This window comes from Methanobrevibacter sp. (assembly GCF_017406825.1).
GTDB lineage: Archaea > Methanobacteriota > Methanobacteria > Methanobacteriales > Methanobacteriaceae > Methanocatella.
Map to the genome: position 1 here is coordinate 1 of NZ_JAFQXT010000003.1, position 57,671 is coordinate 57,671.

Below are 57,671 nucleotides of genomic sequence, written 5' to 3' on the forward strand. Positions count from 1 at the left end.
ATTAATAATTAATAAAATTAACTATTTATAATACTTAAAATTAGATATAATTAAATTAAAATTAATTAACAAGTAATTAAAATAAATAACGAAAGAATTAGAATAAACAAAGCAAAATACCAATAGAAATACGAAAAAAATCATGTGAGAAAAAAATAAAATTAAAAAATCTCAGAAAATAATCTTAGCTTGACAGCAGTGCATTTTTTCATTAATTATTTATATTTGTATTTATATAATTATTACTATTATATTAATTTAATTATTATAGGGATAACATGGCTAGCGTATCATCAAAAGAATTATATGAATTTAAAAAGACATTAAAAGAATTATCAAATAAAAGAGGCAGAGGTACAGAGCTTGTTTCCGTTTACATTCCACCAACCAAACAATTGAGTGATGTTGGTAAGCACATGAGAGATGAAATGGGTCAGAGCGCTAACATCAAGAGTAAACAGACAAGGAAAAACGTACAGTCTGCAATCGCAGTAATCTTGGAAAGCATTAAATTATACAGACAACCTCCTGAAACCGGTTTGGTTTTATTTGTGGGTATGATTCCTAAAGGAGGTCCTGGAACCGAAAAAATGGAAAAATATGTCATTGAACCACCTGAACCTGTTCAGACCTACTGGTATAAATGTAACAATGAATTTTTCCTGGAGCCTTTGGAATACATGATTGAGGAGCACGACGTTTACGGAGTGGCTGTTATTGACAGAAACGAGGCTACTTATGCTACCTTAAAGGGTAAAAAGGAAAATATTCTAGGTCATTTGACCAGCGGTGTTCCGGGCAAGCACAAAGCAGGGGGTCAATCCCAGAGAAGGTTTGACCGTGTAATCGAAGACCTTGCTCACCAGTTCCTGAAACGTATTGGGGAACATATGAACGAAGCTTTCTTGCCATTAAAAGATGATTTGAAAGGAATAATCATTGGAGGGCCTGGTTTCACTAAAAAGGATTTCTTTGAAGGAGATTACCTTCAATATGAACTGAAAGATAAAGTGATGTCAATTGTTGACACTTCATATACTGGTGAAGAGGGTATCCGTGAGGTCATAGCAAAATCCGCCGATGATCTTGCAAACCTTGATGTGATGCAGGAAAAGAAACTTGTTCAAAGATTCATTCACGAATTGAGGAAGGATAAGGGACTTTATTCCTATGGTGAAGATGAGGTTAGGAATAACCTGACCATAGGTGCTGTTGATGTGTTGCTTTTGTCTGAAGATTTGACCAGTATGCGTAAGACATTTGCCTGCCCTAGCTGCGGAACACAAAAGGAATTCACTGTCAAAACACAGGCCGAAGCGGACAATAAAGAGGAAAGATGCCCTAACTGTAATGAGATTTTAAAAGAGGAATCCTCCATTGACTTGGCTGAGGAATTCGTTGAAAAAGCTGAAGAAATGAATACTGATGTGGAATTCATTTCCACTGAAACTGAGGAAGGCATGCAGCTATTCCGTGCATTCGGAGGAATCGGTGCGATTCTCAGGTATTATGTTGAACGCTAATTATAACATTTTTGATTTTCCAAATTTGTTATAATCCTAATTCTTTTTTTTAATTATTTTTTTCAGGCATTGCTTTTTTTTCAACGCATTTTTGTTCGGAAACTTTTAGGTGGAAAGTACTTTCCGACACTGTTTATGTATTGATAATTTTTATTGTAATTTGTAGAAAAATATTTAAAAAGAGTTAATAAAATAACAATTTTTTTGTATTTTTGTATAATTTGTATAATACATATCTTAATTTTTATGAATGATATTAATATATTCTTGTTAAAAATTGAATAATATTTAAATACTAGAAGATGCATATAATTAAACATATTGTTAAAAATTTAATAATATAATTCAAATTTCGATTTGGAGGAATAATTTTGTCATACGTAGATGAAGTAATTGAAACTATTATAGCACAAAACCCTTCAGAACCTGAATTTCACCAAGCAGTGCGTGAAGTTTTAGAATCCTTAAGGGTTGTAATTGAAGAAAACGAAGAAGAATACAGGAAAAACGCTCTTCTTGAAAGATTAGTAAACCCAGAAAGACAATTAAAATTCCGTGTCCCATGGATTGACGACAACGGTCAAGTGCAAGTAAACACCGGTTACCGTGTACAGTTCAACTCAGCAATCGGACCTTACAAAGGCGGATTAAGATTCCACCCATCCGTAAACGTTGGAATCATCAAGTTCTTAGGTTTCGAACAAATCTTCAAAAACTCCTTAACCGGACTTCCAATTGGCGGAGGAAAAGGTGGATCAGACTTTGATCCTAAAGGAAAATCTGACAGAGAAATCATGGCATTCTGTCAAAGTTTCATGACCGAATTATGCAAATACATCGGTGCAGACACTGATGTTCCTGCAGGAGATATTGGTGTAGGTGGCCGAGAAATCGGTTTCTTATTTGGACAATACAAAAGAATCAGAGGATTATACGAAGGAGTATTAACTGGTAAAGGTTTAACCTTCGGAGGATCTCTTGCAAGAACAGAAGCAACCGGTTACGGTTTATTATACTTCACAAACGCAATGCTAAAAGCAAATGATATTGATATTGCAGGAAAAACCATTCTTGTCTCCGGTGCAGGTAACGTAGCAATCTATGCAATTGAAAAAGCACAACAGTTAGGCGGTAAACCTGTAACTTGTTCCGATTCAACCGGTTGGATTTACGATCCGGAAGGAATCGATGTTGAATTACTCAAAGAAATTAAAGAAGTAAAACGTGAAAGATTAACCGCTTATGCTGAAGCAAGACCATCCGCCGAATACCACGAAGGTAAAGGTGTATGGACTGTAAAAGCTGACATTGCTCTTCCATGCGCAACCCAAAACGAATTGCAATTAGAAGATGCAAAAGCATTAGTTGAAAATGGAATTTTGGCTGTTGCAGAAGGAGCAAACATGCCAACCACAATCGAAGCAACCGAATACTTACAGGAAAACGGCATATTGTTCGCACCTGGTAAAGCTTCCAATGCTGGTGGAGTAGCAACTTCCGCACTTGAAATGTCACAAAACTCACAAAGATTATCCTGGACATTTGAAGAAGTCGACTCCAGATTACAAACCATTATGGAAAACATCTTCGCAAATGTCGCTGCTGCTGCTGAAGAATATGGTATGGACAAAAACTATGTTGCAGGAGCAAACATTGCAGGATTCTTAAAAGTAGTTGACGCAATGAACGCACAAGGAATCGTATAGATTTCCTTGTTTATTTTTTCTTTTTTTAAGCTAATAACATGTTATATTATTATTAGATAATTTTTTATTAATATTTAGATTGTTGTCCTATTAGTTTAATATTAATATTTTTGAGTGTTTTAAATAGTTTAATTTTTCTTTTTATATTTTGCTATGTAGGGTAGTAACGGTTGTTCATCGTGTTTTTTCATATCTGTGATTTTTCACAGTGTCGCACTTCAAAAGTTAATATGTACTATTTTCTACTAATGTAATATTGACTATGTTTTAATTCAATTAGTCAGTTAAATCTTTTAAACTATTGAATTTAAACTAATTTTCTTAAAATATAAAAATAAATTAAATTATGGTAATATTATGGATATTGAGTATATTAAAGAAAATTATAAATTTGAAACATTAACTGAAAAACATGATTTAAGTAATTTTGAATGCGACTCTGATGATTTAAATGATTTTATTAAAAATGATGCATTAAACCAACAACAAGATAAAATAAATATCACAAAACTGATTACTTGTGATGAGGAGATAATTGGATTTGTATCATTGCTAACTGATACTATCCCTTTAAAGAATATTCGGGATGAAAATATTAGGTTTAAGTTAAAACCTCATTTTAATGAAAATATGGAAAAGGTTCCCCAAAAGAAACCATTGCCTGCAATAAAAATAGGAAGATTTGCAATCGATAAAAAATATACTAATGGAGGATTAGGTTCACATATTCTCAGAAATGTCATTAACTCCATTAGAAAATTATCTGAAAATGATGTAGGTTTAAGATTTATCGTTGTTGAAGGTTATGCCAGTGCATATAATTTTTATGCGGTCCATAATCACTTTTCAAACTTAAAAAAAAGATGATGAATTAATCAAAGAGAAGTTGGACAAGATTATCAAACAAAATCCTGAACAAACTTTCTATTTGTATCTTGATCTCAAGAAAAGTTAAAATAGAACTATTCTTTGGGATTCACATTTTTTTCTAAATTCACGGTCTTCTCTGCTAGGAGGTTCCTTCATTTTTCTTAAAAAATCCCTAGCTTCTTTACCGTATAATGTTGGAGTTTCACCAATAGGTTTTGCCATGTGCATTCACCTCAGTAATATTTTAATAATTAATTGTATTTTATCATTTAAATAGTTTACATTTTTCATAAATTCATCAAATAATTATTTTTTTTAAGATTATGCAAATATTTATATAATATGGTTTTTTCAAAGCAATTTTACATAGTGAAAGCAATTTTTAAGGTTTAATGAGGATTTTTTAAGGAGCTTTATTTTTTTAAATGTAGGGTGGTATCACCTCTTTCCCGCATAAGGGAAAATATGGATTTGTTTTTTTTTATTTTTTTCATCGATGTAGGAGTTAATTCAATTCCTTCGATACTTAATTGGTTATTATTTTTTTCTTGGATAATTCTCAGATTAACCATAATGTAAAAAATATGTTATATTTTTTTGTTTAATTCAAAACATTTATATATAAAATCGTCAATATTTATTAGTAGGAAGGAAGCTTCCTTCCGACTATGTGTTATAAAATTCATTTAGTCAAAATGGTTTTCCAATTCCATTTTCTTCAAAAATGGATAAAATAAACTCAAAAGATGTGAAAAAATGTCAGAAAAAGATAAAAAATTAGACCAAATCATTAAAACAATCGAAGCGAACGATATAAAATTTTTAAAACTGGAACTCTCAGATATACATGGATTACCGAAAAGTATGGCAGTACCACTTAAAAAAGCCGATGATGTTGAAGATATAGTAAATGACGGATTATTATTCGACGGATCCTCAGTAGCAGGATTAGCTTCAATCAATGACAGTGACTTGCTCGCAAAACCTGACATCAACACCTTCTCAACAATTCCATGGAGACCTGAAGTGAAAGGTACCAGCAGGTTTATATGTGATATTTTCACCACAGAAGGAAAACCATATGATGGAGATCCAAGAGGAGTACTAAAAAAATCATTGGAACTGGCTGAAAAAAGAGGATACCAGTTCAATATGGGTCCAGAACCGGAATTCTTCATCATAACGGAAGATGAAAATGGAAACTACATACCGGCAGACGAAGCTGAATACTTTGATGTGGAACCATTAGACAAAGGTAACGACATCAGAAGAGAAATCGTATTGGCATTGGAAAAATTAGATTTCAATGTTGAAGTAAGCCACCACGAAGTGGCAGCAGGACAACATGAAGTCGACTTTAAATATGCAGACGCTTTAAAAACAGCTGATGCTGTTATAACATTCAAAGAAGCAGTTAAAGCTGTTGTTAACAAATTAGGATTTAAAGCAACATTCATGCCGAAACCATTCCTCGGAATCAACGGTAGTGGAATGCACTGTAATCAAAGTCTGTTTAAAGACGGCAAAAATATCTTCTATGACTCAGACACTGAAAATCAAATTTCACAGGAAGCATTATACTTCATTGGAGGGTTATTAAAACACGCTCCTGCATTATCAGCAATATTGTCTCCAACAGTCAACTCATACAAACGTCTAGTGCCGGGTTATGAAGCACCATGTTATATCGCTTACGGCTTCAAAAACAGATCAACATTATTAAGAATTCCGGCATCCCGCGGATTAGGTACAAGAATCGAATGCAGATCAGCTGACCCATCCTGTAACCCATACTTGGCATTTGCAGTATTGCTTGAAGCAGGTTTGGATGGTATGGACAATAAAATCGATCCTGGCGAACCAACTGAGGAAAACCTCTTCGCATACACTGAAGATGAAATTGCCGAAAAAGGAATCAGTAATTTACCAACAAGTTTATGGGAAGCATATCATGCATTAGAAGAGGATGAGGTAGTCAAAAACGCTTTAGGAGAAAAAGTGTTCAATCAGTTCTACAGCATCAAAAGAGCAGAATGGGATGCTTACAGAATACAAGTATTCGACTATGAAAGAGATGAATACCTTAATGTTTAATCATGAATCCATTGGTTGTCAATCAGGTCTGTTCCCTAATTGACTTCCAATTCATTAATTTTTTGGAGGATGATAATTAAAAGAGAAGGTTGAAATTTTCGAATTATTATTATTTTTTAGGAATACTGTAATTTAGATATATTTTAGGCATATTGTAGACTAAATTTTTAAAATAAACTCAATTTAAGTTATTAATCCGACTTAATTGTGTATTCACCGATTATTTTATGGAGGTAGAAAAATGTGTGGAATAGCAGGTGTAATATACAAAGATAAAAAAACTCACGCTGTTGGGGATGCATTAACCTCAATGCTTGAATCATTACAACACAGAGGTCCGGATTCAGCAGGTTATGCAATCTACGGCAGTTTAAATTTTCCTGATAATTTTTATCAATTAAACATTGAAGTAAAAAGAAAAAGAGGTACATTAGACAATTTAAAATCATTATTAACTCAAATAACACCAATTTTCGAAGAGGAATTAATCGAGTCTGTAGGGGACTCAGACGTATACAAATGCAAAATAGCACTGGATGACTTTTCTCTTTTACAGCCATGCATTAGGGAAATAGATGAATTGGAAAACGTAAGGGTCATCAACGGTTCACATTCCTTTGAAATGATAAAAGACATAGGAAAAGTAAAAGACATCGCCGAACGTTTTGACGTTCAAAGTAGAATGGGGACCCATGGGATAGGACATACCCGTTTTGCAACGGAAAGTGGCGTGGACCGCTATCATGCACACCCATATCAAAGTTACATCATACCGGACATCACTGTGGTGCATAATGGACAAATCACCAATTACTGGAAAATAAGGGACCCTCTTGAGAGAAAAGGACATACTTTTGAATCATTCAACGATACTGAATGCATTGTTCATTATATGGCGGATAAACTAAACCAGGGATATAAATTGGAAGAAGCGCTGGACCAGGCAGTAATGGATCTGGACGGACCATTCTCAATATTGGTGGGAACACCTAATGGTATTGGCATTGCAAAGGACAAACTCGGCCTTAGGCCTGGAGTGATGGTGGAAACTGATGAGATCTTTGCAGTGGCTTCAGAGGAAATGGCATTGCATGACGTAACAGATTCCGATCAAATAGAACAAATTGCTCCTGGTGAAACAAGGGCTTATACAATTTAATGGGGAGTTTTATCTATGAAAGAATATGTTATTGATGCAAAAAATATGGATGAAAAAGAATTAAACCGCACAATAAAAGAACAGGCAGTATATCATGATAAACTCATCATCAACAATCCGGAATCCAGACACAATATATGTGCAGGTTTAACTGAAGAGGTTGACATCCAAATCAACGGTTCTGCAGGTTATTTTGTTGGAACAATGGTCAACGGGCCAAAAATACAAATTAATGGAAATGCAGGCTGGTTTGCCGGTGATAATATGACCAAGGGCGAATTGATCATCGAGGGAACAGCAGGTGACGGTGCAGGACAGGGAATCTATGGCGGAGTTGTAATAGTCAAAGGAAGTGTAGGTTCAAGAACCGGCGAAATCATGAAAGGAGGAACCGTAATCATCGGAGGAAATAGCGGATACATGACAGGACTGCTCATGATGGGTGGAAGACTCATAATCCTGGGCGATGTTACCGATGATGTTGGCGAATCCATCATGAGAGGAAGCATATATGTTCTTGGAGATGTGAAAAGCTTAGGAAAAAATGCCATAATGGAAAAAACAACTCTTGAAGATCAAAATGAATTAAAAGAAATATTAACCAAATACGGTTTTGAACTGACCGATATTGATTATACAAATTTCAAAAAAATCGTTAATATACAATAGGAGCTAGGAAAATGAGTGAACATAAAATAGCAATGGTTGGAACACCATGTGAAATCATGGCAGCATCCAAACTGCAATATTATACTGATAGCCCTATTGATGTTAAACTGGGCTTATTCTGTATGGAGAATTTCTCATATAAATACTTTGGAAATCTCTTAAAAGAGTATGATTTGAAAATGGATGACATTGAGAAATTTCAAATCGATAAAGGATTCGTATTCCTATTGCTGAAAACTAAAGAAACAGTAAAGATTCCTTTATCAGTTGCTAAAAGGATAATTAGAAAAAACTGCAACATATGCGTCGAACTAACCTCCGAAACATCCGATATTTCAATAGGATCAATCGGTTCAGATGAAGGATGGTCAACATTGATTGTCAGAACCAAAAAAGGTGAGGAAATAGTTGACGGGGCCTTAAAACAAAATTTCATTGAAGCTAAAGACCTTACAGAATCACAATTCAAATTGCTGAATAGGCTTGCGGCAAATAAAACAAACAGAAATCTGGAAACAATCGAAGAAAGGGAATTCTTCGCAAGGCCGGTATTATATCAAAGGGATAAATCCGATGATTCCATAAATAAGGAAATTTCAGAATCCGATTTCCTGGATTTGAAATCTAACGTTATTGATGTTGGAGCTTGCGTGCTGTGCGGAGCATGCGAATACGTGTGCCCTGATAATCTGATAGCAATTGATGATACAAAACCAAGAATGAAAGGCAAATGCCCTGAGGATTGCCATGCATGCTTCACAGTTTGTCCAAGAACATTTATACCTGAAGACTTGCGAAATGACAATTCCAAGGCTATCGGAGAATATATAAAAATATTGTCCGTCAAATCTGTAAGGCACACCCAAGGTCAGGACGGTTCAATAGTCACAACATTGCTGGATTATTTGCTGACCAATAATATTGTAACAGAGGCACTTATTGTTGATAAGGAAGATCATCTGGCCTGGAAACCTTACGCTAAAATAACAAAAGACATTGATGAGGTTGTCAAATCAGGAGGAACAAAATATTCCGTCTGTCCGGTTTTCAAACCGTTAAGAAATCTTGAAGAGGGGGTGGAATAGATGCCATTCACTGTTGAGAGAAAATCAGAAATATGCAAACAGAACAATGACCGGCCTGGCTGCTGCTGGTATTTATGCGATAATCCCAACAGATCAGCCTGTAAAAACTGTTACAGCTGTTATTCAAATTGCCCTCATGGCGTTTATGATGTAATCAATGATGAACCATATCCTATTTATCAGGAAAACTGTGTTGGATGCAAAATATGTGAAGAGATGTGCCCTACACACGCGATATACGTTAGGCCTCTTGCTGATGAAGGAAGGGGAATATGGTCAAATTCAACAATGGTGGAAATAAAACGCAAAACCAAAACAGGCTCATATAAAGTGCGAGGTTGCGGATTAACCAGAAGAATTCCGACATTCGACGATTTAAGCCTATTGCCGGCACAGGTTTCCAGACCTCCAATCGATTCATACAGGGAACCGTGCAAAACTTCAGTAGTGCTTGGAGACAGATTCGCGGAAAATCCGATCGAGATAGATACTCCTATCATGATTGGGGCAATGTCTTTCGGTGCGGTAAGCAAAGAGGCAAAAATCGCATTGGCTATTGGAAGCAGTAAAGCGGGCACAATAGCAAACACAGGTGAAGGTGGAATGCTTCCGGAAGAGAGATATTATGCCGATAAGCTGATTGCCCAGTATGCTTCAGGCCGTTTTGGAGTTTCAGCAAGCTATCTCAACAATGCTGAGGCGGTTGAAATAAAAATAGGCCAAGGCGCTAAATCAGGTATGGGAGGACATCTGCTTTCCCATAAGGTCACTGCCGAAGTGGCAAGGGTCCGCAATATTCCTGAAGGGACCTCAGCATTAAGCCCTGCCAGACATATGGATATTGTCGGTCCTGAGGACTTGGGTATGAAAATCGATCAGTTAAGGGAAATAACTGATTGGAAAGTGCCTATTATCGTTAAATTCGCATCAGGTAGAGTTGAACAGGATGTAAAAATTGCAGCAAAAGCCGGCGCCGATATAATCGTTGTTGACGGTATGCAGGGAGGAACAGGGGCAGGTCCTGAAGTTGTAACAGAACATGCAGGAATCCCTACAATCGAGGCAATTGTCAAAGCTGATGATGCACTCAAGGACATAAACTTAAGAAGTGAAGTGAGTCTTGTGGCCGCAGGAGGAATTCGTTCAGGCGCTGATGTGGCAAAAGCAATAGCATTGGGTGCGGATGCAGTATATATCGCTACTTCTGCACTGATATCCATTGGATGTAAAGTCTGCCAGACCTGTTCTGAAGGCACATGTCCGAAAGGAATCGCAACACAGGAAAGAGTGCTTAGAAGAAGACTTGACCCTATAAGAAAAGGCCAGCAAGTTGCTAACTACATTGAGGCAATGACTCAGGAAGTGATGGCTTTAACTCAGCAGGCAGGTAATACGGATGTGGAAAAACTTGAACGTCAGGATTTAGTTGCATTGACTATGGAGGCTTCACAATTAACTGGAGTGCCAATGGTGAGAGATTAATGTTATGGTGATTATTTTAAGGATTAGGAGTTGTTATTATGGCGGCATTCGAAAGAATCAAATCAGGAATTCCGGGGCTTGACGTGGCTTTAGACAATATTCGTTTGGGAGATAATGTGGTGTGGAACGTTACAAACCTGAATGAATTCTCTTACTTTGTCGACCCTTATGTAAAGCAAGCAAAAGAAGATAACAGGAACTTAATATACATGCGTTTTGCTAATCATCCTCCGCTGATAGAGATGACTGATGAAGATTTTAGACTGCTTGAAATCGAGAAGAACAATCCCGACACCGAGTTTTGCATGATCGAACGTGACGGGATTAAGATTTATCAGGTGGATCCTTATAAACAGTTTGAAACATTCACTTTGGAAGTTCGAAGAATCATAGAAAAGGAGGGCATCGATGCGTTTTATGTTTTCGACTGCCTGAGCGACCTTCAGGCGGTATGGTCAACAGATTTCATGATGGGCAATTTCTTCAGGGTCACTTGTCCATTTTTATTTAAACTGGATACAGTAGCGTTCTTCCCAATTATTCGGGGTAGGCATTCGTATGATGCCATCGCTAAAATTCGTGAAACCACACAGCTGTTCCTGAACGTTTACTCAAACAATGAAGAGGAAATCTATGTTTCTCCATTGAAGGTATGGAACAGATATTCTCCGACAATGTTTTTAGGACATAAATTCAACCTCAGGACAAATTCGGTCAAAGTCCTTCAGGACGGTCAGGAAGTAAGCAAGTACTATAAGACAGTCAACGATTCTGATAAGCATCAGGGCGGACAGATCTTAGACAGCTGGGAAAGGTACATGCTTCAGGTCAGAATGAAGTATGAACATGGTGAAAATGTCGATGAAGAGTGTGACAAGATCTGTGAGCTGATGATGACAAAAGATGAAAGGATGCTTTCCAAAATCAAGGAATATTTCACTTTCGAGGATTATATCACAATCTATGACCGCCGTGTAGGTACAGGATTGGTGGGCGGAAAAACCTGCGGAATGCTGCTTGCAAGAAAGATTATTGAAAGGAATTGTCCCGAAATATACAATAACTTCGAGCCTGACGATTCATTCTATATCGGTTCGGATTTATTCTACACATACATAGTTTCAAATGACTTATGGGATTTAAGGGTAAAGCAAAGGACCCAAGAGGGGTATTATGAATATGGTAAGAAGTTAGAGGAAGGCCTTAAAAACGGTGTGTTTTCCGATGAAATCAAAAAGGAATTCATACACATATTGGACTATTTCGGGCAGAACCCTATCATTGTCAGGTCAAGTAGTTTTCTTGAAGATGGTTATGGAAATGCATTTGCGGGCAAATACGAATCAGTGTTCTGTGTAAACAGGGGCAGTCTTGAAGAGCGTCTCGCCGCTTTTGAGGAGGCAGTGAAAATAGTATATTCAAGTACCATGAACATTTCCGCTCTGGAATATAGGAAATTAAACGATTTGGATGATACTGATGAGCAGATGGCTCTTCTGGTTCAGAGGGTGTCAGGTTCCTATCATGGCGACTATCTGTTCCCGACCGCTGCGGGTGTGGGATTCTCATACAGTCCGTATTCCCCTCTTCCGGACATGGATAACAGCAAAGGCATGTTGAGGCTTGTAATGGGTCTCGGTACAAAAGCTGTTGACAGGACAAAAACAGACTATCCAAGAATCATCAATCTTGATAAGCCTGAAGTAACTCTGATGAATGACATTAAGGAAAAACACAGGTATTCTCAACATTATCTTGACGTCATCGATTTTAAAAATGTCAGTCTTCACGACATTCCTGTCGATGACGGTTTGAGCGTGATTCCCAGATACGCTAAAAAGGTCCTGGTCGAACATGACCGTGAAGCGGAAAGGATGTTTCGCGACCGTGGACAACGCCGTGAAATAGTGTTTGTTAACTGTGAGGGCATTGTTAAAAACCATGAGTTCATTGAAGAGATGAAGAAGATTTTAAGCACTTTGCAAACTGCATATGACTATCCGGTCGACATTGAATATACTGTCAATGTTGGTGAGGACAATTCATTTAATATTAACTTGTTGCAGTGCCGTCCTCTTCAGGTTTCTACAAACAATGAAGCTATTGAAATGCCTGTGGATAAAAACGTCTTCTTCCACATCAAGGAATCATCCATGGGAATGTCAAGAAAGAATAAAATCGACACGATTTGTTATGTCGATCCGCATAAGTATTATGAATACCCATATGCTCAAAAAAGTTCAATTCCTCGCATAATCAGTGATATTAATGCTTATTGTAAGAATAATGATAAAACTGCCATTTTAATAGTTCCCGGAAGGATAGGTACATCTTCTCCTGAATTGGGCATTCCGGTTGTATTTGCAGACATCAGTCATTTTTCAGCAATTCTGGAGGAATCCTATAGTGAAGTGGGATATATGCCGGAATTGTCTTTCGGAAGCCATATGTTCCAGGATCTGGTAGAGGCGGAAATATATTACGGTGCGTTATTTGAAAATGAGAAAAAAATAGAATTCAATCGGGATATGGTCTATGATTATCAAAATATCCTTAAGGAAATAAGTCCTGATTTAAGTGAAGAGCTGTATGGGATGATACAGGTCATTGACTTTGATGAGGATAAAGCGGAGCTATACCATGATATGAATAAGGATGAAACAATGTGCATTTTCAAATAGGTTGAAACAGAGTTAAAAATGGAAGATATTCCATTTTTTAGGGCAGGCGGGTGGGACATATGCCTTTTTATTTGTAATATTCTTTTTCACAAAAGAGTTTTTTCAAATAAAAGCGAAGAGTATGACGAAATTCAATGTGATTAATGGCTCTGTTGAATTTTTGAGTTTATTTTTTCAACGGAGTTATTTTTCACATTTTTTTTTAAATCAACAAAGAATTTTTCTTCGATAGTTCTTTTTAAGATTTTTTTCCGGTGAATTGAATTTTTATAATCATTTTTTTTGTTTCATTTTAAACGGTTTCATTAGAAACAGTTATATGCTGTCAAGTTAATATTATATATTAGGTGAAAAAATGGATAATGAAAGTTTTCAGGCAATAACTAGATATTCTCCATTCATCGCATGGATTCACAATATTTCGTTAAATCAACAGAAATACATTAAATCAAAATTCAAAAACCTGAATCTCGGTCATGATGTAAGATATATCATGTTCATATATGATAATCCGAACTGCTCACAGGATGACCTTGCAAATATGTTCAGTCAAAGCAAAGGCAATATTGCTAAAGTGCTGAAAAAATTGGAGGATTTGGGTTATGTTAAAAGAGAAACTAATCCACAAAATCGCAGAAAATACATGTTAAATACAACTGAAAAAGGAAAAAAGTTAGTTCCTGAGTTCAGAAAGATTTCAAAGGAATGGGAAAAAGAGGTAGGAATAACAGATTCTGATGAAGAATTAAAGGAAAGAATAATTGAAATAGCTATCAGAGGTATGAAACTTATTGAAGATAATTAAGGGGAGAGAAAAATGAAATTAGATTTTGAAGCAATTGTAGTATTTGTATCATTCATTACATCGTTTTTTGCAGTATTTTTATCAAATGGGATAATTATCGGTGTTCCTGCTATTGCACAAGACTTTGCAATGAATAACGTAATCCAAAATTGGATTCCAACAATATTTTTCCTGGTCGTAGCGGTATTCACCGTTCCGGCAGGCCAAATTTCAGGTAAATTCGGAGTTAAAAAATCACTTCTTGCAGGAATCCTGGTATTTTTAGCAGGATCCATTGGTGCGGTTCTGTCATTTTCAACCGAATCATTTTTGGTTTTTAGAATTATTCAGGGGGCAGGCGTAGCATTTTTAAATGTATCAGCAATGGCGATGGTGGTTCAGGCAGTAAAACCGCAAAACCGTGGGAAGGCTCTTGGTTTTACAGTAACAGGAGTTTATCTTGCAACATCACTGTCTCCGGTTATTTGCGGATTTTTAGTACATAATCTCGGTTGGAGATCAATGTTTTACTTCATAATTCCATTTTTATTATTATGCATTGCATTAATGGCAGCAAAAATCCCGCAAGAATGGAAAACATATGAAGGTCAGCCAATCGATAAGATAGGTTCAATTTTATGGGGAATCGGTATTTTAACATTCATTTACGGTTTTACCTCATTAGTGAATACGCAGGGGGTTATTTTAACAATAGTCGGTATTATAATATTATGCATCTTTGGTGCATATGAGTTAAGACAATCCTCGCCGGTATTCAACATGAAATTATTCAAGAATGCAAAATTCACATCATCCAATGTTGCGGCATTGTGCAGTTATCTGGCAATAATGGTAGTTACCACAATTCTAAATTATCATTTCCAATATGTGCGTGGCTGGGATGCTCAAATGTCAGGTTCAATATTGATTATTACACCGATCATCATGGCCATAATGGCGCCTAATGCAGGTAAGTTGTCAGATAGGATACATCCTCAAAAACTTGCGGCAGTGGGTATAGGAATAGCAGCAGTTGCATTGGCAATATTAACATTCCTGAATGGAGATACTCCACTTTATATTGTTATATTGGCTATGATTTTACAGGGTATTGGTATGGGTTTATTCTCAAGTCCGAATATGAACGCGATTATGAGTTCAGTCCCGCCGAAGTATGCTCCAACCGCATCCGCTTCACAGGCAACAATGAGGACAATAGGCCAAACCATGAGTTTGGGACTTTTAACATTGATATTCGCTTGGGTGATGGGCAGTCTAAAACTGGATCCACAATATGCAGGCATGATTGTTCAGGCATCACAGACAATCTGTTTAATCTGTACCGTAGCTTGTGTTCTTGCAATATTTGCCTCACTTGTGGGAATACGTTCAAAAGATGAGTTTAATACAAAAAGGGATCAGTAATCTGATTCCTTAAAACTCTAATTGTTCAGCGATGCAGATTTTGCAAACGGCGTTTGGTGACTCAAGATTCGCATCCTTAACTGGACAATAGTAAACCCCATCCTTTTCCTCAACATATAACGACCCTGGAAAAGGAGTGCCTACCGGATGAATAGGTTCTTCCAGAATATAGGTGGTGTAAAGTGAAATGATGGTATATATTAGGGGGAATTTGCTTTTAAAAGTCTTTGATTCTTCCAACTGATATGATTTTAGTCTTGAAATGGAGTCAATGAAATCCTCCTTATCTATAATTCCATTATATTCCTCATCATCTGATTTTACGTCATTGATGCGCATGAGGAAATGCTTAACATAGACCTCATGGCTTTTTTTGCGATAGTTCTTTTGAACATACTTTGCATCTTCCATCATTTCGCCGGTAATCTGCATCAAGTCAAAGACGGATATTGATTCTGAATACTTCTTCAAGATATCCAAAAGCCCTGTTTTTGAAATGCCGTCTTCAGATATGGAAATGTCATTAAAATCATCGTAGATAGTCATTTTTGTTCCTTCACAAATTTCTCTAAAGATTTCCCTTTAAAATGGAACAGTTCCCAGTCCTTCATTTCAGCGCCAATATTTAGATAAAAATCAATGCTTGGCTTGTTCCAACTGAGACATGTCCATTCAAGACGCCCATAACCTCTGTCAAGAACGATTTTTCCAAGTTCTTTCAGCATTGATTTCCCATATCCGTTTCCACGATATTCTGGTTCAATGAAAAGGTCTTCCAGATGCATATTCACATTTCCGATGTATGTCGAAAAACTTAAGAAATACAATGCAAAGCCGATTACTTCATCATTCAATAATGCAAATATTACTTCCGCCTGTTTTTCATCAAAAACCCATTTTTCGATATCTTTTTCAGTTGCAATAACCTCATCCAATCTTTTTTCATAGTCTGCGAGTTTTTTGATATATTCTAAAATCAGTGGAGCGTCTTGCCTTTGTGCAATCTTAAAGGTTAAATCTCTCATATAATAATTTATTATATTGAATGAATAAATAATTATTTGGTGTAATTATGGTTAATTATGAAACAATTGAAAGTGCACGAGAATTTTTCTACAAAGACAAGTTTGCAGTAAATGCAGGAGCAACATTAGACGAATTGACAGAAGATAAGGCAGTTTGTTCATTAAAAATAACAGATGACCATAAGAATGCTTACGGAGGAGTGATGGGAGGTGTAATATTCACCTTAGCGGATTTTGCTTTCGCTGTTCTTTCAAATCAAATCCATCAGTTAACAGTAGCTCAGCAAGTAAGCATAAACTATTTATCTGCTCCCAAAGGAGAAAAAATTATTGCTGAGGCCACATGCCGTAAAAGCGGCCGCACATCATCAATTGTAATTGTCAATGTGTCTGATGATACTGGCCGAGATGTTGCACAGTTTGTAGGCACAGGTTTTAAATTATGAACTGTTGGAGGTATCAACACCTCTATTTTTCATATCCGAGAACTTTATTAATCCATCTCATTTTATTGAGTAGCTTAAAGAATTCTTCATGTTTTTCAATGCCTCCGCTATTCGGATTGAGTTTGAAGGCTTCCTTAAATGAATTGATTGCGTCGTTTATTCTGCCCATGCGGATGAACAATTCTCCCTGGGCAAACCAGATTTCATCATAATCGGGGTTGAGGTCAATAGCTTTTTTGAAAAGTTCAGCTGATGAATCAAAATCATCCGTTTCCCAAAAATCGAGGGCTTTTTGCATAAAATCATGTGGAGTAATATCTGTATTCAATTTCCTCTTGAGTAGTTTTGATTTTAGATTGACTGCGGCAACGTTTTTCGTTTCGATTTTTAAAACAAGGTTATAGTATTCTTCCGCTTTTTCAAATTCGCCCAGCTCTACAAGATTTCTGCCTTTTGAAAGCAGTCCCGGAATGTTGTAGGGGGATTCATTTAGGATTCTGTCAAGATATTCGATGGCTTTCATATTTTGATTAGTTTTTTCAAGGAGATGTGCCTTTTGAAATAGTCCGATCATGTTTTTCGGGTTCTGTTTCAATAATTCATCCAGTGTTTCATTTAATTCATCGAATCGCTTCAATGAGATTAAAGCGTTGGCTTTATACATCAGAACAGTTTCGTTTGCCTCGCATTCTAGCTGCTTGTCACATTCCTTTAGAAGTATCTCACTGTATCCCTTCTCTTTTATATCTTCACAAAGAATGCTGTATATCTGGGCCAGATTATTCAGGGCATTTAAATTGTCGGGTTCGAGTGCAAGACATTTCAGATAAATTTTCTTTGCTTCTTCATATTCGTTGTTTCTTAGGAATTCTTCCGCGGTTTTGAACATTTTTTCTGTTGAATTTCTGTTTAACATCTAATGACCTCTCAGGTAGGCTGCAATATTGATTAATGCTGAAAAGTTATATGGATTTAAGTTTAGTAGTTCGTTTGTTGTTTCTAAGGATTTGTATGGTTTGTTCAATAAGTTTAGGGAGTGGATTTTAAATTGCAGCATTTCCTCATTTTTTGGGAATTTTTCGCAGATTTTTACTGCAATTTCAAGATATTCTTTGGATTTTTCCTTTTGGTTTGTAATACTATAAATTTCAGCTATTTCTATCAAACGTGAAATATCTTCAATCTGAATATTGCTTTTAATTCGCATATTTTTCACCTATTCTTTTTCTGTTAACTTAATATTATTTTAATACTTTTTAAATCTATCTATTATGTAAATAAAGCAATATTTCATTGTTTTTATTAATTTTAAGCTTTTTTAAATATTGTTTTTATTTCCGAAAATTCAGGATTTTTCCGGAATTTTGTTGTGAATTTCAAAAAAACCATCTAATTTATAAACTATAAAAGTAATAATTATTAAGTGACTGATTAACAAGTCGTGAAAAATAACATTTCGAAGTTGCTCTGCCGCAGCTTCGATTTTTTTTAAAACTATCAATTGTTGCAATAGTAAACAATTATTGTTTTGGTGATATCATGTCTGATTTTGATGCAAAGAACATATTTGGAAAGGGCAGTCCCAACGATGCATTTGCGGAATTTTTCATTGGAAAATCCTATTTGAATCCTTTGGTCGATTTTGAGGATAATCTGCTGTTTGTTGCAAATGTGACTTTTGAACCGGGATGCAGAAACAATTGGCATATCCATCATGCGGAATCCGGAGGCGGACAGATATTGATCTGTGTTGCAGGTAAAGGATGGTACCAGGAAGAGGGAAGTGATCCTATTGAATTAAATCCGGGAATGCTTGTCGAAATTAAACCTAATGTCAAACATTGGCATGGGGCTCAAAAGGACTCCTGGTTTAGCCATATTGCCGTTGAAGTTGAAGGAACCAACATCTCTGCTGAATGGCTGGAACCTGTAAGCGATGAATATTACAATACTTTGTAAATCATAATTCCCACTATTTTTTTCTTCTTTTATTTTTATAATCCGATTGCTTAAATCATTATTTATCATATGATTGTTTATTTTAATTAGAGCCACCTTCAAATATCCTTGGGGGAATTTATTTTCACACATCTTTTTTTCAGCAAGGCCATATCAACAATTAATTTTTTAAACATTTCTTTAGAAATATATTCACAGTGATAAAAATGGAACTTATTGATGTAATGCTTAAAAGAAGAAGTACAAGAAAATTCACAGATGAACCTGTTGCAAAAGATGAACTTGACAAAATATTGCAGGCCGCGCTTCTCGCACCCACAAGCATGAACCGCAAACCATGCAATTTCATGGTTGTGGAAAGAAAAGAGACATTGGATGCATTGTCAAAATCTAAGAATCATGGAGCTGACTTAATCAAGGGTGCAGATAAAGCCATAGTGGTTGTTGGTGATGCTATGGTTGCGGACACTTGGATTGAAGATTCATCAATTGCCTTAACATATATGCATTTGATGGCAACTGAGCTGGGACTTGGAAGCTGCTGGGTTCAAATCCATTTAAGGGATAAGGATGGTGAGGATTCAGAGCAAATCGTTCGTGATATATTAAAAATAGATGAGCATTACAGGATAGTGGGAATTATGGCATTGGGCCATTCTAATGATATTCCTAAGGCTCATACTTTGGATGATATTGATAAAAACAAGATACACTTTTTAGTTTAGTTACTTTACACCCTTGAAAAGTTACAAAATGTTTATTAATGCTGTAAATAAAGTTTTATATATAAATAGGGAGGCAATTGAAAATGCATGTTAAGGATTTATTGGATGATTTGGACATAAGGGTCAAATTGCCGCAACATTGGTATTCAACTGATATCAGCAATGACTTTGAAGACGCCAATCTTCTTCAAAATGACAATATAATAAAAATAGAAGCTGCTGGTGAGAATAACACCAAATTGATCCTCATTGATGTTAATGACGGGATGAGTGTTGTTACAAAATTTTCTGATGGAAAAGTTATCGGCGTTAAATATTTGAAAAACAAGGATGACTTTGAATACATAGGCAAACCTTCAGAATTGTACTACTGATTTGAAATTCAAAATATTTAAATACGCATTTATATATATTCAATTATACAATAGGAGGAATCAAACATGGCTGATAAAAAAGCGCCTGCAGATGGTTGGCCCGTAATTAGTGGTGACTATATTGTAGGAGATTCAGAAAGTCCAGTTGCAGTAACTACTCTTGCTTCTCACATTGAAGCTGAATTGTCTGGAGCAGCTATTGCAGGACCATGTAAAACAGAAAACTTAGGTATTGAAAAAGTTGTAGCGAACATCATATCTAATCCGAATATTAGATTTTTGATTTTGGCTGGTGCTGAAGTGCAAGGCCACATCACTGGTCAAAGTATCCAAGCGTTATACGACAACGGAGCAGATCCGGATAAAAAGAAAATCATCGGTGCCACTGGAGCTATTCCTTTCGTTGAAAATGTTCCTCTCGACGGTATTGAAAGATTCCAGCAACAATTGGAAATTATTGACTTAATCGATACGGAAGATATTGGAGCAATTCAATCTAAAATCAATGAATGTGTTGAAAAGGATCCTGGTGCACTTGAAGCGGACCCTATTGTCATGGAAGTCGATGAAGAAGAACAAAAATTAGTCATCGTTGACAAGAAAGATAAGAAGAAAAAAGATGAGGCTTAAATGCCTCCCATTCTATTTTTTAATATTTCATTTACTTTTTTTTTTAATTTTAAGAATTACAGTTATATTTTTTTTAGTTTGTGTGCATTGGCACACCTTCACTTTTTTGCATTTTTTTAAAAAATACAAAAACTTTATATATAAGTTAGGATACATATTATTTTACAGTTTGTAAACTGTAATTTTTTAAAAAATATAATTAAACTAGTTAAGTTTATATACTATGAAAGTCAACGTATTATTATAAAGAGCATAACTTTTAAAAAAATGCATTGACTACAAAAAAATCCACACCATTGTTTTTTAAGGTGAAACATAAAAAAATAAGAGAGGTAATTATATGAACGCAAAAATTAACTGGAGCGAAAAAGTCAAAGACTTAGACGAAACAATCAGAAAAGAAATTGGTATTGAAGGGGAAAACGAAGCCAAACATATCCTAATCAAAGTCCAAACAAAAGCATCCGAGGCAATCGAACCTGCATTCATTGTTGGCGAAGATGAAACCTTCCTGGATTTGTTTGTATTATCGCCACAAGGACCAGGAATCACATCAACTGCCGTTTTAAAAGATAATATTCAAAGCGTAGGAGTAATCGGCGGAGTTTCAGCCGAAAAAATCGATCCATCAGAAATTTCTGATGAAACACCACTGCTCGATGATGTAGCTGGATTATACCAATAGCTTAGTTTTGGCTCACCACCAAAACTAATGCTCATTCAACCACCATTCCCATTGTAAATTTCTTGAAGGGATAAAAATGCAAAAAATAATACTGAATGATATAGCGGAAGTTATATCCGGACTCTCGTATAGGCGTTATTTAGATGACGATGGAGAAAAATTCAAAGTAATTGTACAAAGATCCATAAAAAGAGATGGAATACTTTCTGATTTTGAAGATGTAAAGTTAAACGATAACTTTAAAGACAGGTATTTCACTAAGAAAAACGACGTGCTGATGAAAATGACATATCCTTATGACGTTGTTTGCGTCAAACAGGAAAACCTGATAATTAGCGATAGAATCGCAATAATAAGACTTGAAAAAGGTTATGACCCGGAATTCATTGCACATCTGCTGACAAATACGCACATTGAAAAACAACTCCATGAACTTGGAGGTAGCGGCAAGCTGCCTCACACATCCCTTAAGGAAATTAAACAACTGCAACTCACCATTCCGGATTTAGAAACACAGACCAAATACGGGGAACTTTTAAACACCATCAACGAAAAGATATTTGAAGACCAGCGCCAAGTTGAATATGATAGACACCTCAAGGAGGCAATACTGAACGATTTATGGGGTGACAGTCCATGAAAGATAAAAAACCGACAAACTACGCCATCCTAAAACAGTTGATGTCTAAATCAAGGAGATTGAAACTCCCTAGGGAAATCGACTACATTATCCTTTACACATTCCTGTACAAATACTGTTCAGATAACATAAAAGACTTTTTATCCCTGGAGCTGAAAGATAAGGAGCTGACCATTGATGAATCCTATAAAAACCCTGCTTATCAGGAGATAATAACTTTTGACGCATTAAAATTATATGGATTCTATATTAAAAAGTCCGATGCGTTCATTGATGAAGTTGTCACCAACAATTACATGAAACCTGGATTTCTTCCGGATTTTCTAAAGATATTTCCGGAAAACGTATTATTCAGCAAGGAATACCACAATCTTAAATATTTCGATGACCTGTTCATGACTATCGACAATGAGATAGACACCTATGAATATGACGGTGAAGTTACACGGAATATCTGTGAAATCATATATCTGATCTCCCAATTCGATATCTTCGACTTGGATTTGGAGTTCAGCGACATATTTGATATAATTTCAGCATCCAGACTAAGTCATGTCAATTCAAATCCTGATTATATCACACAGATACTGGCCAAATTAGTTTTAAGCGAAAAGGAAACAATTGAAAGTGCATATGACCCGTTCATAAAAGATGGAAGCACAATTATGAAATTGAGGGATGAACTGGAATACAGTTTAACCTATTGCTATGGTAAGGATGTCAGCAAATTGAACTATCTTCATGCAATTGTCAGATTCTTCATCAACAACCTGTCATTCAATAATGTATTTTTAAGACAGGAAGATGCATTGGATTCAGTAGATATTAACGGAGCTTCTTTCGATGTGGTGCTGTCAAGAATTCCAATCGCCATTAAAAATTATTATTCATCAAATATTAACCAGAGCATGGAAATTTCAAAAAGAAGTAAACGCAGCGAACTTGAGGACATTTTGCTGAAAAACTTCGGCATTGATGAGGATTCATTCAAAATAGATGACGAGCTCAATAATGCTCTTGAAAATCTCGTTGACAAAATCAGCATCGAAACTGATTTAAACATTGATTTTAAAGGTCAGTATGAGCCGCTTCGAGACAGCGAGTTTTTATTCCTTCTCAATTTAATAGATTCCCTTAAGGATGATGGAATAATGGCAATAAGCATCTCTGAAAATTTCTTGTTTAAAAATTCCCTTGAGATTCTCAGGAAATACCTGACCTACAAGAAAAATTTCATCGACACCATTATCCGAATCCCAAATGATATTAATCGCTCAAGACCGGAAGTCGTAATAGTATTCAGAAAAAATAAGGCCGATAAAGATATTCTGTTCATGGACATGTCCGCAAGCTATGAAACACAAAAGAGCAGCGTGGCCTATCCCGGGTTATTCAGAAGAAACCTTATTCTGGATGATAAAACTATAGAAAAAATGCAGAGGGTATTCATTAACAGGGTATCATTGCCCAAATTCTCTAATTTAGTTTCAGTGGATGAAATCGAAGACAATAATTTCAATCTGTCTGTTTCCCGCTATGTTGATACATTTGAAGGGGAATTTATTTCTCTTGATGAATTGGTAATTGAAAAACAGGATATAGATTCGAATATCAGAGATTTAAATAAGAAAATTGAAAAGATGATGGATGAATTAAATATTAGATTTTAATGAGACGTCTTCATTAGGCTCATCCATTGTTGCATCTTCTAATTTCTTGAAGTAAGATAAGTGCAGAATCTTATTCTGATATGTGCAGAGAGTTCCAAGGCCGTCTGAATTTTCAAATTCAAAAGCCTCTTCAAGCCCATTGTTCTGCTTTTTTTCAAATGTCGAACCAAGGGCATTGTTGATAACTTCCCTTGCGGAATCGATATTTATTGCAAATGTTTTATTTTCCATTTTGGAGTCGATCAGATAGCTTTTCAGTATTTTTTCATGAAATTCCCTATAGATTTCAGGGTTCAGGAACAATTCAAAACCTTTGATCTCTCCATCTACAATAATTAAAACACCATTCTGCTCAGGAATTATTTTAAATTCTTTTACAATCTTGTTGTGGTCAACTTTTAGGTTTTCATAGCTTTCTTCCATTGCACTTGTATGTGAGGCAAAGGAATTCTCAAATTCTAATTTCTTGATTGATGTCCAGATAACATCCTGATAGGAAGCACTGCTTCTTGAGGCATATTCCTTAGCTCTTCTAGTATTATAATTTGCAATATAGTCAGATTGTTTAAATTCATCTATGTAACCCCATCTGCCTTGCTCGGTACAGCTTACGGGAATTTTCATCTCACTGCTGGCATCAATTAAAATGGTTGCATTGACGATACGGTTCTGGTCTCCTCCCACCACTTCTTCACCATCGATTAGAATCAGTGGGGTAACCGCATGGTTTTTAACAATTAAAGTGTTGACCTGTGAGTGCTCACATTCCTTAACTTCAGCCAATCCCAATTCCAGACCTTTCTTAAGGGTTAATACATCAATATATAATCTTTCAGTTTTTAGGGGAATTATTGCAAGGTTCTCATGTACCTGAGGTTCTAAAAGTTCAATATCATTGCCAAGGGCTATCATATTATCATTCCTATGCGGTGCTTTTAATGCAATTCAGCCGTGAGTCAAATAATGCACATCGCTTTCGGGGTTTTCAATCTCAGCTATGTATTCGTCTGAAGATAATACTTCAGCTATTGCAGTATTGCCTGTTATGAATTTGATTTTGGCGAAGTATTCGTCTTCAATCTTGTCAAAAACACGGCCTGAGCTCATACAACCTTTTATGACTGTATTTGTGCTGTTTGCTACATAACCTATTTTCCCAAAGTATCTCATTTCACAGGCTATTGCTTCTGTATCGTATTTGTTGTCAGGTTCTTTGACTAATTTGATTATTCCATTTAATTTAAAGGGATTTTCGCCGTGTAAATTTTTAAATGCGATTATGGTAATGAACATGTTCTCACCTTATATCTATTTTATATTCATTTTGTATTAATACTGTGGTGTTTTAAAAAAATAGAAAGTGTAGTAGATTATAATCTACTTACTTTAATTAGGGATTCGACAGGAACGCCTTCAACTTCAGAAAGTCCTGCTTTATCGATCAATACTGTAACACAGGTAGGTTCTCCACCAAGGTCTTTAACAGTGTGGATAACTTCTTTTACAGTTTTTCCACTTGTAATTACATCATCAACAATAACAACTCTTTTTCCATCGACACTGCCGAAATTAGTACTTATTGTCCCTTCGTCATCACTTTCATCACTGTCTTTTCTGTGTTTATGAGGGTGGAAAATAGCTAATGAAGTGTCTTCTCCGCTCATGTCTTCAATTAAATCAGCCATTACGGTTGCAAATGGAATTCCGCTGACTGCAACACCGACAACTGTATCGACTTCACCATGTGACAATGCCATATCACTTAAAGCGCCTGAAACATAACTTAAACGAGTTGAGTTTCCACCAATGCTTTTCCAGTTTATAGCAAAGTCAACTGGGGCTTCTGTTTTCTCTTCGGTTGCTTTTTGGAGAGTCAGCCATCTTGCAGTATCCATGCTGACATTTAATTCGTCAGCAATTTCACCAGTGGTAAATCCGTGTTGTCTGAGTTCTTGAGCCTTTGCGATTAATTTTTCTTTCACATTATCACCTTATTTAAGTTCTTCAAAACTAATTGGTTTATGTTCTTTAGAGGATCTGTTCGCAGCAATAACCATTTTAAGAGCCTTTAATCCATCTTCACCAGTTATTTCCGGTTCTTCTCCATTCATCACTGCATTTAAGAATGATTTTAATTCACTTTTAAGAGGTTCTTCGTGTTTGATTTGGATGTCTTGAGCAAATTTACCAAACACTTCAATGCTCTGTTTGATGTAATCTACAGATATGATTCCTGCAGTTCCTGTAAGTTCCAATTCTCTACGTTTGTATGGGGTTAACCAGTTCACTTCAACAATTCCTGTGGATTCATTGTCAAAGTTAACCATAATTTCGGCATGGTCTTCGAATTCGCTGTCATCAAAACTGCAGTTCATTGAACCATAAACCTGGGTAACTTCCTCTTCAAACAGGTAATTCATAATATCCAAATCGTGAATGGCCAAATCTATTGAAACACCAACGTCCTTAATTCTTGGTGGGAGTGGTCCTACTCTTTTTGCAAAGGCGGATACTACATCTCCAATAACTCCGTCATCAATAAGTTCTTTGGCTTTTTGAACAGCAGGATTGAATCGTTCGACGTGTCCGGTTGCAAGCAAAACGCCGGCTTCCTTAGCAGCGGCAATCATTTCTTCAGCTTCCTGAACAGTGAATGCAATTGGCTTTTCAACCAAAACATGTTTTCCGTGTTTTATGGCTTCCATTACGACCGCATGGTGAAATGTTGTCGGTACACATACACTCACTGCTTCAATTTCCGGATTTTCCAATAGTTCACTGTATTCAGTGAAACCTTTAGCACCATATTTCTTTTCGATTTTTTTAAGTGCCCTTTCACTTACATCACTTACAGCAACTAAATTCGCTTCTTCCATTTTGTGGTAAACACGAACATGGTTTTCACCCATCGCTCCCACGCCGACTACTCCTACGTTTATAGTTTTCAATCTAATTCCTCCGTTTAAACATAATCCTCAAAAATCCTTCCGATGCGACCGCCAAGTTCAACCGCATCTTTTACAGATCCTTTTTCTCTGTGTTCTTTAAGGATTTCTCCTTCTTTAGTTAGTAATATTGAATAAATATTAAATTCATCATTTTTCATGCGTGCTATTGCACCTATTGGCCATTGACAGCCAACGCCAAGTTCCTCTAACACTTTTTTTTCTGCAAAAACTTCCTGCATTGAAATGAAATCATTCAGTTTTGAAATCAAATCCTTCTTGTCGGAGTCTCGTCTTGTGATTATTGCCAATGCCCCCTGGCCTGCAGGTGGGGTGATATAATCCAGCGGAAATACGTTCTTAATGTATTTTGTCAGATTTAATCTTTTAAGGCCTGCCTGGGCCATGATGGTTGCATCCAAATCACTGTCCAGCGCTTTTTGAATTCTGGTTTCGATGTTTCCTCTGATAGGTTTGAGTTCAAACTCTTTATTGTAATGATTGCAGAATGCTTCTCTTCTAAGACTGCTTGTTCCAAGTCTGGAACCCGGACCCAAATCGTCCCAGTCTTTTTTAGAAATCAGAACTTCATTTGGAGATTCACGTTTTGGAACAGCAACAACTTCCAAATCTTCATCCAGTTCGGTAGGCAAATCTTTAAAGCTGTGCACGGTAAAGTCAACTTCCTCTTCCAAAAGGGCAATATCTAATTCCTTGGTAAAAAGGCCTTTTGAATCCATATTATATAATTGGGATGTGGTTATTTTATCTCCTTTTGTCTTGATAATTTCCACATCGATAGGTTCGCCAGTTATTTTAGATAAATCAGCGCAAACCTGTTTTGTTTGGGCTAGAGCTAATTGGCTTCCACGAGTTCCAACAATCATTAATTATCTCCATTTTTTAAAATTTTTTTTATAGGCCATGGCCTATAATTTTGTTACAATATTAGATATTAGAATTAATATATATTAAATGTTTCAATTTTTTGGAATCTTTCAAAACTTTGTTGATTTGAAATTTTTTGATGAAAATTTTTAATTTTGTTTAAAAATAGCTAAATTTAATTTCAAATGTCTTGTAGGTTAAAATAAGTAGGTGTGATGGGATTCGAACCCACGAAGCACTAAGCAATAGGCCCTGAACCTATCTCATTTGACCACTCTGACACACACCTATGCTAAAAATCAGATATTTCTAATTTATAATTACAGATTAAAATACTTTATTGATATCCTTATTGGAAAATCATCTTTGTGAAAGTTTCCTGTAATCTGACCTATAGATAAAGAGAAGGTTTTTATTATTTTTTATGGCCAAATCATAAACATCTGTGTAATCTTTATGGAATTCATGAGGTACGGTTATTTTTTTTGAAATTGACAAACCCACATCCCCGGTTAAAATGAGATTGCAGTCAAGGGTATTTAGATAGTCCGCCAACTTTTCCTCATCAATTTCTTCGCAGGTAATCCCATAGTCTCCACCGACGGATACGTAATAGTCATTTAAATCATTAATCATGTTAATTGATTCTTTTATTGACTGCGTATTTAATCCGGGATTGATTTCTTCAATGATTATTGAGTTTTCAACCGTTTTCTTATCGGTTCTGCCAGGTATTCCCTTATAATTTTCAAGTCCTGAAATTATTTTTTCAGTATCAATTTCTAGACTAAGGCAGGTTAGGACGACTCCCAAAACATTACTCATATGGTGCGGGCCCGGTGCAAAGCATTTCAGTCGAATTTCACCTGAAATCATATTGTCGTTAACGGTTTTAACGTCCCTGTATTCCAGTTCTGCGGATGTCTGGTTCAAGTCATATTCCACTTTCCTGATAAATAGATTTGATGAAGAGTCGTTCAATGAGAATGTATTTGTTTTTTCATGTTTGATGTCGCTGTAATATTCATCAAATGCCTCTTTTTGAATGCAGACGCATTTGCATCTGAACACTTGTTTTTTGGCTTCAGAAGCACTGCTTCTGCCTTTGGAAATAGGATAATCCTCTGCAATATTCAACAGAAGGCCGACGTCCCCTATGCCGCTCACTCCTAATGATGACTCGAAGATGGCGCAGTTATATTTCCTATGGTTTGTTCTTTCAACAACACCGTCAGCTATTTTGCAGATGGGGTTTGCGACTTTATAGGCTAAATCGACGGTTTCCTTAATGTTTGCCGGAGCAATTGAGATGTTCTTTTTTAAAATGAGTTCATTTTTGTCTTCATAGAGGTAAGCGCCAAGGCTTGATAAAATCAGCGGGTTTTCATCTAGAAGTATTTCTTTAAGCATAAAGACTGAAGTTGTTTTTCCCTTGACTCCGGTCACTTCAATTTTTACAATATCATCTGCCCAATCGTTTAGAAGATCCTTGATGGCCTCGTGATGACTTTTGAATGCATAATTCAAATCGGGATTGTATGATTTTATCTCATCGAAGCTTAAAGGCATGTGTATTGGATATATTACGCACATACCCCCTTTATAATTGGCTAAATCCTCAAGCTGAATTAATTCAACGTCGTATATCTCAAGCATCCTTTTATCTATGTCGTTTAAAGTATTGTAAAGGTCGAAAGCAAGTACATTTTTGCCTTTTTTTGCCAGGCTGTTGGCTATTTTAACGCCGCCATGTGTCAAATCAATTACAAGATTATTCATTATTGCACCGATTGTTGGTTTCGATTCCGCCTTCTTTCAATTTGTCCTTGACTTTTTCATAGAAATATTTGCTGGAAGTTCTGATGAAGTATGCGTCCTTATTGGATTTTTTAAATTTGATTTCTTCCTCGTAATCTGCTTCTTCGGTAATCTGGCCGTCCATAACAAATACTGCACTTTTACCTTTTTTAAGTAGTTTGACAGTAATCTCACTGTCGTCAGATACAACAAAAGGCCTTACGCCCAGTTTATATGGACAGATTGGTATTATGACGAATCCCGCAACTTTCGGATCGACAATAGGTCCTCCTGCAGACATGGAGTAAGCTGTTGAACCGCTAGGTGTGGAGACAATCAGTCCGTCTGCACGGACCTCTTCAATGATTCCTCCGTCAACTCTGATTTCAAAGTGAAGCATTTTTGCAGGTTTGTTTGTCATCACAACAACCTCATTCATTGCTGTGAAATCGTGATTGTCGTGGGATACTACAAGCCTTGTCCTTTTTTCTTTGTAATAGTTTCCTTTTAAAATCTCATGCAGGGCATTGAATGTGTCTTTAACTTCAATTTCTGTTAAAAATCCAACGGTTCCCATGTTGATTCCAAAGATTGGTATTTCAGGTTTTAGCCTTGATTGGGCTCTTAGGAGCGTGCCGTCTCCACCCAAAATGGTGGCCATGTCGCATTCAAAATCAAATAGGTCCTGGGACAATTTAGCGTAATCTATGTTAAAATCAATATCGTCAAGCATATCTGCAATTTCAGGGTAAATTTCTTTTGTCTCTTCAATTATCTCATTCAATTTTGGATTTTGCCTAAGTTCAATGAGTTTATCAGATAATTGCTTCTCGATAACTACTTCACAGCCATTGGTCAGAATGTAATCAATCAGTTTGGCGGAAAAGAGAATTGGTTTGTCCTGGTCTATTCTTGAGATAATTCCGATTTTGCCGATGACGTCCACCTGATTGTCATTCAGGATATCAATGATCTGCTGGTGCATTTCCCTGTTATTTGCAGCCACAACAATGCTTTTTTCATAGATGCTTAGGACATTGTCCAGTTCATGGCCGTATTTGTCGGTAATTATGCATCCCACTTCATCGAGGATTAATTTTCCTGCGGCTATGTCTATTATTCTGCTTCCCCTCAAATCGAGAAACGCATCATATCTTCCACTTGCAACATAGGAAAGTTCCAGAACAACACTTCCAAGCACTCTCATGCGCCTTGCACGGTCAACAAGTTTGGATGCTTCTGATGTTCCGCTTTTAGTGAATCCTCCAAGGGTCATCTTATTTATTTTCACATTATCGCTCGGAATCAACTTTTCATTGTTTAAATGACATCCTTTACCTTTCTCCGCTTCGATAAAGTTACCGTTGGCCAGGTTGTATACAAAACCCAGTTCCACGTCATTCAATGTTGCGAGCCTTCCCTGATTCACTTCCGCAATCGCAATTGATATGGCATATGCGGGGATTTCCTTAATCGCATTGCTTGTTCCGTCAATCGGGTCAATTAGAAAAATGAATTTTGGAGTTTCTTCTTCGGTCAAGTCGGTACGTTTCAGTTCATGGGATAATTTGATGATTCTTTTTGTACCCTTGCCCAGTTTCAACTCTCCGATTTCTTCACTGATCAGATAGGATAATACGTCTGCATTCTTTAGAATGTTAACAATCTTTTCTTCAGCAATCTGGTCGATATAGGAGGTGGGGGTGCCGTCTGCACCGATTTTTATTTCAGTTCCTCCAAGCTGTGTTCCTGCATATTCCCTTACGGCAGGACCGACTTCCTTAATAATTTTATTTGCCAATCTTTTAGCAATTTTTTTTGTTTCACGATCCATATTATCCCTCTATGATTTTGTCGTCTAGATAAACCACTGATGATACGGCGGATGAGATGTTTTTGACAGTTGCAGAGGAATATTCCACTATCAGTTCTTTAATTTCAACGTTCCGTTTATCCATCATGTATCTGACCATATCTTCAGCTTCATTAATTACTTCATCATGATTCCTGTTAATTCCTGTTGTTTCAACAACACAGCCTAATTCTTCTCCAATAGCCACTGCAATAACAGCGATTATTTCATCACCGGGATTATCTGAAGTCACTTCGGACAAAACGCAATTCACCATAGCGCCCGCTTTGAGTTTCGGCAATTCGGTTACTTGCGTATTTGATGCAAGCATGCTGGATACTTTTATCAGATTGACATCACCTATTCCAGCACTGCTCAGCGCATTGTCAAATGCGTTCAATTTTGTTGGTCCTTCATCATGTCCGGATACGATAGCTATTTTCATTTTATCACTTATTTATTTAATATGTATGTTAATGTATTTAATTATTTAATAAACGAATACTTTAAATAAAATGGAAAAGATAGTTTATAATAATCTAATAATATTCCTTATTATAAGATTAAAAACCGGTTTTTATATAAAATGGAGGAAAATTAATGTCAACAAAAGTTGTAGAAATTAAAACATTGAAAGTTGGAAAATACATCGTTTTAGGAGGAGAAGCTTGTAAAATTATCAGTTACACCACTTCATCTCCAGGTAAACACGGTGCAGCTAAAGCAAGAATTGAAGCTGTAGGTGTTTTCGATAATCAAAAAAGAAGTTTAGTTAAACCTGTAGATAACAAAGTAGATATCCCTATCATCGATAAAAGATTAGGACAAGTTATTTCCATTCAAGGAGACACTGTTCAAATTATGGATATGGAAAATTACGATACTATTGAATTACCAATGCCTGAAGACTTGAAAGATGCTATTGTCGAAGGTATTGAAGTTGAATATATTGTTGCTATGGGAAATATGAAAATAATGAGAACTAGAGGATCATAAGTTCTCTTATTTATTTTCCTTTTTAGATTCATTATGCTTTTAAATACTTACGAACCATGGAAATTTGCATTTTCAGCAGAAACTGATGATTTAAAAGAAAATTCATTTGGGATAATCGGAGTTCCATTTGACAGCACTACTTCTTATCATTCCGGTGCACGTTCAGGACCAATTGTTGTGCGCGAAGCATCATTTGGTTTTGAAAAATACAATACTGTTTTTAATAAAGATTTGACAACCGTTTTCTATGATTTCGGGGATGTCAATGTTGTTCCAGGAAACTGCCAGGCAACTTGTGAAATAGTTGAAAACACGGTCAGTGAACTTTTAAACCTGAATCTCAAACCTATAATAATAGGAGGAGAGCATTCCGCTTCAATCGGCGCCATCAAAGCATTAAGTGAAAAATATGATAAGTTAACCGTGATACATTTGGATGCGCATCGTGATTTAGCTTTCGAGTTCATAGGCGAGAAATATTCACACGCCACAGTCATGAGACGGGCTCATGAAAACGGAGTCGATATAGTTCAAATCGGAATCAGGTCCTCATCTGCGGATGAAGAGGAATATGTAAAATCAACATACAACATTCAGACATTTAAAAACAAGGCCGTCCACAAGCATATGGATGAAATAGAGTATTTCTTAATCAATATTGATACTCCTATCTACATTTCAATAGATATGGATGTAGTGGACCCGGCATTTGCGCCGAATGTGGGCAATCCAACACCCGGAGGACTATTCATTTCTGAAATCGAGACAATCATAGAGGCATTGTCCCATAAGGATGTTGTCGGTTTGGATGTTGTCGAAACGGCCAGTGACAGACTCGGTGACAACACTGCAGTTGTTGCGGCTAAAATAATCTATGACTTTTTAACCCTAATCGAATAATACTTCATTTTCAATTCTGATTACTGTTAAAAAAATTATAGTTAAATTTAATACTACTTTTTTTCAAAAATAATACTATCTCAGAAAAAACATATTTTTTCTGAAGAGGTGTTATATGTTGGACAATTTTTTTAAATTAAAGGAAAATGGAACTGATTTTAAAACTGAAATTCTAGCAGGTATCACCACATTTCTTGCAATGGCTTACATTTTAGGTGTAAACCCAGTAATCTTGGCTGATGGTGGAATGCCTGCAACCGGAGTATTCTTTGCTACCGCAGTTGCTTCCGGTATAGCATGTATAATTATGGGGCTAGTTGCTAAATATCCAGTCGGATTAGCTCCAGGTATGGGACTAAATGCATTGTTTACATACACAATCATTTTAACTATGGGTAACACTTGGGAAACTGCGCTTGCAGCAGTATTCATTTCAAGCATAATCTTCTTAATCATTACTGTTTCAGGATTAAGGGAAGCTATTTTGAACATCATTCCTCTTGATTTGAAACTTGGTATTGGTGCGGCTATCGGATTCTTCCTGGCATTCCTTGGTCTTAAAGGTGCAGGAATTATTGTGTCCGACCCATCAACTTATGTTGCAATGGGCAGCCTCGTTGCTGCTCCAGCGCTTCTTGCATTGATTGGTGTTATAATAACTCTAATCTTATATGTAAGGAAATTCCCTGCTGCAGTATTTGTCGGTTTGGTCATAACTGCAATCATTGGTGTAATATTCACAGCACTCGGATATGGTACAGGAGACATTTTAATGCCTGCTGTTCCGGCACAGTTCATTACAACCAGTTTTGACTTGTCATTATTTGCAGGATTCACCAGAGGATTCGGACAACTCTTTACAAACATTCCAAACTTGATAATGATGCTGTTCTCCTTAGTATTCGTAACATTCTTCGATACAACAGGAACATTGATGGCATTAGGTAGACAATGTGGATTTATTGATGAAGAAGGTCAGGCTGTGGGTATTGAAAATGCATTCTTAGCAGATGCAGTTGGCGGTATTGTCGGTGCAATCTTCGGTACAAGTACTGTTACAGCATATGTTGAAAGTGCAACTGGTATCGGTCTCGGCGGTAAAACAGGTTTAACCGCAATCGTAACCGGTATATTATTCATATTATCAATATTCTTCGCACCATTGGTATTAGGATTATTCACATCTCCGGTTACCTGTGCGGCGCTTGTTATTGTGGGTATATTGATGATTGTACAATTAAAAGAAGTCGAATGGGACAATTTAGTTGTTGCGGCATCAGTATTCATAACCATTATCATGATGATCTTAACCTACTCAATTTCATTAGGTATCGCTTGGGGATTCGTTATTTACGCAATCGGAAGCCTTGCCAGCGGAAAAATAAAAGAGTTAGGTTGGGGTATGTGGATACTGGTTATTGTATTTATAATATACCTGTTCTTCGGACTTTAGACTCATAAACCATGAGTCTAACTTTTTTTTATTTTTTTTTAAAATTAGTCTTTATAATCTTTTTCTACTTTATCCAGATAATATTTGCCTTTATCTGTGATACTATAGAATCTGTATCTTTTGTCTTCCTCATTAAGACATTCTACTAACTCTGCATCCTTTAAAGTCTTTAGGTATTTTGAGACATGATTGCTGTTATCTCCAATATCCTTGCTGATCTTTGAAGGTATCTTATCTTCCTTTTCTAAAGATTTAAGCACGTTTATTCTTTTTTTAGAACGAGCTAGCAAAGATACGATGCTCATATCGTCTTTTTGACTCATGATTTTGAATATATATTTTGGCTATTTAATAGATATGTATATGATATTAGCATGCTAATAGCAATGTTTATATTATGTGTGTAACAAAAGTTATATTACCAAATAAATGAGGGGATATTCATCAAGAAGGGATGGTTACTATTAATCGTTATTTTGGCAGTAATAGCAATTACTGCAGTTAGTTCATTTGCAGCAGAAACTCAGGATTTTGATGGCCTATTCACAATGGATGTTCCGAAAGGCGAGCATTACAGTGATGCGGCTTGGTGTTTTGATAATAAGCCATTAGGCTGTGCAAAGGAATACCTAAAAGATGATGATTCTAATGGAGTCATTGATGAGGATGAGTTTGGTGTTTACTATTATGACGACTCTCAAGTTAGTGGAGGCTACTCAAATGCTGCGGATTATTCTATTCATGTGCTGACGACTTCATTTCTCTATAATTTTTATGAAAGTGATGGGGATATGCTGGTGTTTTATAATGACATTGGCATGACAAATCTGCCGAAATATGTTGTTGGCGTTAGAAATGATGATAATAGTAAAGCCGTTTTTGTCGGTGGATATGACCTTGATATGCTAAAATCATATGCAAAGACTGTTAAATTTAAATGAGGTAAATTATGGATTTTATAGACTTTTTTGAAAATATGGGATTTGGTTTAGGTATTATCATAATCATTTTTCTTATTATAGTTGTGATAACCGTTATTGGCACGTTTATTCCAGTTATATTTGTGGGTCTAGGAAGTTTATTGTTCATTTTGATTAAACTGATTCTAATCGGGGCCATAATTTATTTCATAGGTAAATTTGCTAAGGATTTTATTAAAAAATGAGGTGTTAAAATGTTAGTACGTAATCTAGATTTTCTATCAATTCCAAAAGAATTTTCAAAAGTGGAAATTGATATCTATGAAAAACAATCAATTGCATTAGTCTACATTGAAAACAAAGGATACTCTTTAGTGTTAAAAAATGATAATGACATTCAATCTGTATTCTTACTTAAAACTGATATCCTGCCACACAATGTCAATGATCACTCTGACAGGGAAGATTTCATTAATGTGCTTAAAATGTTGTTGGATAGGATTTACAGTGTTGCAGATATTAAGGAATATGAAAAACAACACCAGGAACATGTATTTTTAAGATTAATGGACATGCTGAACGAAGGAAGCGATGTTGAAATGATTTCAGAAGAGAACTCTAAAATCTACACTGATATCGAGAAAGGATTCATGAAACTGGAAATAGATATCATGGACAATAAAATCAATGCTTTAAACTCATCTGTTTCTGATGTTTCAAGTAACTTAGACTCAACTGTAAAGAATATTGAAGATAATGCATGGGGAAATAAAATCAAAAGAACCCTAGATCAAAATAATTGGTGATAAATTATGGTTAAATGTAATAATTGTGGTGCGGAAGTTGTAGGCTCTGATTTTTGCTTTAATTGTGGTGAAAAAGTCGATAAATTCGAATCTTCATCTGATATTTGCCCTAAATGCGGAACAAAAAATAATAAAAATACCAATTTCTGTGTAGAATGCGGTCATAAATTAGATAATGGCGCTTCTGTTTCATTTAAACAACAGGAATGGAATGCTAGACGTGATGCCGTTCTTGCAAGATACGATAAACTTGCAGAAGAATTTGGAATCAAGGATGAAGATTATTTCCTAACCAGTGTAAAACGTTTTAACATGTTAGAAGAGTCAACTTCTAAACACAAAACTATTAATAAATTGGTTTCAGGATATAATCCTAATTTATACATTGGTAATGAAACAATGATTGATGGATTTTTCCTGATTAAAGAAAATAAATTTGTTTTCATGGAAATTGATAATAGGGATTTCGAAAAAGTAAATGCAGGAATAAACAATTTCTATTTTGATAAAATTGTTTCAATGAGAGTAACAAAAAGACTTGGTGATGACAGCAGATATGAAGATATTACTAAAAGGGCTTGGACTTCTCCTCATGATATTCGAAGAGATCTTGAAAATAAAATTCAATCTCTTAAGGCAACTAGATTTAAGGACATGGTTGCAAACAATGATAGTGCGGACATGTTCGATAGGCTATTAATAAAATTAGTCGACAATACCTCTTATGAAATTAGATTGCCAAGCTATGAATTTGGTCAGGATTTAGTAGATTTATATGAATCTTTAAAAGATAAACCTCAAACAGTAATTGTTGAAAATCAATCTGCTGAACCTACTAAAGCACAACAATTAAAAGAATTCCAAGAATTGCTTGAAAGTGGCGCAATAACTCAAGAGGAATTTGATCAACTTAAACAGGATTTATTATTCGGATAATCTGGTGATTAGATGGTTAAATGCAGTAATTGTGGAATAAACATTTCTGAAGATTTGGAAAATTGTCCTAATTGCGGGAGCAATCTTGTTAAATCTGAAGAAATAAAACCTGTTTCAGATTCTACAAAAAAATGCAGTAATTGCGGTGCTGAATTAAGTGAAAGTAATTCTTTCTGTCCGAGTTGTGGTGCTAAAGTTAAAGCAGAGGAAGATTCATCCTTGAAATGTGAAAATTGTGGCGCTACATTGCCTGAAAATACTTTATTTTGTTCAATATGTGGGACAAAGGTTAATAATGTACAGAAAATCAATAAAAAATTTTGTCCTAATTGCGGTATTGAAATTGAAGATAATGTAACTTTCTGTGAAGAATGTGGTACAAATTTAGTTACAGGTGAAAAAACTAAACACGAAGTAGTTTCTACAAGTTCTTTTGCAGAAAAAATCAATTTGAACACTTTAATAAAACCTTCATTAATTGCTTTAGTTGTAGCATTAATATTATCATTCATAGGATTATTAATTGGTTTTTCATGGTTATCGTTCATCATTGCAATCATTTTGTCTGCAGGATTTTTTGGTGCGGCTATTGATAATGAAGCAAATGCAATTGTATTTGGTTTAATTGTCGGATTATTATTAGGTCTTTTAGAAACTCCTTTAGTTCAATTTACCTACGGTGCTTTTGTTGCAGGGTTTTACGAAGGATTTTTCGGAGGACATTTGATTTTAATAGTTGTTTTAGGAATAGTCATGGCATATATTTCAAACATATACCTTAAAGAAACAATTCTCGGAATAACTGATAATTTTAAAGGAATGTTATGATTTTAAACTTGAAGAAGTTTATGAGAATCAAAATTTTAGTTTTCTAAACTAAAAAACGGATTTGTAGAAAACAAAATTAGTGGAAGTGGAAAATAATGGTAAATTGTCCCAATTGTGGTTTTGATAGGATTGGAGATAATGCTTTTTGTCTAATTGTGGTGCAAAATTAGAACATGAAATTCCTAAATCAGTTTGTCCTACTTGTGGATATGATGTTGGGGATAGTGCTTTTTGCCCTAATTGCGGTACAAAAATTGGCAATGGAAAGGAAGAAAATCTATCTTTGAGTTATGATAATGGTCAATCCGGTGATAGCTCTGATTCTACTTTAGATAAGCTAATTGATGTTGATGATAAAATCTCCGGAAAATTTGGTAAAATATTGGGTAAAAGTAAATCTATGGATATTGTTTATGAAAAAACCGCTAATATTAAGCGTAAAAATACTAATCAGTCCATAGAGTTTTATGCACGAAATGAACCTGAATTTTTAGAGGTTTATAACTTAATCGATGATGAATTTGTAAAATCGATTTTAGCATTAGAACGCGAAAAACTGGGTTCAATCGGAGGAGGGGCAATTGGAGCGACAATGGCTGCAGTTTATGTTCCTACAAAAGACATGGGGCATGATGAATCGGTAGAATTTTATATTAATATTGTTAATAAAATAGTGGATGAAATAAATGCTGAAAAACAAAAGGGTACTTTTAATGAAGATGAGTTCTATAAACGAAAGTATAAAGAAATTAATTTAGAAAATATTTCATTCACTGGTTTAAAAGCATTTAAAGCATTAAGAAAATAATCTTCATTATTTTCATTCTTTTCTTTTTTTTAACCATAACAATACCATTAAATATCACCAAGAACATAATTATTATATTAACTAAAAATGGAGCATATTGTTATGAATAAAAGAACTATTGAGCTTTCAGGCCATATTATTGATTCATTGACTTTAACCAAGACAATGGGAATTATTATGGACAAAGGCGGAGAATTTGATATATTGGAAATTGATGTTGGACGCAAGAAATCAGATGTAAGTCATGCAAAGATTGAAGTTTCAGCAGATTCTCCCGAACTTTTAGAATCTATCTTGGATGAACTGTCTGTACTAGGTGCAGCCATCGATGAGATTAAGCAAGTAAATCTTGTTGCATCAACCAAGGATAAGGTTGCTCCTGAAGGATTTTATTCATCATCCAATCATACCACTCACATATTTTATGACGGTAATTGGATACCAGTTGAAGAAATTGAAATGGATTGTCTTGTTGTTGTTGATGAAGAGGCTAAAAGAGCATTTGTTAAACCAATTGCTGATGTAAAAGCTGGAGATAAAATCGTTGTAGGTCTTGACGGTGTCAGGGTTACACCGCCTCACAGGTCACGTGAAGAGCAGCAGGTGTTCGAATTCATGAACAGTGAAGTGTCATCTGAAAAGCCTTTGATGAATCTTATTAATGGTATTGCCCGTGAAATGAAAGAAATCAAAGCCAAAGGCGGTAAAATAGGTATCGTTGGCGGGCCTGCAATCATCCACACCGGCTCGGGCAAGTTCTTGGCTTCACTTATCAGGGAAGGTTATATTGATGTCATCATGGCAGGCAATGCTTTGGCCACTCACGATATTGAATCCGACTTATTCGGCACTTCCTTGGGTATTGAAGTTGAAACAGGCAAGATTGTCGCTCATGGCCATACTCACCATATGAGGGCAATCAACAGAATCAACAATTCAGGATCCATTAGAAACGCGGTTGAAGACGGTACCTTGACAGGCGGGGTAATGTATGAATGTATTAAAAATGATGTTCCATATGTCCTGGCCGGTTCAATCCGTGATGACGGACCTTTGCCTGATGTCATAACCGACACTGTAGAGGCACAAAAGCTCATGAGGCATTATGCCCAGGAAGTCGACATGGTTATCATGATTGCCACCATGCTCCATTCAATCGCAACAGGTAACCTGCTTCCTTCAAGCGTCAAAAGTATTTGTGTTGACATCAATCCTTCCACTGTTACCAAATTGTCAGACAGGGGAAGCGCACAGGTGGTTGGAATTGTTACAGACATAGGCACATTTCTGCCATTGCTTTATAATGCATTACAGGAGGACTGACCATGTCATTTACAGCTTTTATTCTGGATGTGATAACTGACACTATTCATCCTGCAAGAATCACAATTGAAGACGGCATATTCAAGGAGGTCACTCCAATTTCAATTGACGAGAACACCCTTGTTGATGTTCGAGGATTAATGATTCCGGGATTCATAGATTCCCATATACACATTGAAAGCAGTATGATTACTCCTGCACAGTTTGCTAAAATTGCAGTGCGTCACGGAACTACTGGTGTTGTTTGCGATCCTCATGAAATAGCTAATGTTTTAGGAATTGAAGGTATTGAAGCAATGATTGAAAATGCAAAGCAAGTTCCTTTCAATTTTTATTTCACAGCACCTTCATGTGTGCCTGCCACTTCATTTGAAACTTCAGGTGCCGTTTTAGACTCATCAGACATTGAATATCTGCTTAAAAAAGATGAAATTGTTGCATTGGGTGAGATGATGAATTTCCCTGGTGTAATAAACGGTGATGAGGAAGTAATCAGAAAACTGGATTTGGCGAAAAAATATGGAAAGCCGATTGATGGTCATGCGCCGCTGCTTTCCCGTGGAGATTTGGACAAATACCTTGCACAGGGTATAAGTACAGACCATGAATGCAGCAATGTTTTCGAAGCTCTTGAGAAAAAGATTAAAGGTATGAAAATCATGGTTCGTGACGGTTCATCTGCCATGGATATGGAAGGACTTTTCAATATAAAGGAAGGCAATTCACTGCTTGAAAATCCAAGTCCTATGAGTCTTCTATTCAGGGACATTTTCGAGAAAAAAATATACTCCCCGCTATTTGATTTTATAGTTAGTGATGACAAGCACCCAAGTGATCTGATTAAGGGCCATCTTAATTTATCCATCAAAAAGGCAGTCAGTTTAGGGATTGACATCTTAAAAGCCATTCACATGGTAACAATCAATCCTGCTTATCACTACAATTTAAACTCCGGAGCTATTATAACCGGTGCAAAAGCGGATTATATAATAGTAGACAGCATATGGGACTGTAATGTTTTAGCGACATACATTGGAGGAGAATGCGTTTTCGACGGAGAAAACGTTTTGTTCGATGTTCCGGAAATCGAACCTAAAAACACAATGGATGTATCTAAAAAAACCGCCGGAGATTTCGATATACCTTATGACGGGGATGAATGTGAAGTCAATGTGATTGAATGCTCTGACGGTGATTTGCTAACCAAAAAAACAACCGCAAAATTGCAAGTTCTGGATGGTGTTGTCCAGCCGGACATCTTACAGGATGTTTTGAAGATAGCAGTTGTCGAGCGTTATGGTGGAAACACTGTTGCCAATGCATTTGTGAAAGGATTCGGACTTAAAAAAGGAGCTATTGCTTCATCAGTTGCTCACGACTCTCACAATATTATCGTTGTGGGATATAACTCAGAAATGATGGCTCAGGCGGCCAATCAGGTAATTGAGGATAAGGGAGGAATTTCTGTTGTAAGCGAAGACTTCTGTGATTCATTGCCTCTTCCTATTGCAGGATTAATGTCCAACAATGATGCAGGTGAAGTTGCTGAAAAATTAAGCGTTCTCCATGACATGACAAAAGCGTTAGGCTGTCAGTTGGAAGCTCCGTTCATGACAATGGCATTCATGGCATTGCTTGTTATTCCGTCAATTAAGATTTCCGACAAAGGATTATTCGATGGAGAGAATTTCGAATTTATGGACGTGATTATTAATTAGAGGTCATAACCTCTTTTTATTAATTCTTTTTTTATTTCATGCATTGCTTTAATATCTTCTTTTCTTCCGACTTTCAGAACAACGCGGTTTGCTTCTTTAAAGCGGGTTATATATATTTCCTTTTGAGCATCGCCAACCAAATCAAAACGTGTTAAGTTGGCTAGGGATTCAATGACATATCCGAAACCCCGGTTCATTGCTTTAATTTCTTTTCTAATGACCATGTCCCTGACTTCAGATTTGATAACGATTGCTTCTTCTTTCTTTTTGATGGGGTCGCTTTGTTTTACGGCTTCTGTAAAATTAATAGTTTCGCATTTAAAATAGGCGTCAACGCATTTCAGTGAATAATCGTCGTTGAAATATTCTTGAGGCAAATTTCCAAGCAGTGAAACGGTATATAATTCAGGGTCATGTGTGATGTTCACGATAAACTCCTTTTCGCGGACCATATTGTCTAGGGTATGGCTTCCCTTGAAAATTCGGGTGATTACCTTATCCTCACCGGCACATATTACACCGATAGGTGCGGCATTTTTACTGCCGTCAGCATTTTTTGTAGTGATGATTGTTTCGTATTGCCTGCCCCTTTCCATTCCCATTAAATTTAAATCCGCTTTCATTTTAATCATTATCTGATTTGTTTAAGAACCTTTTTATATCTTAATTAACAATATATTAATTATAATATTTAATTTTAAGGAGTTTAAGCTTATGAAATATAAAATGTATGATGAGATGATGGAACAACCCGACTCCCTTAGAAAGACTTTTGAAAGTGAAATGCCTAAATTGGAGGAAGTTTCAAAATTGATTTCAGAAGTGGACAAGGTCTATCTGATCGGCTGCGGAAGTTCCATTTCAACATGTTATAGTGTAAGGGACGCTATAAGGATGTCAAGCACCAATATCGATATAGAAGTTTATACAGGTTATGAATTCTATTATAACAAAAAACTGGTCGATAATGAAAATTCCTTAGCGATATTCACATCCCAATCAGGCGAAACAGCAGACACCCTTGCTTCACTGAGAAGGGCTAATGAATTCAACGTACATACTGTTTCCATTTCTAATGAACCTGAAAGTTCAATGATTAAAGAAGCTAAAACTCCAATTGTAACAAGATGCGAAACAGAAACGGCGATTTTAGGAACAAAAACCTATATAACTCAACTCGCTTGCCTATATCAGATATTGTTTGCGGCCAGTGATTATGAAGGAAAGGACACTTTGTTAAAACAGTTGGGTGAAATGCCTGATATCCTTGAGGAGTTATTGAAAACCACGGAATATGACAACAGGTTGCTGGCACAGGACTTTAAAAAAGAGGATATCTTTTATTGCTTGGGCAGCGGACCTAACTTCGGTCTTGCTTATAAGCTTGCAATGACCATGCTTATGGAAGGTGCAATAAAACATGCCTGTCCTGAATATTCCGCTGAATTCAGGCACGGTCTTATTGAACGCGCTGAAAAGGATGTTCCAATTATATTTTTAAAATCAGATTTCGAATCCGATGAAATCACTCAGAAGGCCATTGACTTTTCAGAAAACCTCAAACTGAAAATACTTCTTTATGAATTAAAGGATTATGCTGATGTGGATAAATTGCTGTCTCCATTCATATTGGTTATTCCATTAGAATGGTTTGTATATTACTTGGCGCATTATAACGGTGAAGATCCTGGTGCTACAAGGCACATAGGTAAAGTCAGATATTAATTTTTTTAAAAAAAGAGATAAAATGTAGAAATCTATTCTACATTTACTTTATGTTTTGGGATTATTAACTTTGGAATGGTTATGATAACTGTTCCGTTAGTGAATTTTGCAGTGATATTTTCTAAATCAATGCTGGTTTCGAATCTGATGGTTTTAACACATCTTCCGGATTTGATGGATGATGCGATTACTTCAGCGGTTTCATCGTCTTTAAATTCTTCGATGTATGGTTTGAAGGTTGTTTCAATGCTGATGTCATTGTCTCCAGCTTCAATAGACACATCTTCTTTTGTAACGCCTGGAACTGCAGCTTTGATGTAGTAGATATCTTTGGTTTCTATGAGATCAACATCTAAAGTTTGAACAGTTGATTTTTTGTAGTCAGCATATTTTTTGTCTGCATTTTTTTGCACATTTTTAATGTAATCTTTGAATTCATCTATACTTGTGTATAAATCATTGAGTACATTGTCCGCTATATTTTTACTTTTTTCTTTTGTTTCTTCATATTTGTCTTTCAAATCGTCTGCATCGTCGAAGGTTTCATCTTCGATGTCTTCTTCGAATTCTTCTTTTTTATCAGAAATTTTGGTTTCAATAGTTTCGGAATCTACCATATTTTTCACACTCCTATAGGTGAATTTTAAATTTCATATTTTAATTACAATTTGTTAGTATATAAACTTTTCGATTAAATTTACTAAAAGTTACTAAAATTTAGGCATCAGTAATAATCATCATCTTCGTCTAAAACACGTTCTATTTTTTTAATTGAATCGATTTTCTTGTTGATTTCTTCAATGCCTTCTCCTTCTATGGCAGAAATGAAAATTGAATTGTCTTCATCATCAATGTACTGATCAAGGTATCCTGTATCTTCAATCAAATCCATCTTGTTAAATAAATAGATTATAGGTATCTCGGAAAATATCTTCTCGATCTGTTTTAAAAGGTTGTACTGATTATCCAAATGGAATCCGCAGGTCTCGGAAGCGTCAAAGATAAACAGTATTGTGTCGGCCAAATGTTCAAGCGCAACAATAGCATTCATCTCAATGTCGTTCATTTCCAGAACCGGTCTGTCTAGAAGTCCTGGTGTGTCAATAATCTGGATATGCTTCCAGTGGCGTTCGGTATGGCCTATCTGAATACCTTTTGTTGTAAAAGGGTAGTTGGCAACTTGAGGCTCGGCTTCGGTAATCTGTCTTAAAAGCGTTGATTTGCCAACATTCGGAAAACCTGCAATGACGATGGTTGTTGCATCAAAGTCAATTGTAGGCATATTTCTCAGGTTCTGCTTTGCAAAATCCAAGAAATCCAAATTAGGCTTTATCTTATTTACAACAGATGCAATTCTTCCGTAGGCCTGTTTTTGAATGGCAGTTGCTTTTTCGGAAGGATTTTTCCTGATTTTTGCACCGTATTCCTTTTCGAGTTGAGTAATGATTCCATAAGCCCAGTTAAGCCCTCCAAGAGCCTGTTTCATATCGTCCACGCCAACGGTGATGTCAATATAGTCCTGGTAAAACGGATGCAGGCTTTCAATTTCAGGAACCGCATCTATGATTGATTTCAATTTATCTTTAATAACCTGACAGGAGGTAACGACTCTTCTTTCCTCAATTCTTTTGCCTTTCAGATGTTTAGGCATTTTTTGACTTCTAATTAAATCAGCTTGTTTTTTTCCTCGACTGAATCCCTTGTCCAATAATTCATCAGGCGTAGGTATTGTTGGTATCATCATTGTTATCACTATTTAAAAATTTGTCCCTGGAATTTATATACATCACAACTTGCATCCATCCAGCTGTCTGCACTGATTCCCGCTTTCATGCAGGTGTGCTCTAAGAATTCTTCAGTTGTGAACGCATTTTCAACGGCAACCTGGGGGAGCAATAACCCCCTTGCATATCCTTTCTGAATTATTAGTCCGTCACGGCCAATTTCTATTTCATCAAGGTATTGTTGATAGTGTGCCACTTCGATTATTTCGGGTTTTGTCAAAACTGTAACTTCAAAATCAAGGTTTTCAAATTCCTCTTCGGTCACTTGTGGGAATCTTGGATCGTTAAATGCAGCCGCTAATGCCACTTCCATAGTTGCGTCAATGGCAGGTTTTATAGGTTCTGCATATCCGATGCATCCTCTCAGATTACTTTTCTTATTCAAAGTCACGAAAACGCCCAAGTCCTCATCCAGTTCAAGGGGATACATTTCAGGTTTTACTTTATGTTTTCCTGTTTCTAGAAAATACCTTATGCATTCCCTTGCCAAGTCAAGCAAATAATATCCTGCTCTGTCACTTATCATTATCCCATTCCTCCGACTAGTGCATTTAAGATTCTTGTATGTGGTCCGCCGTCTCCTACTGGAGCTGTCTGACCATCTTTTCCGCAAAATCCAACGCTCAGTTTAAAATCGTTAGCTATAGCATCAATGTTTTTCAGTGTTTCCAATATGTTTCCTGAAAGTGATACGTCTCTTATAGGTGTTGTGATTTCACCGTTTTCAATTATATAGCCTTCAGCGGCATTAAATTGGAAAATTCCTTTGCCTGTGTCAACCTGACCTCCTCGTGAGCCTTTAAGATAAATTCCATTGTCAATGTCTTCAAATAATTCTTCAACTTCATTGTCTCCAGGTTGTAAAAATGTATTGCTCATTCTGACAATGGGCTGGTCTGAAATAACGGACCTGGCATTTCCGGATGAGGTCATTCCAAGTTTTGATGAAGTTTCTCTTGAATTTAAAAGAGAGATTAATTTTCCATCTTTCACCAGTTGATTAGGTTTTGTTTTAACTCCTTCAACATCATAAGGATAATATCCAAAGCCTTCTCTCAAACTTGCATCATCAAAGATATTCACAATATCTGAGGCTATTTGTGTGCCCATCTTATCTTTTAGGATTGAATCGTTCTGCAGGATTAAATCTCCTTCAACTGCATGTCCCAATGCTTCATGTATCAATACTCCGGTAAGTTCAGGGTCGGCAATTACAGGGAACTGGCCTGAAGGTGCCGGTTTGGCATCAAGCAGTCTTACAGCTTTTTCGCCGATTTTTCTTCCGAATTCTTCAATGTCCCTATCGGCAATGACTTCAAATCCTTTAACTCCGCCAAGACTACCATGTCCGAATTGTATTATTTCTCCATCTGTTGCTGATGCATTCAATGCCATTCTGACTCTGCTGGTATCAATCTGAATTTCACTGCCTTCGCTGTTCATGAACAGTTCGTTAACTTTGCTGTCCACATATCCTACGGTGGTACTGTTGACCTTATCGATTGATGCGGCATCATTAGCTTCCTTCATGATGTCCTTTTTTTCTTCAATTGACACGTCAGTGAACGGTATTTTGACATCCACTTCAATTTTATCTTTGATTACTTCAGTTTCACTTAATTTGACGTCTCCTTTAAGTGAGTTTGATAACTTTAAGGCGGTTTCGGTTATTTCATCTATTTTTGATAAGTCTGTTGTGTATGCAAAACCCCATGCTCCATTATTCAACACCCTTATTCTTGCTCCCAGGCTCATTCCGGTGTTGATTTCATCCACATTCCCATCTTTCATCAATATGGATGTATTATCGCCCATTCCAAATCTTATGTCGATATAATCCACTTTTGGGCTGGTTTTTGCAATAACATTTTCGAATAAATTTATGTATTCTTCCATTTTATCACTTCGAAAAGATTAATTTAATATTAGTTTTAGATTACATATTAAATAAAAGTTTATTAATTGGTAATGACAATATAACAATCGTTAATAATTTTGGTGATTCAATGTTTATAATTGTAGGTACCGGTGCGGGCGGCGCAATCCTTGCAAGAGAACTTGCACAAAACGATTTGCCTGTCACCATTATTGAAAAAGGACCATATATAGATTCAAAAGATGCATTTAACTATTATGATAAGTATAACAGCTCAGTAGACCTTTTGACCACCACATGTATCGGCGGTGCAACAATAGTTTCCATGTCAAACATGGTAAGGGCACTGGACAGTGAACTGCATGAATACGGCATAGATTTGGCAGAAGCCTATGAATATGTGGAGGATTTGGTCGGGGTCCATCAGTTGGATGACTCCCACATTGGAAAGGGAACACAGGCATTTCTCGATGCGGGCAGACAGTTAGGTCTTGAAACTTTAAAGATGCCGAAGGCTATCAGAGAGGAAGATTGTATTCAATGCGGCAGATGTGCATTCGGATGTCCTGCAGATGCAAAATGGTCCGGAAAGGACTTTGTGGATGATGCCGTGGAAGCGGGCGCAACATTAATTACAGAAGCTGAAGTAACTGATTTAATCATTGAAGATAATGAAATAAAAGGTGTAGAATACATTAAAGATGATAAGAAAGAAGAGGTCTATGGCGATTATGTTATATTGTCTGCGGGAGCTATATCTTCAGCATTAATTTTAAGACGGGCTGGAATTGATGCGGGCCGCGAGATATTCTTCGATCCATTTGTAAGTGTGGGAGGATACATTAAAGATATAAACTTCAACACGGAAGTGCAGATGGCAGGTTTGGTAATAGGAAAAAACTTCGTATTGTCACCTCACTTCTCATCATTTATACGTGATAATATACCTGATGATTCAGTGACTGATAAGGATATATTGAGCATAATGGTAAAGACTCCTGATGAATGTAAAGGTTATATCGATGATGATGGTGAGGTATATAAAATCAATACCATTCAGGATATAAGGTACCTGGCTGAAGGAGCCGCTACAGCAGGTTTGATTTTAGAAAAAGCAGGTGTCGATCCAAAAACAATTGGTTCAACAGTATATAGGGGAGCACATCCCGGTGGAACAGCACCTATCGGAAAAATAGTCGACAGCAATCTGGAAACCGAAATTTCCAATCTCTTTGTTTGCGATGCAAGCGTATTGCCGATATCTCCCGGAAAACCTCCAATACTGACAATACTTGCATTGTCTAAAAGATTATCAGATTATCTAAAAAAATATTAAGAAGATTATTCGAATTGTTCATCGATATCTTCTGTTTTTATTAATTTTTCACAGTAATGGCACCTTACAACTGGAGGATATTCATTAACAACATGAAAAACAGGTGTTATAGGTTCATTTTCATAGTTTGTAATGCATTTAGGATTAGTGCATTTAATGATTGACTTGATTTTTTCGGGAAGAACGATCTTGTCTTTCTTGACAGGTTGGAAATCTCGGATAATATTTATTGTAGCTTTGGGAGCAATTAAAGCAACTTGATTGAGTTCCTCATGGTCCAATTCCCTGTTTTCAATTTTCACAATGTCTTTTCTTCCAATTTGGCTAGATGAAACGTTCATTGCCACTGTAACATTAGTGGTTTCAGAATCTGGAAGGCCTAAAATCTTAAGAATATGCAATGCCTTGTTTGCGGTAATGTGGTCAATTACTGTACCGTTTTCAATAGCTTTAATTTTCAGTTCGGTTTTTGTCATGCTAACACCATTAATACATTTTCAAATCTTTGATTTTGATTATCGCTTCTGTATCATTAACTAATTTTTCATCACTCTTATTTTTGGTGGTTATAGTAAAACTTTGAATTACTCTTGCTCCACGCAATCTAACTTTCTCTTCTAGTCTTTCGATATTTGAATCGCCACGGTTCGCATCCATTGTAGCAAATAGAATCACGTCTTTTGCCCTGAGGTCGCACCGGTCAATAATGGTCAATATTGCGGGAGTGGGATTTCCATTCCAAGTTGGAGTTCCGAAATAGATTGTATCGTAACCGGTCAAGTCCACTTTTGCAGGAATTATGTCAGTTTTTGTTTCCCTGAAAGCGTTGATTGATGCGAAGAGTCTGTTTTTTAAACCGTCACGATTTTTCAAATCATAAATCCTAATCAAATCTGCATTTACATGTTTGGCTAGAGTTTTTGCAACTAATTCTGTTGTTCCGCTGTTGGAATAGTATATTATTGCTCTTCTCATTTTTTACTCCCCCTTTTTGCATTATGGATGAAGACCGAAATGTGTTAAACCGGTGGTTTCGTCAATTCCAAGGAGAATGTTCATGTTTTGTATTGCCTGGCCGGATGCGCCTTTTACAAGGTTATCAATTGCAGATAACATTACAACTCTTCCGGTGTCGTCGATTTCAAATCCGCCAATATGGACGAAATTGGATCCGCGAACTGAACTTAAATGTGGGATTTCCCCTTCATCCATAAGTTTTATGAAGAATTCTTCACCGTATTCTTTAATGTATAGTTTTCTAATTTCTTCAGGAGTAATGTCTGTGTTTTCTTCAGTCAAAAAGCTGTGGCTTGTTGTTTGGATTCCACGGTTGACCGGCACCAAATGAGGAGTAAATGAAACTTTCACGTCATCAAATCCATGCAGCTCCTGCTTGATTTCAGAGGAGTGCCTGTGTGAGGAAATCTTATATGGATTTACATTATCGGCAATATTTGGATAATGGGTGGTTGCTGACGGATTGACTCCCGCTCCGCTAACGCCGGTTTTGGAATCAATAATTATACTGTCCACTAAATCGTTTTTGACTAATGGGTATGATGATAATATTGCGCCTGTCGGGAAACATCCAGGGTTTGCAACAAGATTTGTTTTTTTGATTTCATCTCTGTATAACTCAGGAAGTCCAAATACGCCTTTGTTTTCCTTATCTGTATGTTCCATGCCGTACCATTTTTCATAAACGGCTGTGTCACGGTATCTGTAGTCTCCACTAAGATCAACCACTTTAGCGCCGGTTTCAAGTATCTCCGGCACGATTTTCATTGATGCGCCGTGAGGTGTTGCAGTAAAGACTACATCTGCATCAAGTTCTGAAGGACTTTTGTTTTTAAATTCAAGTCCTGAATCTCTAATGTGCGGATGAATCTTATGTGCTGGAGTGCCGTCGTATTGCCTTGAAGTGATGTCTGTAATTTCCACTTCAGGGTGGTTTAAAAGCATTCTTAAAAGTTCTCCACCTGTGTATCCGCTTGCTCCTATTATTGCTACTTTAAACATTTTCATTATCTCCTAATCTTCACAATGGTCTAAAATTTTTCCTTCGAAATCAGTATTTTCGATTTTTCTGATAATTTTACAGCTGCTGTCGAGCTCACAATCACGATATTTCTCAATACGCACTGCTTTTGCCTTCAAGCCTCTTTTATCAAGGGCTTCCTGCAGTTTTCCAACATCGTGGTTTTGGTCCGCTCCAATAGTAATGATATCCGGGTCTATTTCGCGAACGATTTTAAACACATCGCCGTTCGCATCACCTAAATAAGCATCAGTAACTGGTTTTAACATTTTGATTAATTCCAAACGTTGGTCCTCTCCAACAATCGGGACTCTTTTTCTTCTCTCGACTGTTGCATCACGCGCTACAACAACATAAAGCTCAGCATCTTCTCCACCTAGCTTTTTGGACTCTTCCAGATAAACTCCGTGTCCAGGGTGGAGTATGTCAAATGTTCCGGTCGCCATTATCTTCATTCAATTACCTCTTTTGATATTTTAAAGCTTCAGTTAAATCAATTTTATCAGTATAAAGTGCAGAACCAATCACAACTCCTTCCACACCGCTTTCATTTAATTTTTTAAGGTCATCCATTGTGGTTACTCCGCCGGAATAAACAATAGGCAAATCAACGGATTTTTTAAGGTTCTCTACAGGTTCAGTGTAAAATCCACCCAAAAGCCCCTCAACGTCAACGTTTGTAAACAGGATGCTTCCCGCACCATGTTCCTTAAAGTCGTTTGCTATCTCAGAAGGGCTCTTGTCAATCTTTTCCTGCCATCCCTTTATAACTACTTTGTTGTCTTTGCTGTCAAGTGAAATCATAATTCTGTCTGAGCCGTATTCATCTGATAGTTCAGTAATGGTTTTTGGGTTTTGTATTCCCATTGTTCCAATGATTAATCTTTCAATATCAAGATTCAGCAATTGGTGGGCATAATCCATATCTCTTATTCCGCCGCCCAATTGTATTGGAACTGTAACTTCTTTTAGGATTTTTTTAATCACTTCAAAGCTGGTTACTCCATCAATTGTTCCGGACAGGTCAATCACATGGATGTTTTTTGCTCCTAACTCTTCCCAGTGTCTTGCAACTTTTTCGGGATTGTCTATTTTAACCATTTCGCTTCCAGGCTCGCCTTGAACAAGTTGAACACATTTTCCATCTTTAATGTCAACTGCAGGTATTATTAACATTTCATCTTTATTGAATGACATTTGGATTTCCTTAATGTTTTATTATAATTTAATTATATGTTTTGAAATGATTTATATGTATTGATTTTATAACTACTAATATGAATGAAAATCTCTACAAACTATTTGATGAAGTGTTCATTCCAGATTTTTCCATAACTGGTGATGATTCTCGAAAGATTATTGATTTGGGCGAATATGGTAAGCTTGAAACATATTCGTTATATCAGGGCATTGTGCTTGCATTCATTGATATTGACCTAAAAAACTATGGGGAAGTTTTTATTGAGGATGAATTGCCTTCCAGATTGCTTGAAATCAATCATTGCTTGGATGGCAGGTATGCTTATACTGTGGGTGATGATGAGGTACTCTATTTCGGCAAAGGTGATTTGTGCATTAGTATCCATTATTTAACTAAGACATTTCCTGATTTTCCTTTAGGTTACTATAAAGGTTTGGAGATTTTCATTGATGTTGATGTGGCAAACGATTTTGTAAAAGAGCATATTCCTCATTTTGATTTGGTCGAGTTTTATGAGGAATTGGAGAAAACAAACGCTTATCGTCTGGTTCGTTCCAATGATAGGATAGATCATGTCATCGGCGAGTTGTATAGTGTTGATGAGAGGATTAATATTCCTTATTATAAGTTGAAATGCCTTGAATTGTTGTTGTTTTTCTCAATTACAAATTTTGTTGGTAGTGATGGTATTTCCCTTTCTAAAAAGCAAGTGAGGATTGTTGAAAATGTTAAGAGGGATTTAATTTCCAATTTGGATAGTAAAATCACTATTGATGAGTTGGCCAATAGGTATGGAATCAGTAAAACTGCACTTAAGAATTGTTTTAGGGAAGTCTATGGTAAGCCCATATTTAGATGGAGAAAGGAATATAAACTTGATTATGCCTGTAAATTAATTGAAAAGGGTGATTTGTCCATTTCAGAGATTTCCAAAAAAGTGGGATACTCTTCCCCTTCAAAATTCAGTCAGGCTTTTAAGGATTATATCGGATGCACCCCTTCAGAGTACAATAAATAATTTTTTGTCTTTTTGGTATATTTTTTGTCTTTTTAGTTCAAATACCTTTATATACTTATTTTTATTATATTTATATTGAAAATTGGTTTATTTAATCATTTTTTTTTAAAAATACTTTAAATTAGTCTATTATTTGTTTTTTTGGATATTTTAAGTGTTTTGTCTTTTTAGATTACTTAAAAATTTTTAGGTAAACCTAAATTAATTTATTAGGAGATTTAAATGTCAAAGACTCAAAGTAAGAATAAATTTATAAGATTACTTAATTTTTCGGGTAATTACAAGTATCTATCCATCATTGGTATGGTATTATCCGCTTTAAGTGCCATAAGTCTATTGATTCCATTTATCTATATTTGGGATGTCGTCAATGCATTGTTGACAGTGGCTCCAGATTTCACTAAATCCCAGAATTTGGGAACATATGCATTCAATGCATTCTTTTTTGCAGTTTTGGGAATTGCACTAAACTTTTGCGGATTGATGGGAACACACTTGTCAGCATTTAAAAATGAAAAGAACATGAAGGATGCTGCACTAAAGCATTTGTTAAAACTTCCTTTGGGATATTTCTCAAACCACACAAGCGGGGGACTTAGAAAAGTAATTGACTATTCAACAGCAAAAACTGAAACATTTTTGGCTCATCAATTATTTGACCTAACAGGGGCAATTGTCACTCCAATAGCATTTCTAATATTGCTTTTCAGTTTTGATTGGATTTTAGGACTGATATGCTTAATTCCTATCATACTGTGTTTCTTATTCATGTATCCAATGTTTTCAAAGGACTCACAGGATATCATGGCTGAATATCAAAAGTACCTGGAGGAAATGAATGGTGAAGCGGTGGAATATGTAAGGGGAATTCCAGTTACAAAAGCATTTCAACAAAGCGTATATTCATTTAAAAATTTCATCAAATCTATTAGAAACTATGGAAAGTTCTCAGCGGAATATTCCTTATCAACACAACTTCCAATGACCGCGTTCACAGTTTCAATCAATGGATTTTTCGCATTGTTGATTCCTGCAGGAATATTGCTTGCAGGATCACTGGTGGACGTAAAATTCTTTGCAAATTTCATGTTCTATATTATATTCACACCAATATGTGCAGTCATGATGAACAGGATAATGACAGTATCACAGGACTGGATGATGGCCAGCTATGCATTGGAAAGTATTGAAGAGATATTAAATGAGAAGCCCCTTCCGGAAGCGTCCAACCCTCAAAAACCTAAAAATCATTCAATCGCTTTTGAGGGGGTTTACTTTGATTATGATGATGCAAACTCAGATGAGCACATCCTGAACGATGTGAATCTTAAAATCAATGAAAACGATTCAGTGGCATTAGTCGGACCGTCAGGAGGTGGAAAAACCACAATTGCATCATTGATTCCAAGATTTTGGGATGTGGGACAAGGTTCCATTAAAGTTGGGGATGTTGACGTAAGGGATATCTCAACTAAAGAACTGATGGAAAACATATCATTCGTTTTCCAAAATACAACCCTGTTTAAAGATTCAATCTACAATAATGTAGCAATCGGCCGAAAAGGCGCATCAAGAAGTGAAGTTGAAAATGCGTTAAGCTTGGCACAATGTGATGATATTATTGATGAGCTTCCAGATGGAATTGATACAGTGATTGGAAGTGAAGGAACATATCTCTCAGGAGGCCAGCAACAGAGAATTGCGCTTGCACGTGCAATACTTAAGGATGCTCCAATCATCATCTTAGATGAGGCTACCGCATTGGCCGATCCTGACAATGAATACATGATTCAAAAGGCAATCTCAGAGATTACAAAAGATAAAACTGTAATCATGATTGCACATAGACTGTCCACAGTCAAAAATGTGGATAAGATATATGTTGTTGATAACGGCAGGATTGTCGAGGAGGGCAATCATGATTCATTAGTTGAAAAAGACGGACTTTATTCAAGGATGTGGGATGAATTCAACAAATCCATACAATGGAAAGTTAAAAGCGAGGAGATAGTATGATATCTGAGTTTTTCCAAACAAGATTCGGACTTACTAAAGAGGGGGCTGATAATTTAATCAAGGGCATTCTTTACACTGCTCTTTTAGACATTTCATTAATGTTTCCGGTGGGTTTGTATTCACTTCTAATCTATATGTGGATAGAACCATTGACAGGAGGCGAAATCGTCGACCCGAATCTTGGAATGTTTATCGTGTTAATATTAATTGTTCTGGGAATCATATTCGCATTCGCATGGAAACAATATCACTTTGTGTTCAATACCACTTACACTGAAAGTGAAAACAGGAGAATCAATTTAGGCGAGAACCTAAGAAAGCTCCCATTGTCATTTTTTGAAAATAGGGATTTGGCTGACCTAACCTCCACAATCATGAATGACTGCACTGATTTGGAGCATGTTTTCTCTCATGCGGTTCCGCAATTGCTTGGTTCAATCCTATCGTTATGCCTTGTGTCAATTGGATTGCTGATATTTGATTGGAGATTGGCTATTGCCCTTTTATGGGTGGTTCCAGTTGCATTCATAATTTTATATGCTTCAAAAAAACTCATCTACAAAGGAGGAAATCTGGTGATGGCCGATTTGCTCAAGTGTGGAGATGCAATGCAGGAGTGCATTGAGTCAATTAGGGATTTGAAATCATATAATCATGAAGAGGAGTATTACGATAGGATTACTGGTTTGACATCAACTATTGAAAAGTCCAGACTTAAAGCGGAATTAATGTCTGCGGCAGGTGTAGTGACCGGCAAGGTCTTTTTAAATTTAGGAATAGTCTCTGTGATTCTTTTAGGTTCCTATTTGATACTGAATTCACAGATTACAATTTTCACATTGCTGATATTCCTTATCGCTTCGGCTACAATCTATGCTCCTGTTGAAAATGGATTGATGTTCCTGTCTGAAATTTTCATGATGGACAATAAGATTTTAAGGTCAAAAGAAATAGAAGCGCAGGTTATCGAAGGTGGCTTGACTGATTATTCTCTTGACGGATATGATGTTGAATTTAAGGATGTCAATTTCAACTATGATGATTTGAAGGATGTTCTAAATGACATAACATTTACTGCAAAACAGGGTGAAGTGACCGCCCTTGTAGGGCCTTCCGGTGGGGGAAAATCAACAGTTTCAAAACTCGCCGCAAGATTTTGGGATCCTGTTTCCGGTAAAGTTTCACTTGGAGGCCAGGACCTGTCAAAACTGGACTCTGAAAAGCTTCTTGAAAACTTCTCAATAGTTTTCCAGGATGTGATACTCTTTAACAATTCCATTTTGGAAAACATTCGGGTCGGTCGAAAGGATGCAACCGATGATGAAGTGATTCAGGCAGCGAAACTTGCTGAATGTGACGAGTTTGTATCCAAACTCACCGACGGTTATGACACAGTCATAGGGGAGAACGGTGAGCTATTGTCAGGCGGTCAAAGGCAAAGGATTTCAATTGCAAGGGCAATGCTCAAGGACGCCAATGTAATCCTTTTGGATGAGGCCACTTCATTTTTGGATGTTGAGAATGAATCCAAAATCCAAAGGGCGCTGTCAGAACTAATCAAAAACAAGACCGTGATCATCATTGCCCACAGGATGCGTACAATTGCAAATGCCGATAAGATTGTTGTTTTGGACGACGGCAGAATTGCCGAACAGGGAACCCCTGAGGAACTGCTTGCAAAAGACGGACTGTTCAAGAGGATGGTTGAATTGCAAAACTTAAGTGGAGAATGGCAAATCTGATTCTCCAGTTTATTCTCATTGTTTTAAAAAAATTAGGAGGAAAATAAAATGAGCGAAAGATTAAACGTAAAAGACCTAATCACTGTGGGAATATTCTCAGTGATTATAATAGTGTTGATATTCATTTTCGGAATGTTGGGATACATCCCGATATTGATGATAGCGCTGCCGATACTGGCGGCATTGATTTGTGGAATTCCATTCATGCTGTTCCTGACAAGAGTGAACAAGTTCGGAATGGTTACATTGATGGGTTTGATTTTAGGAATAGTGATGTTTTTAAGCGGTCATACTTGGGTTCCAATATTGGTGTTCACATTATGTGCATTCATTGCAGATTGCATCCTGAAGATGGGAGATTACTCTTCTGTTAAAAATTCCATCGTTGCACATGGTGTTTTCATATTGGGAGTAATGGGAAACATGTTGCCGTTTTTCATCATGAGAGATTTCTATTTAAATGGATTACGTTCCTCAATGGGTGCAGATTATGTTAATGTTATTTCTCCATTCATAAACACTCCCGTTTTGATAGTTTTAATCATATTGACATTCATTGTGGGAATGGCAAGCGCATATGTTGGAAAAATAGTTTTGAAAAAACACTTTGAAAAAGCAGGCATTGCTTAAAAGGTGATATTTATGGGATTAGGACTAAATTTCACTCTGGATCCGAAAACTAAAATTATAATTCTGGCAATTTTGAGTTTCATGGTTTTTAATGATGTTTCATTGTACATTAGTGGAATTTTGGTTTTAATTCCATTCATCTGTTTGTTTTTTTCCAATCATAAGAAATCAGCTATAATATACATTATAGCATATATTGCTGCAAAATATGTTCAAATTTATATTCTCCCAACGGCAACAGGACTATTGGCAATAATACTGATTACATTTAGCTACACTGCTTCTAGAATGTTGCCGATTATAATGATGGGATATTATACGATAACGACAACAAAGGTAAGTGAATTCATAGCGTCCATGGAAAAAAGTAATATTCCAAAAGACATTATCATACCTGTCTCAGTTGTTTTCAGGTATATCCCATCAGTTTTTGAAGAAATCAAATTAATCACAAATGCAATGAAAATGAGAGGATTCGGATTAAATATCAAATCATTGAAAAA

General features: G+C 36.2%; 60 protein-coding genes (1 of these 60 running past the window's edge). 36 read left to right on the forward strand and 24 right to left on the reverse strand.

The features are described 5' to 3' along the window. Positions 1–278: 278 nt before the first annotated feature. The 3 genes from prf1 to IJF99_RS00370 all read left to right on the forward strand — a co-directional run bounded on the left by prf1 (position 279) and on the right by IJF99_RS00370 (position 4,096). Complete coding sequence (gene prf1, locus IJF99_RS00360; protein ID WP_292790530.1) at positions 279–1,523, forward strand: peptide chain release factor aRF-1; 1,245 nt, start codon at positions 279–281, stop codon at positions 1,521–1,523. Positions 1,524–1,894: 371 nt separating this feature from the next. Beyond that, positions 1,895–3,229 carry an NADP-specific glutamate dehydrogenase gene (gene gdhA / locus IJF99_RS00365; protein WP_292790533.1) on the forward strand — a complete coding sequence of 445 codons (1,335 nt, stop codon included), beginning with the start codon at positions 1,895–1,897 and terminating at the stop codon, positions 3,227–3,229. Between the two features lie 357 nt (positions 3,230–3,586). Further along, a complete protein-coding gene (locus IJF99_RS00370; protein ID WP_292790535.1) occupies positions 3,587–4,096 on the forward strand; it encodes an N-acetyltransferase in 510 nt (169 codons plus the stop codon). An 84-nt stretch (positions 4,097–4,180) separates the two neighbouring features. On the opposite strand, the gene IJF99_RS00375 is transcribed toward IJF99_RS00370, so the two are convergent. Further along, positions 4,181–4,321, reverse strand: coding sequence for a hypothetical protein (locus IJF99_RS00375; protein WP_292790538.1), 141 nt, complete (start codon positions 4,319–4,321; stop codon positions 4,181–4,183). 534 nt (positions 4,322–4,855) lie between these two features. Between IJF99_RS00375 and glnA the strand changes: the two genes are divergently transcribed. The 8 genes from glnA to IJF99_RS00415 all read left to right on the forward strand — a co-directional run bounded on the left by glnA (position 4,856) and on the right by IJF99_RS00415 (position 15,478). After that, complete coding sequence (glnA, locus tag IJF99_RS00380) at positions 4,856–6,193, forward strand: type I glutamate--ammonia ligase (RefSeq protein ID WP_292790542.1); 1,338 nt, start codon at positions 4,856–4,858, stop codon at positions 6,191–6,193. Between the two features lie 241 nt (positions 6,194–6,434). Then, positions 6,435–7,352: a glutamine amidotransferase gene (locus tag IJF99_RS00385; RefSeq protein ID WP_292790545.1), complete on the forward strand. Its 918-nt coding sequence runs from the start codon at positions 6,435–6,437 to the stop codon at positions 7,350–7,352. 15 nt (positions 7,353–7,367) lie between these two features. Further along, complete coding sequence (locus IJF99_RS00390) at positions 7,368–8,021, forward strand: tributyrin esterase (RefSeq protein ID WP_292790548.1); 654 nt, start codon at positions 7,368–7,370, stop codon at positions 8,019–8,021. Positions 8,022–8,032: 11 nt separating this feature from the next. Further along, on the forward strand, positions 8,033–9,106 hold the full coding sequence (locus IJF99_RS00395; RefSeq protein ID WP_292790550.1) for a Coenzyme F420 hydrogenase/dehydrogenase, beta subunit C-terminal domain: 1,074 nt from the start codon (positions 8,033–8,035) through the stop codon (positions 9,104–9,106). Further along, positions 9,107–10,588 (forward strand): glutamate synthase-related protein, encoded by a 1,482-nt coding sequence (locus tag IJF99_RS00400; protein WP_292790552.1) that lies wholly within the window; start codon positions 9,107–9,109, stop codon positions 10,586–10,588. A gap of 38 nt (positions 10,589–10,626) precedes the next feature. Next, on the forward strand, positions 10,627–13,269 hold the full coding sequence (locus IJF99_RS00405) for a PEP/pyruvate-binding domain-containing protein (RefSeq protein ID WP_292790554.1): 2,643 nt from the start codon (positions 10,627–10,629) through the stop codon (positions 13,267–13,269). Between the two features lie 355 nt (positions 13,270–13,624). Further along, on the forward strand, positions 13,625–14,074 hold the full coding sequence (locus IJF99_RS00410) for a MarR family transcriptional regulator (protein WP_292790557.1): 450 nt from the start codon (positions 13,625–13,627) through the stop codon (positions 14,072–14,074). Between the two features lie 12 nt (positions 14,075–14,086). After that, the gene (locus tag IJF99_RS00415) at positions 14,087–15,478 is read left to right on the forward strand and encodes an MFS transporter (RefSeq protein ID WP_292790560.1); all 1,392 of its coding nucleotides are present in this window, start codon (positions 14,087–14,089) and stop codon (positions 15,476–15,478) included. A 9-nt stretch (positions 15,479–15,487) separates the two neighbouring features. On the opposite strand, the gene IJF99_RS00420 is transcribed toward IJF99_RS00415, so the two are convergent. Beyond that, positions 15,488–16,024, reverse strand: coding sequence for a DUF2115 domain-containing protein (locus IJF99_RS00420; protein WP_292790563.1), 537 nt, complete (start codon positions 16,022–16,024; stop codon positions 15,488–15,490). Continuing rightward, entirely contained in the window at positions 16,021–16,503 is a 483-nt protein-coding gene (locus IJF99_RS00425; RefSeq protein ID WP_292790566.1) for a GNAT family N-acetyltransferase, read from the reverse strand. Before IJF99_RS00425 ends, IJF99_RS00420 begins: the two co-directional genes overlap by 4 nt. Before the next feature lie 47 nt (positions 16,504–16,550). On the opposite strand from IJF99_RS00425, the gene IJF99_RS00430 reads away from it, so the two are divergent. Further along, positions 16,551–16,949 carry a PaaI family thioesterase gene (locus IJF99_RS00430; protein WP_292790569.1) on the forward strand — a complete coding sequence of 133 codons (399 nt, stop codon included), beginning with the start codon at positions 16,551–16,553 and terminating at the stop codon, positions 16,947–16,949. A gap of 22 nt (positions 16,950–16,971) precedes the next feature. Here IJF99_RS00430 and IJF99_RS00435 read toward each other — a convergent pair whose 3' ends face one another. Both IJF99_RS00435 and IJF99_RS00440 read right to left on the reverse strand, forming a co-directional pair. Continuing rightward, positions 16,972–17,865, reverse strand: coding sequence for a tetratricopeptide repeat protein (locus IJF99_RS00435; RefSeq protein ID WP_292790571.1), 894 nt, complete (start codon positions 17,863–17,865; stop codon positions 16,972–16,974). Next, on the reverse strand, positions 17,866–18,156 hold the full coding sequence (locus IJF99_RS00440) for a hypothetical protein (RefSeq protein WP_292790574.1): 291 nt from the start codon (positions 18,154–18,156) through the stop codon (positions 17,866–17,868). Between the two features lie 332 nt (positions 18,157–18,488). Here IJF99_RS00440 and IJF99_RS00445 point away from each other — a divergent pair, with 332 nt between their 5' ends. The 7 genes from IJF99_RS00445 (at position 18,489) to IJF99_RS00475 (ending at position 23,632) form a co-directional block, all read left to right on the forward strand. Next, a complete protein-coding gene (locus IJF99_RS00445; RefSeq protein ID WP_292790577.1) occupies positions 18,489–18,908 on the forward strand; it encodes a cupin domain-containing protein in 420 nt (139 codons plus the stop codon). Between the two features lie 206 nt (positions 18,909–19,114). Further along, positions 19,115–19,633, forward strand: coding sequence for a nitroreductase family protein (locus IJF99_RS00450; RefSeq protein WP_292790579.1), 519 nt, complete (start codon positions 19,115–19,117; stop codon positions 19,631–19,633). 83 nt (positions 19,634–19,716) lie between these two features. Beyond that, positions 19,717–20,007, forward strand: a complete 291-nt coding sequence (locus IJF99_RS00455) for a hypothetical protein (RefSeq protein WP_292790581.1) — start codon at positions 19,717–19,719, stop codon at positions 20,005–20,007. Positions 20,008–20,073: 66 nt separating this feature from the next. Continuing rightward, positions 20,074–20,637, forward strand: a complete 564-nt coding sequence (mtrA, locus tag IJF99_RS00460; protein ID WP_292790583.1) for a tetrahydromethanopterin S-methyltransferase subunit A — start codon at positions 20,074–20,076, stop codon at positions 20,635–20,637. Positions 20,638–20,977: 340 nt separating this feature from the next. Further along, positions 20,978–21,322 carry a hypothetical protein gene (locus IJF99_RS00465; RefSeq protein ID WP_292790586.1) on the forward strand — a complete coding sequence of 115 codons (345 nt, stop codon included), beginning with the start codon at positions 20,978–20,980 and terminating at the stop codon, positions 21,320–21,322. A 76-nt stretch (positions 21,323–21,398) separates the two neighbouring features. Beyond that, positions 21,399–21,962, forward strand: a complete 564-nt coding sequence (locus IJF99_RS00470; protein WP_292790589.1) for a restriction endonuclease subunit S — start codon at positions 21,399–21,401, stop codon at positions 21,960–21,962. Further along, positions 21,959–23,632, forward strand: a complete 1,674-nt coding sequence (locus tag IJF99_RS00475; RefSeq protein ID WP_292790592.1) for an N-6 DNA methylase — start codon at positions 21,959–21,961, stop codon at positions 23,630–23,632. Before IJF99_RS00470 ends, IJF99_RS00475 begins: the two co-directional genes overlap by 4 nt. On the opposite strand, the gene IJF99_RS00480 is transcribed toward IJF99_RS00475, so the two are convergent. The 8 genes from IJF99_RS00480 to IJF99_RS00515 form a co-directional block, all read right to left on the reverse strand. Next, a complete protein-coding gene (locus IJF99_RS00480; protein ID WP_292790594.1) occupies positions 23,615–24,544 on the reverse strand; it encodes a DUF6569 family protein in 930 nt (309 codons plus the stop codon). The two genes, IJF99_RS00475 and IJF99_RS00480, sit on opposite strands and share 18 nt — an antisense overlap. 33 nt (positions 24,545–24,577) lie before the next feature. Beyond that, a complete protein-coding gene (locus tag IJF99_RS00485) occupies positions 24,578–24,925 on the reverse strand; it encodes an HIRAN domain-containing protein (protein ID WP_292790597.1) in 348 nt (115 codons plus the stop codon). 77 nt (positions 24,926–25,002) lie between these two features. Continuing rightward, positions 25,003–25,614, reverse strand: a complete 612-nt coding sequence (locus IJF99_RS00490) for an orotate phosphoribosyltransferase-like protein (RefSeq protein WP_292790600.1) — start codon at positions 25,612–25,614, stop codon at positions 25,003–25,005. Between the two features lie 9 nt (positions 25,615–25,623). After that, the gene (locus IJF99_RS00495; protein WP_292790603.1) at positions 25,624–26,580 is read right to left on the reverse strand and encodes a Gfo/Idh/MocA family oxidoreductase; all 957 of its coding nucleotides are present in this window, start codon (positions 26,578–26,580) and stop codon (positions 25,624–25,626) included. Positions 26,581–26,594: 14 nt separating this feature from the next. Continuing rightward, a complete protein-coding gene (gene hemC / locus IJF99_RS00500; RefSeq protein ID WP_292790605.1) occupies positions 26,595–27,464 on the reverse strand; it encodes a hydroxymethylbilane synthase in 870 nt (289 codons plus the stop codon). 361 nt (positions 27,465–27,825) lie between these two features. Further along, positions 27,826–29,244, reverse strand: a complete 1,419-nt coding sequence (gene cfbE / locus IJF99_RS00505) for a coenzyme F430 synthase (RefSeq protein WP_292790608.1) — start codon at positions 29,242–29,244, stop codon at positions 27,826–27,828. Then, positions 29,237–31,096, reverse strand: a complete 1,860-nt coding sequence (locus tag IJF99_RS00510; RefSeq protein ID WP_292790610.1) for a bifunctional NADP phosphatase/NAD kinase — start codon at positions 31,094–31,096, stop codon at positions 29,237–29,239. The genes cfbE and IJF99_RS00510 overlap by 8 nt, the downstream gene beginning before the upstream one ends. Position 31,097: 1 nt before the next feature. Next, positions 31,098–31,559, reverse strand: coding sequence for an arginine decarboxylase, pyruvoyl-dependent (locus IJF99_RS00515; protein ID WP_292790613.1), 462 nt, complete (start codon positions 31,557–31,559; stop codon positions 31,098–31,100). Positions 31,560–31,714: 155 nt separating this feature from the next. Between IJF99_RS00515 and IJF99_RS00520 the strand changes: the two genes are divergently transcribed. The 3 genes from IJF99_RS00520 to IJF99_RS00530 all read left to right on the forward strand — a co-directional run bounded on the left by IJF99_RS00520 (position 31,715) and on the right by IJF99_RS00530 (position 34,463). Beyond that, positions 31,715–32,110 carry a translation initiation factor IF-5A gene (locus IJF99_RS00520; protein ID WP_292790615.1) on the forward strand — a complete coding sequence of 132 codons (396 nt, stop codon included), beginning with the start codon at positions 31,715–31,717 and terminating at the stop codon, positions 32,108–32,110. 33 nt (positions 32,111–32,143) lie between these two features. Continuing rightward, positions 32,144–33,010 (forward strand): agmatinase, encoded by an 867-nt coding sequence (gene speB / locus IJF99_RS00525; RefSeq protein WP_292790618.1) that lies wholly within the window; start codon positions 32,144–32,146, stop codon positions 33,008–33,010. Positions 33,011–33,125: 115 nt separating this feature from the next. Beyond that, positions 33,126–34,463 carry an NCS2 family permease gene (locus tag IJF99_RS00530; protein ID WP_292790621.1) on the forward strand — a complete coding sequence of 446 codons (1,338 nt, stop codon included), beginning with the start codon at positions 33,126–33,128 and terminating at the stop codon, positions 34,461–34,463. A gap of 44 nt (positions 34,464–34,507) precedes the next feature. Here the strand turns inward: IJF99_RS00530 and IJF99_RS00535 are convergent, their stop codons facing one another. Further along, a complete protein-coding gene (locus IJF99_RS00535) occupies positions 34,508–34,786 on the reverse strand; it encodes a winged helix-turn-helix domain-containing protein (RefSeq protein ID WP_292790624.1) in 279 nt (92 codons plus the stop codon). A 153-nt stretch (positions 34,787–34,939) separates the two neighbouring features. Between IJF99_RS00535 and IJF99_RS00540 the strand changes: the two genes are divergently transcribed. The 7 genes from IJF99_RS00540 (at position 34,940) to ade (ending at position 41,802) form a co-directional block, all read left to right on the forward strand. Beyond that, on the forward strand, positions 34,940–35,404 hold the full coding sequence (locus IJF99_RS00540) for a hypothetical protein (protein ID WP_292790626.1): 465 nt from the start codon (positions 34,940–34,942) through the stop codon (positions 35,402–35,404). Positions 35,405–35,637: 233 nt separating this feature from the next. Further along, the gene (locus IJF99_RS00545; protein ID WP_292790628.1) at positions 35,638–36,189 is read left to right on the forward strand and encodes a hypothetical protein; all 552 of its coding nucleotides are present in this window, start codon (positions 35,638–35,640) and stop codon (positions 36,187–36,189) included. A gap of 6 nt (positions 36,190–36,195) precedes the next feature. Continuing rightward, positions 36,196–37,125: a zinc ribbon domain-containing protein gene (locus IJF99_RS00550; RefSeq protein WP_292790631.1), complete on the forward strand. Its 930-nt coding sequence runs from the start codon at positions 36,196–36,198 to the stop codon at positions 37,123–37,125. 12 nt (positions 37,126–37,137) lie between these two features. Beyond that, positions 37,138–37,953: a zinc-ribbon domain-containing protein gene (locus tag IJF99_RS00555; RefSeq protein ID WP_292790633.1), complete on the forward strand. Its 816-nt coding sequence runs from the start codon at positions 37,138–37,140 to the stop codon at positions 37,951–37,953. 145 nt (positions 37,954–38,098) lie between these two features. Continuing rightward, positions 38,099–38,761 (forward strand): zinc ribbon domain-containing protein, encoded by a 663-nt coding sequence (locus tag IJF99_RS00560; RefSeq protein ID WP_292790635.1) that lies wholly within the window; start codon positions 38,099–38,101, stop codon positions 38,759–38,761. A gap of 102 nt (positions 38,762–38,863) precedes the next feature. Then, a complete protein-coding gene (locus IJF99_RS00565) occupies positions 38,864–40,084 on the forward strand; it encodes a TIGR00300 family protein (protein ID WP_292790637.1) in 1,221 nt (406 codons plus the stop codon). A gap of 2 nt (positions 40,085–40,086) precedes the next feature. After that, on the forward strand, positions 40,087–41,802 hold the full coding sequence (gene ade, locus IJF99_RS00570) for an adenine deaminase (RefSeq protein WP_292790638.1): 1,716 nt from the start codon (positions 40,087–40,089) through the stop codon (positions 41,800–41,802). On the opposite strand, the gene IJF99_RS00575 is transcribed toward ade, so the two are convergent. After that, positions 41,799–42,425: a DUF447 domain-containing protein gene (locus IJF99_RS00575; protein ID WP_292790641.1), complete on the reverse strand. Its 627-nt coding sequence runs from the start codon at positions 42,423–42,425 to the stop codon at positions 41,799–41,801. The two genes, ade and IJF99_RS00575, sit on opposite strands and share 4 nt — an antisense overlap. Before the next feature lie 91 nt (positions 42,426–42,516). Here IJF99_RS00575 and IJF99_RS00580 point away from each other — a divergent pair, with 91 nt between their 5' ends. After that, positions 42,517–43,527 carry an SIS domain-containing protein gene (locus tag IJF99_RS00580; protein WP_292790643.1) on the forward strand — a complete coding sequence of 337 codons (1,011 nt, stop codon included), beginning with the start codon at positions 42,517–42,519 and terminating at the stop codon, positions 43,525–43,527. A 32-nt stretch (positions 43,528–43,559) separates the two neighbouring features. Here the strand turns inward: IJF99_RS00580 and IJF99_RS00585 are convergent, their stop codons facing one another. The 4 genes from IJF99_RS00585 to IJF99_RS00600 all read right to left on the reverse strand — a co-directional run bounded on the left by IJF99_RS00585 (position 43,560) and on the right by IJF99_RS00600 (position 47,207). Further along, positions 43,560–44,144, reverse strand: coding sequence for an Hsp20/alpha crystallin family protein (locus IJF99_RS00585; RefSeq protein WP_292790646.1), 585 nt, complete (start codon positions 44,142–44,144; stop codon positions 43,560–43,562). 107 nt (positions 44,145–44,251) lie between these two features. Then, the gene (locus IJF99_RS00590; protein ID WP_292790649.1) at positions 44,252–45,271 is read right to left on the reverse strand and encodes an NOG1 family protein; all 1,020 of its coding nucleotides are present in this window, start codon (positions 45,269–45,271) and stop codon (positions 44,252–44,254) included. Positions 45,272–45,279: 8 nt separating this feature from the next. Further along, the gene (locus IJF99_RS00595) at positions 45,280–45,837 is read right to left on the reverse strand and encodes a TIGR00296 family protein (RefSeq protein ID WP_292790652.1); all 558 of its coding nucleotides are present in this window, start codon (positions 45,835–45,837) and stop codon (positions 45,280–45,282) included. Further along, positions 45,837–47,207, reverse strand: coding sequence for a TldD/PmbA family protein (locus tag IJF99_RS00600; RefSeq protein ID WP_292790654.1), 1,371 nt, complete (start codon positions 47,205–47,207; stop codon positions 45,837–45,839). Before IJF99_RS00600 ends, IJF99_RS00595 begins: the two co-directional genes overlap by 1 nt. Positions 47,208–47,317: 110 nt before the next feature. Here IJF99_RS00600 and IJF99_RS00605 point away from each other — a divergent pair, with 110 nt between their 5' ends. Beyond that, positions 47,318–48,523: a GMC family oxidoreductase gene (locus IJF99_RS00605; protein WP_292790657.1), complete on the forward strand. Its 1,206-nt coding sequence runs from the start codon at positions 47,318–47,320 to the stop codon at positions 48,521–48,523. A 5-nt stretch (positions 48,524–48,528) separates the two neighbouring features. Here the strand turns inward: IJF99_RS00605 and pyrI are convergent, their stop codons facing one another. The 5 genes from pyrI to hisA are packed head-to-tail and all read right to left on the reverse strand — an operon-like array spanning position 48,529 to position 51,758. Next, entirely contained in the window at positions 48,529–48,999 is a 471-nt protein-coding gene (gene pyrI / locus IJF99_RS00610; protein ID WP_292790660.1) for an aspartate carbamoyltransferase regulatory subunit, read from the reverse strand. Positions 49,000–49,009: 10 nt separating this feature from the next. Beyond that, positions 49,010–49,498: a flavodoxin domain-containing protein gene (locus IJF99_RS00615; protein ID WP_292790663.1), complete on the reverse strand. Its 489-nt coding sequence runs from the start codon at positions 49,496–49,498 to the stop codon at positions 49,010–49,012. Positions 49,499–49,519: 21 nt separating this feature from the next. After that, positions 49,520–50,542, reverse strand: coding sequence for an N-acetyl-gamma-glutamyl-phosphate reductase (gene argC, locus IJF99_RS00620; RefSeq protein ID WP_292790665.1), 1,023 nt, complete (start codon positions 50,540–50,542; stop codon positions 49,520–49,522). A gap of 12 nt (positions 50,543–50,554) precedes the next feature. Further along, positions 50,555–51,016, reverse strand: coding sequence for an FAD synthase (locus IJF99_RS00625; protein ID WP_292790668.1), 462 nt, complete (start codon positions 51,014–51,016; stop codon positions 50,555–50,557). 4 nt (positions 51,017–51,020) lie between these two features. Beyond that, entirely contained in the window at positions 51,021–51,758 is a 738-nt protein-coding gene (gene hisA, locus IJF99_RS00630; protein ID WP_292790671.1) for a 1-(5-phosphoribosyl)-5-[(5-phosphoribosylamino)methylideneamino]imidazole-4-carboxamide isomerase, read from the reverse strand. A gap of 80 nt (positions 51,759–51,838) precedes the next feature. Between hisA and IJF99_RS00635 the strand changes: the two genes are divergently transcribed. From IJF99_RS00635 to IJF99_RS00655, 5 genes are all read left to right on the forward strand, one after another. Beyond that, positions 51,839–52,780 (forward strand): AraC family transcriptional regulator, encoded by a 942-nt coding sequence (locus tag IJF99_RS00635; RefSeq protein ID WP_292790674.1) that lies wholly within the window; start codon positions 51,839–51,841, stop codon positions 52,778–52,780. Positions 52,781–53,002: 222 nt separating this feature from the next. Beyond that, positions 53,003–54,796 carry an ABC transporter ATP-binding protein gene (locus tag IJF99_RS00640; RefSeq protein ID WP_292790676.1) on the forward strand — a complete coding sequence of 598 codons (1,794 nt, stop codon included), beginning with the start codon at positions 53,003–53,005 and terminating at the stop codon, positions 54,794–54,796. Further along, positions 54,793–56,538: an ABC transporter ATP-binding protein gene (locus IJF99_RS00645; RefSeq protein WP_292790679.1), complete on the forward strand. Its 1,746-nt coding sequence runs from the start codon at positions 54,793–54,795 to the stop codon at positions 56,536–56,538. Before IJF99_RS00640 ends, IJF99_RS00645 begins: the two co-directional genes overlap by 4 nt. Before the next feature lie 48 nt (positions 56,539–56,586). Next, complete coding sequence (locus IJF99_RS00650) at positions 56,587–57,168, forward strand: MptD family putative ECF transporter S component (RefSeq protein ID WP_292790682.1); 582 nt, start codon at positions 56,587–56,589, stop codon at positions 57,166–57,168. 12 nt (positions 57,169–57,180) lie between these two features. After that, positions 57,181–57,671 carry the 5' portion of an energy-coupling factor transporter transmembrane component T gene (locus IJF99_RS00655; protein ID WP_292790685.1) on the forward strand. The gene runs 229 nt beyond the window's last position, so the window shows 491 of its 720 coding nt (coding positions 1–491); its start codon is at positions 57,181–57,183; its stop codon lies off the right edge, out of view.

Excerpts from the sequence above, each read along its gene's own strand:
- prf1 (WP_292790530.1), top strand. The coding sequence starts at position 279 with ATGGCTAGCGTATCATCAAAAGAATTATATGAATTTAAAAAGACATTA.
- IJF99_RS00370 (WP_292790535.1), top strand. The coding sequence starts at position 3,587 with ATGGATATTGAGTATATTAAAGAAAATTATAAATTTGAAACATTAACT.
- IJF99_RS00375 (WP_292790538.1), bottom strand. The coding sequence starts at position 4,321 with ATGGCAAAACCTATTGGTGAAACTCCAACATTATACGGTAAAGAAGCT.
- glnA (WP_292790542.1), top strand. The coding sequence starts at position 4,856 with ATGTCAGAAAAAGATAAAAAATTAGACCAAATCATTAAAACAATCGAA.
- IJF99_RS00385 (WP_292790545.1), top strand. The coding sequence starts at position 6,435 with ATGTGTGGAATAGCAGGTGTAATATACAAAGATAAAAAAACTCACGCT.
- IJF99_RS00390 (WP_292790548.1), top strand. The coding sequence starts at position 7,368 with ATGAAAGAATATGTTATTGATGCAAAAAATATGGATGAAAAAGAATTA.
- IJF99_RS00395 (WP_292790550.1), top strand. The coding sequence starts at position 8,033 with ATGAGTGAACATAAAATAGCAATGGTTGGAACACCATGTGAAATCATG.
- IJF99_RS00400 (WP_292790552.1), top strand. The coding sequence starts at position 9,107 with ATGCCATTCACTGTTGAGAGAAAATCAGAAATATGCAAACAGAACAAT.
- IJF99_RS00405 (WP_292790554.1), top strand. The coding sequence starts at position 10,627 with ATGGCGGCATTCGAAAGAATCAAATCAGGAATTCCGGGGCTTGACGTG.
- IJF99_RS00410 (WP_292790557.1), top strand. The coding sequence starts at position 13,625 with ATGGATAATGAAAGTTTTCAGGCAATAACTAGATATTCTCCATTCATC.
- IJF99_RS00415 (WP_292790560.1), top strand. The coding sequence starts at position 14,087 with ATGAAATTAGATTTTGAAGCAATTGTAGTATTTGTATCATTCATTACA.
- IJF99_RS00420 (WP_292790563.1), bottom strand. The coding sequence starts at position 16,024 with ATGACTATCTACGATGATTTTAATGACATTTCCATATCTGAAGACGGC.
- IJF99_RS00425 (WP_292790566.1), bottom strand. The coding sequence starts at position 16,503 with ATGAGAGATTTAACCTTTAAGATTGCACAAAGGCAAGACGCTCCACTG.
- IJF99_RS00430 (WP_292790569.1), top strand. The coding sequence starts at position 16,551 with ATGGTTAATTATGAAACAATTGAAAGTGCACGAGAATTTTTCTACAAA.
- IJF99_RS00435 (WP_292790571.1), bottom strand. The coding sequence starts at position 17,865 with ATGTTAAACAGAAATTCAACAGAAAAAATGTTCAAAACCGCGGAAGAA.
- IJF99_RS00440 (WP_292790574.1), bottom strand. The coding sequence starts at position 18,156 with ATGCGAATTAAAAGCAATATTCAGATTGAAGATATTTCACGTTTGATA.
- IJF99_RS00445 (WP_292790577.1), top strand. The coding sequence starts at position 18,489 with ATGTCTGATTTTGATGCAAAGAACATATTTGGAAAGGGCAGTCCCAAC.
- IJF99_RS00450 (WP_292790579.1), top strand. The coding sequence starts at position 19,115 with ATGGAACTTATTGATGTAATGCTTAAAAGAAGAAGTACAAGAAAATTC.
- IJF99_RS00455 (WP_292790581.1), top strand. The coding sequence starts at position 19,717 with ATGCATGTTAAGGATTTATTGGATGATTTGGACATAAGGGTCAAATTG.
- mtrA (WP_292790583.1), top strand. The coding sequence starts at position 20,074 with ATGGCTGATAAAAAAGCGCCTGCAGATGGTTGGCCCGTAATTAGTGGT.
- IJF99_RS00465 (WP_292790586.1), top strand. The coding sequence starts at position 20,978 with ATGAACGCAAAAATTAACTGGAGCGAAAAAGTCAAAGACTTAGACGAA.
- IJF99_RS00470 (WP_292790589.1), top strand. The coding sequence starts at position 21,399 with ATGCAAAAAATAATACTGAATGATATAGCGGAAGTTATATCCGGACTC.
- IJF99_RS00475 (WP_292790592.1), top strand. The coding sequence starts at position 21,959 with ATGAAAGATAAAAAACCGACAAACTACGCCATCCTAAAACAGTTGATG.
- IJF99_RS00480 (WP_292790594.1), bottom strand. The coding sequence starts at position 24,544 with ATGATAGCCCTTGGCAATGATATTGAACTTTTAGAACCTCAGGTACAT.
- IJF99_RS00485 (WP_292790597.1), bottom strand. The coding sequence starts at position 24,925 with ATGTTCATTACCATAATCGCATTTAAAAATTTACACGGCGAAAATCCC.
- hemC (WP_292790605.1), bottom strand. The coding sequence starts at position 27,464 with ATGATTGTTGGAACTCGTGGAAGCCAATTAGCTCTAGCCCAAACAAAA.
- cfbE (WP_292790608.1), bottom strand. The coding sequence starts at position 29,244 with ATGAATAATCTTGTAATTGATTTGACACATGGCGGCGTTAAAATAGCC.
- IJF99_RS00510 (WP_292790610.1), bottom strand. The coding sequence starts at position 31,096 with ATGGATCGTGAAACAAAAAAAATTGCTAAAAGATTGGCAAATAAAATT.
- IJF99_RS00515 (WP_292790613.1), bottom strand. The coding sequence starts at position 31,559 with ATGAAAATAGCTATCGTATCCGGACATGATGAAGGACCAACAAAATTG.
- IJF99_RS00520 (WP_292790615.1), top strand. The coding sequence starts at position 31,715 with ATGTCAACAAAAGTTGTAGAAATTAAAACATTGAAAGTTGGAAAATAC.
- speB (WP_292790618.1), top strand. The coding sequence starts at position 32,144 with ATGCTTTTAAATACTTACGAACCATGGAAATTTGCATTTTCAGCAGAA.
- IJF99_RS00530 (WP_292790621.1), top strand. The coding sequence starts at position 33,126 with ATGTTGGACAATTTTTTTAAATTAAAGGAAAATGGAACTGATTTTAAA.
- IJF99_RS00535 (WP_292790624.1), bottom strand. The coding sequence starts at position 34,786 with ATGAGTCAAAAAGACGATATGAGCATCGTATCTTTGCTAGCTCGTTCT.
- IJF99_RS00545 (WP_292790628.1), top strand. The coding sequence starts at position 35,638 with ATGTTAGTACGTAATCTAGATTTTCTATCAATTCCAAAAGAATTTTCA.
- IJF99_RS00550 (WP_292790631.1), top strand. The coding sequence starts at position 36,196 with ATGGTTAAATGTAATAATTGTGGTGCGGAAGTTGTAGGCTCTGATTTT.
- IJF99_RS00555 (WP_292790633.1), top strand. The coding sequence starts at position 37,138 with ATGGTTAAATGCAGTAATTGTGGAATAAACATTTCTGAAGATTTGGAA.
- IJF99_RS00565 (WP_292790637.1), top strand. The coding sequence starts at position 38,864 with ATGAATAAAAGAACTATTGAGCTTTCAGGCCATATTATTGATTCATTG.
- ade (WP_292790638.1), top strand. The coding sequence starts at position 40,087 with ATGTCATTTACAGCTTTTATTCTGGATGTGATAACTGACACTATTCAT.
- IJF99_RS00575 (WP_292790641.1), bottom strand. The coding sequence starts at position 42,425 with ATGAAAGCGGATTTAAATTTAATGGGAATGGAAAGGGGCAGGCAATAC.
- IJF99_RS00580 (WP_292790643.1), top strand. The coding sequence starts at position 42,517 with ATGAAATATAAAATGTATGATGAGATGATGGAACAACCCGACTCCCTT.
- IJF99_RS00585 (WP_292790646.1), bottom strand. The coding sequence starts at position 44,144 with ATGGTAGATTCCGAAACTATTGAAACCAAAATTTCTGATAAAAAAGAA.
- IJF99_RS00590 (WP_292790649.1), bottom strand. The coding sequence starts at position 45,271 with ATGATGATACCAACAATACCTACGCCTGATGAATTATTGGACAAGGGA.
- IJF99_RS00595 (WP_292790652.1), bottom strand. The coding sequence starts at position 45,837 with ATGATAAGTGACAGAGCAGGATATTATTTGCTTGACTTGGCAAGGGAA.
- IJF99_RS00600 (WP_292790654.1), bottom strand. The coding sequence starts at position 47,207 with ATGGAAGAATACATAAATTTATTCGAAAATGTTATTGCAAAAACCAGC.
- IJF99_RS00605 (WP_292790657.1), top strand. The coding sequence starts at position 47,318 with ATGTTTATAATTGTAGGTACCGGTGCGGGCGGCGCAATCCTTGCAAGA.
- pyrI (WP_292790660.1), bottom strand. The coding sequence starts at position 48,999 with ATGACAAAAACCGAACTGAAAATTAAAGCTATTGAAAACGGTACAGTA.
- IJF99_RS00615 (WP_292790663.1), bottom strand. The coding sequence starts at position 49,498 with ATGAGAAGAGCAATAATATACTATTCCAACAGCGGAACAACAGAATTA.
- argC (WP_292790665.1), bottom strand. The coding sequence starts at position 50,542 with ATGTTTAAAGTAGCAATAATAGGAGCAAGCGGATACACAGGTGGAGAA.
- IJF99_RS00625 (WP_292790668.1), bottom strand. The coding sequence starts at position 51,016 with ATGAAGATAATGGCGACCGGAACATTTGACATACTCCACCCTGGACAC.
- hisA (WP_292790671.1), bottom strand. The coding sequence starts at position 51,758 with ATGTCATTCAATAAAGATGAAATGTTAATAATACCTGCAGTTGACATT.
- IJF99_RS00635 (WP_292790674.1), top strand. The coding sequence starts at position 51,839 with ATGAATGAAAATCTCTACAAACTATTTGATGAAGTGTTCATTCCAGAT.
- IJF99_RS00640 (WP_292790676.1), top strand. The coding sequence starts at position 53,003 with ATGTCAAAGACTCAAAGTAAGAATAAATTTATAAGATTACTTAATTTT.
- IJF99_RS00645 (WP_292790679.1), top strand. The coding sequence starts at position 54,793 with ATGATATCTGAGTTTTTCCAAACAAGATTCGGACTTACTAAAGAGGGG.
- IJF99_RS00650 (WP_292790682.1), top strand. The coding sequence starts at position 56,587 with ATGAGCGAAAGATTAAACGTAAAAGACCTAATCACTGTGGGAATATTC.